This window comes from Marivita sp. (assembly GCF_048006345.1).
Classification (GTDB): Bacteria; Pseudomonadota; Alphaproteobacteria; order Rhodobacterales; family Rhodobacteraceae; genus Marivita.
The window spans coordinates 3,441,532-3,497,671 of record NZ_CP180351.1 but is presented as its reverse complement, the minus strand read 5'-3'; the positions used below and the strand labels follow the sequence as shown (position 1 = coordinate 3,497,671).

Genomic DNA, 56,140 nt, shown 5'->3' with positions numbered 1-56,140 from the left:
ATCTGGAAACACAATGATCCTGAAGATCTGGACCGCAAGCTGGCGGCGTTGCCGTCGAACGCGACCAAGATCGTTGCCTTCGAGTCGGTCTATTCGATGGACGGCGACATCTGCCCGATGAAGGAAATCGTCGAAGTTGCCGAAAAGCACGGCGCGATGACCTATCTCGACGAAGTTCACGCGGTTGGCATGTACGGCCCGCGAGGCGGCGGCGTGTCCGAACGCGAGGGTCTTGCGGACCGAATCACGCTCATCGAAGGAACGCTCGGCAAGGCCTTTGGCGTCATGGGTGGCTACATCACCGGATCTGAGGCGATGTGCGACTTCATCCGCTCCTTCTCGTCCGGATTCATCTTCACAACCGCGCTGCCACCGGCAGTGGCGGCTGCCGCGCGCACGTCGATCCAGCATCTCAAGAAAAGCGACACAGAGCGCAAACAGCAGAGAATACAGGTTGCCAAGCTTCGCAAGCGGCTGGATGACATGGGTATCCCGCATCTTCAGAACCCCAGTCACATCATCCCGGTGATGATCAAGGATCCGGTCAAGTGCCGCATGCTTGCAGACATCCTGATGCAGGATTATGGAATCTACGTGCAGCCGATAAACTATCCGACTGTGCCCAAAGGGACCGAGCGTCTGCGTTTCACGCCCGGCCCGCTACATTCGGACGCAGATATCGAACATCTGGTTCAGGCGCTGGCAACTCTTTGGAAACAGTGCGCTATTTCGCATCAGGTTGCTTGACTTAACCTAAGCACAAGTTACCTGATTGGGGAACCAAACGGGTTTGCTATTGGTTAACAATGCAAGAAAGCGTTAGTTTGCGCCGAACACGAGAGAGGAGTTCACCCATGAAGTTGATGATCGCAACTGCAGCCATCGTGCTTGCAGGCTCAGGCGCAGCATTTGCACAGGATGCTGCTGCTGGTGAAAAGGAATTCAACAAGTGCAAATCCTGCCACATGATCGTGGCGGATGATGGTACGGAGATCGTGAAGGGCGGCCGCACTGGTCCGAACCTGTACAACATCATTGGCCGCAAGGCGGGAACCGTGGCAGATTTCCGCTATGGCGACAGCATCGTTGCAGCTGGTGAAGCCGGTCTGGTCTGGAACGAAGAGACATTCGTTGCTTATGTTCAGGATCCCAAGGGCTTCCTTGCTGAATTTCTTGGCGACAGCGGCGCGCGGTCAAAAATGTCCTTCCGTCTGCGCAGTGGCATGGAAGACGTTTACGCCTATCTCGTAACGGTCAGCCCGGATGCCGATACTGTGCATGAAGGCACAGGTTCCGGCTCCTAAACGAGCGACAATTGTTCCTGAACGGGGCGCGCTGCCACAGCGCGCCCTTTTCTTTTGCGCCCTTGGCGTCGCAGAGTTGACCGATCTGTGCGGCTGACGCAAAACACGGCCAACAAAGAACAGGGGCAGTTCCATGAAGATTGCGATGATCGGGACCGGGTATGTTGGTCTGGTGTCTGGGGTGTGTTTTTCCGATTTCGGTCATGAAGTCGTCTGCGTCGACAAGGACCAGCGCAAGATCGACATGCTCGAAAATGGCAAAGTGCCGATTTATGAACCGGGCCTCGATGCGCTGATGGCAAAGAACGTCGATGCGGGACGTCTGTCTTTCACGCTTGATTTGAAGACGGCGATCGATGGGGCTGACGCGGTGTTCATTGCGGTGGGGACACCCACGCGGCGCGGCGACGGGCATGCGGATCTGACATATGTTATGGCTGCGGCCGAAGAGATCGCCAAAGCCGCCAAGGATTACGTGGTGATTGTCACCAAGTCGACCGTGCCGGTGGGCACCAACCGCAAAGTACGCGAGGTTGTTGCTGCCGCCAATCCGGACCTGGATTTCGACGTGGCATCGAACCCGGAATTCCTGCGCGAAGGCGCGGCCATCGACGATTTCATGAAACCGGATCGCGTTGTGGTGGGTGTCGAGACAGATCGCGCTGCAGGGGTGATGTCGGAGATCTATCGTCCGCTTTACCTGCGGGATTTTCCGATTGTCACGACCGATCTCGAATCCGCCGAGATGATCAAATACGCGGCCAACGCCTTTCTTGCGACGAAGATCACCTTCATCAACGAGATCGCGGCCCTTTGCGAAAAGGTCGGTGCAGATGTGAAACAGGTGTCCAAAGGCATGGGTATGGACAACCGCATCGGCAACAAGTTCCTGCACGCAGGTCCCGGGTATGGCGGATCGTGCTTTCCCAAAGACACCAAGGCCCTGGCCCGGATTGGTCAGGAACACGCGAGCCCGATGCACATTACCGAAGCGGTGATCGCGGTGAACGAAGATATCAAGCGTCGGATGATCGAAAAGCTGCAGGATCTGTGCGACGGCACGTTCAACGGCAAGACCGTGGCGGTGCTGGGGGTGACGTTCAAACCCAACACGGATGATATGCGCGATGCGCCGTCGCTGACCATCGTGCCGGCGCTTGTGGGGGGCGGGGCCAAGGTCCGCGTCTGCGATCCGCAGGGCCAACACGAGGGCGAGGCGCTCTTGCCGGGTGTGCAATGGCTGGACGATCCATATGCAGCGGCCAAGGATGCCGATCTCATCGTGCTGTTGACCGAATGGAACGAATTCCGCGCCCTCGATCTTGGCCGGATCGCGCAGAATATGGCGCGCCCGGCGATGGCGGACCTGCGCAATATCTACAATGCGACCGTGACTCGGGAGGCGGGATTTGTCGCGTATGATTCCGTGGGACGGATCGGCTTCTCCTGACGTCCAAGAGCCAGAGATGATTCCCGCATCAGGTCTCGCAACTGGGTGAGTCTGGGCGGAATTGTGGCGGAATTAAAGCGGGTACGTCAGACAAACTCTGAGCGAAACTGATCATTGTTCTCGTTTTTGGAGCGCTTTGGGGCAAATAAGGCAAAGTGCTTTGCCGGTCGCCACATTTCTGCCATGAACAGACCTGTCGGGCGGGGGCTCGAACTCAGGTGTGTCCACGCGTCAGGTCTCTGATAGTGTCCACTCTCTCATTTTGCTCACGGACTGCGCGTTGCGCGGGAACATGGCGCGGAATGGATGCACCTACACGGCAGAGGAGCTTTGGACCCGAACACAGGTCATGGGACGCGCGGGGGCGCGGGTGGCAGCTACAACCATTCGACGAGGTGAAGCGCCGTGTGCCATGATCATGTGACGAAGACGGTCCGAAGCTCCTGCTGACTGTGCGTCGATTTCAGCCAGCCGTATCTTTCCCCAAGATCATACGCAGGATGTCCTTTGCATTGTCCGACGCCCAATCGGCATCGCCGCGCATCCGGGCGACTTCTTGCCCGTCCGGGTTCAATATGACGGTGATCGGCAGCCCGAGAACACCCATTTCCCGCGCCAAGGCGGATTTCGGATCGCGGTAAAGCGGGAGGTTGTCGACACCGATTTCGTCGAAAAACGCCTTCATCGCGGGAGGCGGGTTGCGACCGGTTGCGATGGTGACAACGTCAAAATCCTCACCGCCAAATTCGGTCTGCAATTCGGACAACATGGGCATTTCCTTGCGGCAGGGCGCACACCATGTGGCCCAGAAGTTCAGCAAGACCCATTTGCCCTTGTATTGCTCCAGTGACACGGGTTCGCCGTCGAAGGTGGTGAACTCGGCCGTCCCTGCAGGTTGCGGGTCGCTGTGGAAGGTCAGCTTTTTCATATCCCCTTCGCGCATCGCCTCGGCTTTGGCGAGATCGGCCAGCGCCGGGTTTGCAAGCGTCACGAGGCCCGTATAGAGGAGGACGGCAAGAATTTTCTTCATTTTCCCTCCGAAGGGGTAAGACCATGTCCGACAAATCCTCGAACCAAATGTGGGGCGGCCGTTTCGCCGCCGGACCCGATGCCATTATGGAGGCGATCAATGCCTCGATCGGGTTCGACAAACGTATGGCTGCTCAGGACATCGCCGGTTCAAGGGCCCACGCCGCGATGTTGGCCGCGCAGGGTATTGTGACATCTAGCGATGCAGAGGCGATGCGGGAAGGCTTGCTCACCGTATTGTCAGAGATTGAAACAGGAAACTTCGCATTTTCGACCGCGTTGGAAGACATCCACATGAATGTCGAGGCGCGGTTGAAAGAGGTGATCGGTGACCCTGCGGGACGTCTGCACACGGGCCGGTCGCGCAATGATCAGGTGGCGACCGATTTCCGCCTTTGGGTCCGGGATCAGCTTGATGCGGCTTCGTCAGGCCTTACGGCCCTCATCAGGGCGCTGCTGGCACAGGCCGAGGCCGGCACGGATTGGGTGATGCCGGGGTTCACGCACCTGCAAACCGCGCAACCCGTCACATGGGGTCATCACATGATGGCTTATGTCGAAATGTTTGCGCGCGATCTTTCCCGAGTTCAGGACGCACGTAAACGGATGAACGAATCCCCCTTGGGCGCGGCGGCGCTGGCTGGCACATCCTTCCCGATTGATCGCGAGATGACGGCACAGGCGCTGGGATTTGACCGCCCGATGGCCAACAGCCTTGATGCGGTGAGCGACCGGGATTTTGCTCTCGAATTTCTGAGCGTCGCCAGCATCAGTGCAATGCACCTGAGCCGATTTGCCGAAGAGCTGGTCATCTGGTCCTCAGCACAGTTCCGCTTTGTCACCCTGTCCGACCGGTTCTCGACCGGCTCGTCCATCATGCCGCAGAAGAAGAACCCTGATGCGGCCGAGCTGATCCGAGCCAAGATCGGGCGCATCTTCGGTGCGAATGTTGCGCTGATGATGGTGATGAAGGGTCTGCCGCTCGCCTATTCCAAGGACATGCAGGAAGACAAGGAACAGGTGTTTGACGCCGCCGATAACTGGATGCTGGCGCTTGCTGCGATGGAAGGCATGGTCAAGGACATGACTGCCAACCGCGCCAATCTTGAAGCCGCAGCCTCTGCCGGGTTTTCGACGGCGACTGATCTTGCTGACTGGCTTGTCCGAACACTCGACCTACCTTTCCGGGACGCGCATCACGTCACGGGATCCTTGGTGGCGATGGCGGAGAAAAAGGGATGCGATTTGCCGGATCTGAGCCTTGAGGACATGCAGTCGGTGCACGCGGCGATTACGGCCGATGTGTTTGAGGTGCTGGGTGTTCACAATTCTGTCGCCAGCCGCACCAGCTATGGCGGCACCGCACCCGTTCGCGTCCGTGAACAGATCGCGCGGTGGAAAGAGGTGCTTGGATGAGACCCATCACATTGATCGTAGGTTTGACCCTGCTGGCCGCCTGTGGCGCGGATGGTCCACCGATCACACCCTCGATCAACACGACAGTCTCGGTCGGAAGCGAAGGCGTCCGCACATCCACGGGCGTGTCCGTTCGGTCGGGCCCGGTAACCGTGGGAGCGAATTTCTGATGACGCCAATGCGCTGGATCTACCTCGCTCTTGCGATTTGGGGTGCCATCCATCCGATGTATTATTTCGTGTCGTGGTTTCAGGAAAACGGCTGGAATCTCGGCGCGATGATCGATGCGTGGTACGTCAATGACGCGACCACGGGTTTGACTTGGGACCTCACGATTGCTGCAGTCTCACTGACCATCTGGATTATTGCCGAGGTTTTCGTGCGACGGAATTGGGTCGCGCTGATTGCCATCCCGGCCACCTATTGCATCGGTGTCAGCTGCGGATTGCCACTTTATCTGTTTTTGCGGTCCAAGCCGATCACCTGACGGAGATCACAGGTATCTGCGAACCCAATGAAACCGCCCATGGCCGCGTCTTCATTGCGTATTTTCAAAGATAAGAAGCAAGGGGTGGCGCAAAACCTTGGGCTGCGCTACTGCAGCGCGGTCTGGTCTGGAGGCAGGTGTGGATCATTTTCTGTATCGTGACGGCGAGCTTTATGCCGAAGATGTGCCGGTTGCGGATATCGCGGCTGCGGTGGGAACGCCGTTCTATCTTTATTCGACGGCCACGCTGACGCGCCATTACCAGCTGTTCGATGATGCCCTCAGCGGCATGGAACACATGGTGTGTTACGCGATGAAGGCCGCGTCGAACCAGGCCATTCTCAAAACCCTTGCCGATCTGGGTGCAGGCATGGATGTCGTGTCGGGCGGCGAATACGCGCGCGCCAAAGCTGCCGGTGTTCCGGGCGACCGGATCGTGTTTTCCGGCGTTGGCAAGACGCGCTCTGAAATTCGTGCTGCGCTGGAAGGTGGGATCCGGCAATTCAACGTCGAAAGCGAACCCGAGCTTTTGGTGATTTCCGAGATTGCGTCGTGTCTGGGCAAGATTGCGCCGATCACCATTCGGGTGAATCCCGACGTCGATGCCAAGACGCACGCCAAGATTTCGACCGGAAAATCCGAGAACAAGTTTGGGATCCCGATCTCGAAGGCGCGCGCGGTTTATGCCGAAGCGGCGGCTTTGCCCGGCATCGACGTGATCGGGATCGACGTGCATATCGGGTCGCAGCTGACCGAGCTTGAACCCTACGAGCTGGCCTATCGCAAAGTTGCCGAACTGACAGAACAGCTGCGCGCCGATGGGCACAATATCCGGCGGCTTGATCTGGGCGGCGGGCTGGGCATTCCCTACACCCGCTCGAACGAGGCGCCGCCTTTGCCTTCGGACTATGGCGCGCTGATCAAGCGCACTGTGGGCCATCTGGGCTGCGAGATCGAGATTGAACCGGGTCGTCTGATTGCCGGCAATGCAGGAATCCTTGTCAGCCGGGTCATCTACGTCAAGCAGGGCGAGGGGCGGCAGTTCCTGATCCTTGACGGGGCGATGAACGACCTGATCCGTCCGGCGATGTATGACGCGCATCACGACATCATTCCTGTCGTCGAACCCGAAGCCGGGGTCGAGCAGCAGGCCTATGACATTGTGGGTCCGGTGTGTGAATCGGGCGATACCTTTGCCAAGAATCGCATGATGCCGCCCCTGGCTGCGGGTGACCTCGTGGCCTTCAGATCCGCAGGAGCTTATGGCGCGGTGATGGCCAGCGAATACAACACGCGGCCGCTTGTGCCTGAAGTTTTGGCAAAGGGTGATCAATTCGCTGTCATTCGTCAGCGTCCCGACTTTGACGAAATCATAAACCGAGATACCATTCCCCCATGGCTGTGAGGCATTCACCCGCGGTCAATGAACCGGGAGATCGGAATGACCGCACGGGATGACCTGCCATCGGAGATAAATGCCGCCTTGCGATGGCCCTTGTTCCTGACCCGCTTGGGGATGGGCGCAGAGTCCATCGTGCGCGCGTTCTGGCCGTTCTGGTCCGTCTTGTTCGCGCTTTTGGCATTCCTGATGCTGGGTCTGCAGGACTATCTGCCGGTCGAAGCGGTCTGGACTGTTCTTGCGGCATCCGGTTTGGCAGCCATCTGGGCGCTGTTGCGCGGACTGCGCAAATTCTCTTGGCCTTCTGAAACGAAGGCTTTGGCCCGCTTGGATTCGACGCTACCCGGGAACCCCATCCTTGCGGCGATGGACAGCCAGGCGATCGGCGCCAATGATCCCGCATCTTTGGCCGTGTGGAATGCGCATCAGGCGCGGATGGCAGCCCGGTTGAAAGACGCCAAGGCGGCGGAGCCTGATCTTCGTGTGTCCAAGGCAGATCCCTTTGCGTTGCGCTATGTCGCGGTACTCGCGTTCCTGGTCGCTGCAGTTTTCGGCTCCGTGCTCAAGGTACAGACGGTCTCTGCCATGGGGCCGAGCGGCTCTGATCTGGCCTCCGGTCCGACCTGGGAAGGCTGGCTCGAACCGCCGCGCTATACGGGACTTCCGTCGATCTATCTCAACGACATCCGCGACGCGCGGCTTGAGACGCCGGAAGGCAGCCGCGTCACCTTGCGGTTCTATGGCGAAGTCGGCGTGTTGAGTGTTTCGGAGACCGTCTCGAACCGGACAGCGCCCACCGCAACACCCGAACAGATCGTCGAGGCATCGACCAGCACAGCACAGGAATTCACCGTCACGCAATCCGGCCGGCTCGAGATCGAAGGACCCGGAGGTCGGCTTTGGGAAATCGTCGCGACGCCAGACCGCGCACCAGAGGTCATGCGCGACGGAGAGATTGATGTCAGCTACGACGGCGAAGCGCAGATTCCGTTTACCGCCAAGGATGACTATGCCGTCGCCACAGGTGTCGCGCGCATCGAATTGGCCCTGAATGACGTGGATCGCCGGTATGGCTTGAGGATTGATCCCGAACCGCGCGCCGTGATCGAACTGCCTTTGCCCATGCCGATTGCTGGCGACAGGTCCGACTTTACCGAAACGCTGGTCGACAATTTCTCGCAACATCCGTGGGCCAATCTTCCCGTCACGCTGAGCATGACCGTCACCGATGAGGCGGATCAGATCGGCGAAGCCGCGCCCGAAGTGATCACCCTGCCGGGCCGCAGGTTCTTTGATCCGATGGCGGCAGCGATCATTGACCTGCGTCGCTCGCTGCTGTGGAACCGGGACAATGCTGCGGATGTCGCGATGCTGATGCGGGCTGTGTCGCACCGTCCTGACGATGTGTTCCGGTCCAGTACGGATTTCCTGCGGCTTCGGACGATCATGCGACGGGTCGAGGCCTTGTCGCAGGTCACCATGACCGACGATCAGCAGGCCGAGATTGCGCAAGCCATGTGGGATTTGGCGATCCGGCTTGAGGAGGGTGATCTGGAAGACGCTCTGGAGCGGCTGCAGCGGGCGCAGGATCGGCTGTCTGAAGCGATGCGAAACGGGGCATCCGACCAGGAAATCGCCGAACTCATGCAGGAATTGCGCGAAGCCACAGACGACTATCTGCGGCAATTGTCACGTCAGGCGCAGCAAGATCGGGAAAACAACCCCGATCAGGAAATGACCCAGAACCAGAACATGATGGAGATGAGTCAGAACGACCTGCAGGCGATGATGGACCGCATCCAGGAGCTGATGGAGCAGGGCCGCATGGCCGAAGCGCAGGAAGCGCTCGAACAGTTGCGCCAGATGATGGAGAACATGCAGGTCACGCAAGGTCAGGGCCAGCAGGGCCAGTCTCCGGGCGAGCAGGCAATGGAAGGTCTTGCCGAGACGCTGCGTGAACAGCAGGGGCTGTCGGATCAGGCGTTCCGAGATCTTCAGGAACAGTTCAACCCCGGTCAGCAAGGCCAACAGGGCCAGCAGCCGGGCCAACAGCCCGGTCAGCAGGGTCAGGGTCAACAGCAAGGACAAGGCCAGGGGCAGGGTCAAGGACAACAGCCGGGTCAGGGCCAAAACGGCGAGGGGCAAAGCCTCCAAGAGAGCCTTGCAGACCGTCAGCGTGCCCTGCGGCAGGAACTGAACCGCCAGTCGCAAAACCTGCCCGGAGCGGGCACCGAAGCGGGTGATGCCGCACGAGAAGCGCTGGGCCGCGCCGAGGGTGCGATGGAAGGTGCCGAGGAAGCACTTCGCGAGAACGACCTTGCCGGTGCGATCGACAACCAGTCCGAAGCCATGGAAGCGTTGCGCGAAGGCATGCGCAACCTTGGTGAGGCGATGGCGCAGCAGCAACAACAGGGGCAGGGCCAGCAAGGCATGGCCGACGGAACCGACCCCGGTCAGCAACGTGACCCGCTGGGACGGAATGTCGGCTCGAACGGCCAGATCGGGTCGAACGAGAACCTGCTTCAGGGTGAGGATGTCTATCGCCGGGCACGCGAATTGCTTGATGAAATCCGCCGCCGGTCGGGCGAAGGCGAACGCCCCGAGGAAGAACTGGAGTATCTTGAACGCTTGCTTGATCGGTTCTGATGCGGTGCGTTTGCGTCAACGCAAACGGATGATGCGTCGACGTATCATCCGCTCCTGATCAAACTTCGGGATCGACTTTCCCGCGCAGCGATTTGACCTCGCCGCGTACCTTCTTTTCCTTCAGCCTGCGTTTCTTCGACCCAAGCGTTGGTTTGGTGGGCACGCGGCGTTTGGGTGGCGTCAGGGCGGCAACGATCATCTCTTTCAGACGATCCCGCGCAATGTCACGGTTGCGGGCCTGTGACCTCGTATCATCCACCTGAAGCACGATTGCACCGTCCTTGGTCCATTTCCGCCCGGCAATGCGACGCAAGCGCGTTTTCACCGGACCAGGGAGATTGGGGGATCGTTCCGCTTCGAACCTCAGTTCAACCGCAGTCGAGACCTTGTTGACGTTCTGGCCACCGGGGCCAGACGCGCGGATGAACTGCTCTGTCAGTTCCCAGTCTTCGATGCTGATGGACTCTGAAATCTGTATCATCGTCGTTCACTTAGCTCATACAAAAAGGGTCGCCACATGGGCGACCCTTCGAGACTTACGGAGGTGGGGTTCGGTTAGGTTCCACACCAATTCGAGGGGTTTTCACCCAGGGGCTGCCCTAGATGTGCGCCTCTCGAACTGTTCCGACACCTCTCTCCAATACCTCTCTCGACACTGGATCACCTCCTTTCAGCTGTTGATAAAACGCATCTTCAGCGTGACAGGCTTTCCGTATCGCGCAACTGTTTTCTTACGTCAGCGCTGCTTTTTCGCGAAATCGTAGAACGATGAGTCGAAAAGGTATCAGTGCAAGCAGCGCGAGCGCGATCTTGACCATCCAGTCGGCCACGGCGAGCGACACCCAAAGCGGTGCCACCGGGCCTGCGCCGAGCAGCGGGAGCATCTCACCCGCCCAGGAAACATCGTTTGCAGGTTCAATGAAGCTGAGTGTTGCCGAGAACGCGATCGAGAAAAAGAGTGCGGTGTCGACAGACGCGCCAATCAGGGTCGATGCAAGCGGCGCACGCCACCATGCACCGTTGCGCATCTTGTCGAAGATCGAGACATCGAGAAGTTGGGCTGTCAGGAAGGCGATCCCCGATCCCAGTGCGATCCGAAGCGTGACCAGCGGGCCGAATTCGCCTTGAATCTGGGTGCCGATCAACGAGCAGATCACGCCGACGATGAAGCCGGCAAACACGACTTTACGCGCAGCGCTTGGGCCGTAGAGGCGATTCATCAGGTCGGTGACAAGAAAGGCGAGCGGATAGGTGAAGGCACCCCATGTCAGCCAGTTCCCGAACAGGAACTGAACAAGGATGTTGGAGGCCAACACGATGAGGGCCATGGCAATAATGCCAGGAATATGTGCGCGGGTCATTGTGACTCCCGTTTTGCCAAGGTTGCGGGGACTTGATTCCCGAAAGGCGGGAATGGCGCGGTGCATATAGCGCGGCTGTCTTACAGACAAGCGATTAGCTGACGGCGTATTCGACGATCTCGGTTTTCTGTAGGAAGAAGAAATTATCGTCGGAGATCATCGTCAGCCGCAGCGTTCCGTCCGTGGCGGCCCACACAGACAGACCTTCAAGATTGTCGTGCCGGCGTGGTTCCGTGGTCAGCAGCGTTTCGCCGTCGAAGCTATCGCCGTTCAGAAGGTCAAACCGTCGGACGCGCGAGGAGAAGCCAAAACCGCTGAACCCCCGTTCTAGGACGTAAAGCTTGCCATCCGGCCCGACATCGGCCCCTACGGGAAGAAACCCGTCGTTGCGAGAGATCGACATCGGTTGATCCCAACCCGTCCCCTGCTGATAGCGGAATACCGGGAAGGGTACCTGAAGACCTTCGGAAACCTCAGGCAAGGCAAAGAGAGCACCATCACCATCGATAGCCAAAGCTTCCAATCCCCGATTAGGCGGCAAGGAGCGGAGACCGGGGTAATCCGGCAACGCCGTCCATTCCCCGGTGATGTCGCGACATAGAACGCGATTGGTGCTTTCGACCGAGATATAGAGCCGTCCCTGATCGTCTTTCGCCAATCCTTCGGTGTCCTGCACAGACGGGTCTAGAAACAGGTCGTCGGGTATGTTCAGCGCGGCCATTTCCGCGCTGCGCACGCCGATGATGCGGTCGCCATGTCTGAAAATGGTGCCTTCGATCAGATGGGCTCGATCGCTGATAATGACAAAACCCGCACCGTCCGGTGTCAGAGAAATCCCGGAATACCCGCCAAAGCCATCGAGTTCCTTTGCCCAATGATAGGACGACAGGAACCGGGCCGTCTGTGTGTCCTCGGCCAAAACGCTGTCAGGACTCGAAACGCATCAATTGGCCGACAGAACTGTGGCGCATTGAGCGGGAAGGTCGGCAAGTGTCAGTTCCCGACGCGGGGTCGGTTTCGGCGCGTTGGGATCGGGCGGCGGCGGATTGAGGATGTTGTTTACCCATTGCTGCGCGTCGTCACAGCCATCGCCTCGGGGCGGGGCATCCTGATCGACACAGCCGGACATCCCTGCCGGGCAGGCCAATCGCACGTGGAAATGATAGTGGTGGCCGTACCACGGACGGATCTTTCGCAGATACGAACGATCGCCGGTTTCCGCATTGCACATGGCAACCTTTGCGCCGGGGAAAACGAAGATACGCGAAACCCGCGGGTCGCTGGCAGCGGCTTTGATGATATTGTGATGCTGTTTCGTCCATTGATCGTTGGTGAATGCGCCATTGGACCGGCGCAAGGAGATGGACGAGATATTCTCGCGCTCTGTCCGGGTCAGGTTCAGACGGTTTGCTGGCAGCATCCAGATATCGGCATCAAGGCCGATCTGGTGGCTTGCGTGACCCGTGAGCATGGGCCCGCCGCGCGGTTGGCTGATATCGCCGATATAGAGACCATTCCAACCGGGTTCGCGGGCTGCGATGCGCGACAGGTCCTGCAGGAAGTCGATGGTGACAGGCAGCCCCCAATTGCGGTTCCGCGACAGGCGCATCGCCTGCCACGTTGGCCCGGTTTCCGGAAGCTGCACCTGACCGGCAGCACATCCCTTTGCGTAGCTGCCATAAGCCGCCGGCGCTTGACTGGAGGCGTTCTCCATCCCGCCAAAAAGCTGCTTGGCTTGCCGCGTGCTCAAGACGCCGGTCACGCTGGGGGCGCTGGCGGCGGTTGTCTCCGCGCTGCGCGGACCGCTGTCACCTCCGCAGGCGCTCAGGAGAAAAGCGAGTCCTAGGATAAGCGAAAACCGTTTCATGACACTGCCTGTTTCCCGTTTGGGTTGACCCAGAGTAACAACACAAGGCCGATCAGGAAAAGGCCTATCACTGGGCTGACACCCAATTGTTGTGATCCGGTGGCGTAGGTGGTGATGCCGATCAGCAAAGGTGCCAGAAAACTGGTCGCTTTGCCCGACAGCGCATACAATCCGAAGGCCTCGGTCATGCGGGCCGGGTTGGCCTGACGGACCATCATTGTACGGCTGGCGGATTGAATCACCCCGCCTGCTGCACCAATCACAGCGCCGACCAGGTAGAATGCGATATCGGGAAGAGCCGAACCTTCTGGGATGGGAACACCGAACATCAACTCGCGCGAGATCAGAACAATGGCAATGCCCATCGCTGTCAGCGCAAGGATGCAGACCGCAATCACGGGCTTTGGCCCAAATCGGGAATCCGCCATCCCACCCAGCCAGGCTGCAATGGCTCCGGCGATGATCGCGATGATCCCGAAGATCCCTACATTCTGAACGCTCCACCCAAGGACGCCCGCAGCATAGATGCCACCGAACGCATACATGCCGTTCAGGGCGTCCCGGTAGAACATCGCAGATCCGAGATAGGCAAAGAGCGACCGATCCTGCGGAAGGCGCTTCAGCGTGGTCTTGAGATCGTTCAACGCCAGCTTGACCGCGCCTTTGGGCGCCTTTTGCGTCCGCGGTTCCCGCACGAACAGGAAGAACGGGATCATGAACACGACAAACCAGATCGCCACCAGCGGACCAACAAAACGGGTGCCTTCGCGGTCTGCCGGGTCAAGGCCAAATGCAGGCTCCAACCCGATCAGGGTGCGCCCGGTCGTAGCGTTGTCGGCAAAGAACAGCAGCATGATCACAAGCGCGATCAGTCCTCCGACATATCCGAACGCCCAGCCATTGCCCGAGATGCGACCTATCTCTTCCGGGGTCCCAAGATCGGGCAGCATGGAGTTGGTGAAGGTCGTCGCGAATTCCATCCCGATCATGCCGATGGCAAAGAATGTCAGGATGAGGATCAGACTGAAATCGCCAGGTGCGGCGTACCAAAGGCCAGCCGCCCCAACGACGTACATGATCGAAAACAGCCATATCCAGCGCATCCGGTTGCCGCCCGTATCGGCCAATGCGCCGAGCACCGGAGCAAGAACCGCGATCACCAGTCCGGCAGCGCCGATGCCAAAGCCCCAGGCGGACTGAGCCGTTGTGCCGTCGCCGACCAGTTCCTTGACATAGGGGGCGAAAATGAAGGTGATCAGGAGCGTGTTATAAGGCTGGCTGGCCCAGTCGAAAAAGAACCAGCCCCATATCCGTTTGCGCAGTGACACGTTCGCCATTCCAAATCCCCCTGCCGAGGTTATGGGTGCGAAACGCCGAACCGGCAAGCGCCGTTAATCGGATATGGCGTCCTGCATCGGTGGCCAAGGTCGCGCGTCTTCGGCGCGCAGCCAGTCTGCCACCCAATCGGGCATTTTGGGTGATGATACGTCTGTCAAACCCATCGCCGCAATCACGCGATGGGTTGGGACAATTCCATTCTGATCGGTGACGGCCGACCGATAAACCGCGTGGTTCGCGCACTCGCCGTTACGTTTCCACATCGACTGTTCGATATAGAGAAACCGGGCATCCCAACACAGCAAACGGCTGCGCATTTCGAAGCGTTCAAACGTACGGATGCGGCGTCTGTACCGTACGACGACACCGGCCATCGTCAGCCCCCACCGCTGTTCCCGGATCATTCCCATCAACCCCGTGACCTGCGCCAAAGGGATACGCCCGAGGTCGTAAAGCGTCAGTGTCCGGCCGTTGTTCAACTCCATCCACATGTCGATGTCCCAAGGCCAGCACCGATGCTGCGAGACATAGGTCGCAAAGGGCCCAAGCTGAGGGGCTTTGCGGGCTTTCCAAAGGCCAAATGCCATACGGATGATAGGATACATCGGTCACTCCTGTTGCCCGTGTAGTTGACCTTCTGCCGAAACACGTCAATTGCGACCTCGCGGCAAGCGCTCTGACTTGTTCTTCGGCGCGCTTGCGCCTACCTGTTGTCACGTCACTGCCAAGGGAAATCCGTCCGATGCAATCGCTCTACCAGATCCTGATGCTGCTTCTCGATATCGTGTGGTTCTTCATCATCGCCCACGTCATCATGAGTTGGCTGATCAATTTCCAGGTCTTGAACCTGCGTCAGCCGATTGTCGCGCAGATCTGGGACGGCCTGAACCGCATTCTGGAACCGATGTATTCGCGGCTGCGGCGTATTCTGCCGCCGATGTCGGGAATTGACCTCGCGCCGCTGGTGGCGTTGATCGGGGTGTACATCCTGCGCATCGTTTTGGCGAACAATGCCGGGTTCTTCTACGGGTATTGACCCGAGCAAAGGCTTGTTCACGCATCCTTAGTATGAGACTGTCAGGTAAAGAGCAGATATAGTTAAGAACCTGACAGGTCACCCATGCCCCGCGATATGTCTGACGCAGATGCCATTCTGCGCGATATCTTTGGATTCGACAGTTTTCGTCCCGGCCAGTCCGAGATTGTAGAGGCTGTTTCACATGGGGAAAACGTGTTGGCGATCATGCCAACGGGTGGCGGCAAATCGCTTTGTTTCCAACTGCCTGCGCTGGTGCGCCATGGCGTGACGGTTGTCATCTCTCCGTTGATTGCCCTGATGCGGGATCAGGTGCGCGGCTTGCGCGAGGCAGGTGTCAACGCCGGTGCCTTGACCTCGGCCAACACGGACGAGGAAAACGACGCGGTTTGGGACATGCTCCATTCCGGTGCTTTGAAACTGCTCTATCTTGCGCCCGAACGGCTTGCCTCAAGCGGAACGCAGCGGATGCTGCAACAGGCGGGTGTGTCCCTGATCGCTGTGGATGAGGCTCATTGCGTCAGCCAGTGGGGTCATGATTTCCGTCCCGATTATCTTCGCATCGGTGAATTGCGCCGCGCGCTGGATGTGCCACTGGCCGCCTTTACGGCGACGGCGGATGCGGAAACGCAGGAAGAGATCGTCAATCGGCTGTTTGATGGACATGCGCCAACGACGTTTTTGCGGGGGTTTGACCGGCCCAACATCCACCTGATGTTCGCCCCCAAGAACAAGCCGCGTGAGCAAATTCTGCAATTCGCCGCTGCCCGCAAGGATCAGTCGGGCATCGTCTATTGCGGCACCCGCGCCAAGACCGAAACGCTGGCGCAGGCTCTTAATGCCGAAGGGCATACTGCGTGTTTCTACCACGGCGGGATGGACCCCGATGCGCGCCGCAGCGTCGAGGCGCGATTTGCCACCGAAGATGGGCTGATCGTCGTCGCCACAGTTGCCTTTGGCATGGGCGTCGATAAACCGGACATTCGTTGGGTCGCGCATGCCGACCTGCCGAAGTCCATCGAAGCGTATTATCAGGAAATCGGTCGCGCCGGGCGTGACGGCGCGCCTGCCGAAACGCTGACGCTTTACGGGTCCGATGACATCCGCTTGCGCCGCTCGCAGATCGACGAAGGGCTTGCGCCGCCCGAACGCCGTCATGCCGACCACGGGCGGTTGAATGCGCTGTTGGGGTTGGCAGAGGCGCTGGCGTGCCGACGCAAGACGCTGCTTGGCTATTTTGGTGAATCAGACATCACCTGCGGGAACTGCGATCTTTGCGACAAACCGGCAGAGGTGTTCGACGGCACCGAGGCGGTCCGAAAAGCATTATCCGCTGCACTGCGCACGGGTGAAAGCTTTGGTGCAGGGCATCTGATCGACATTCTGTTGGGCACAAAGACCGAGAAGGTCTTGCAACGCAATCACGACAGCCTGCCCACCTTTGGCATAGGAACCGAGCTGAAGCGCGGGGAATGGCAGGCTGTGTTTCGGCAGATGATGGGCCATGACCTGATGCGCCCTGATGCTGAACGACACGGAGCCTTGGTCATGACCGAAGCCGCCCGTCCCATCCTGCGCGGCGAGGCAACGATCCATCTGCGCCGCGACAGTCTTGAAGCGGCCAGCGAACGCCGACCGCAGGTTCGCACCTTGGTCAGCGACGAAGACGCGCCGCTGCTCTCAGCACTCAAGGCAAAACGTCGTGCTTTGGCAGAAGAGCAATCCGTCCCGGCCTACGTCATTTTCCCTGACAAGACGCTGATCGAAATGGCAGAGACCCGTCCAAAATCACTGGACGACATGGCGCGGATCAATGGTGTGGGCGCAAAGAAACTCGAACGTTATGGACGCGCGTTTCTTGCGGTCATCGCGGGCGATGTTCCTGACACGCATCCCGCGCGCCGCAAACTGGCAGCCAGTGGGGCCGGTGGCCTGTATGATGCGCTGCTCGAGTCGCAGGCGCAGCTGGTCCGCGGTGCGTGTGGCACGCTGAAACCAATGTCGTGCAATGCAGGCCAGCTTGCCAAACTGGCGCAGTCCAAACCGCGCGATGAAAGCGGGATTGCACGCATCATCGGCGATCGGCACGCAGAACGGTTTGCCGAGACGTTTCTGGACGTCCTTCGCAACGCGGACTAGATCAACCGGAACTGTCAAATAACAAAGGTACTGCCATGCTCGTCGTGATTTCCCCAGCCAAACGTCTTGACTGGTCCGAGCGGGATGTCCCCATGACCACACCGGTCTTTCAGGACGACGCGAACCGTCTTGCGACATCCGCACGCAATCTGACGCTGGGCAATCTCAAGGCGCTGATGGACCTGAGCGATGACCTGGCCAAATTGAACCGCGACCGGTTTCGCGCCTTCGAGGACGCGCCTTCGGACAGTGATCTGCGCCCTGCCGCCTTGGCCTTTGCGGGTGATACCTATCAGGGCCTTGAGGCGGAAACGCTGGATGCGGACGAGATGCGCTGGGCGCAGAACCATCTGCGGATCCTGTCAGGGCTTTATGGAGTTCTGCGACCTCTGGATGGCATTCAGGCGTATCGCCTTGAAATGGGCAGTCGGTTGAAAACGCGGCGGGGTGGAAACCTTTACGATTACTGGCGCGACCAGATTTCCAAGGAACTCAGAGCGCAGGCGTCCGAACTGGGCACCGACACGCTAATCAACTGTGCCAGTCAGGAATACTTTGGCGCGGTTCCTCCCAAGCCGCTGGGACTGCGGATCGTCACACCCGCCTTCATGGAAGACAAAGGCGATGGCAAGGGTCCGAAGATTGTCAGCTTCTTTGCCAAAAAGGCGCGCGGGTCGATGGCACGGTTCGTCATTCAACGGCGCCTGACAGAGCCGGAGGGTATTCTTGATTTCGATCTTGGCGGCTATGCCTATCGCGAGGACCTGTCGGCACCGGACAAACCGGTTTTCGTCAGACCCTACGACGCCAACTGAACCTGCGGACAATAGAGCCCGAGTTTTTCCAGCAACGCGTCTTTGCGTAGCGGCTTGGTGAGGTAATCTGTCAGACCGGCATCGAGGATGATGTCCTTATCGCCATCCATCGCGTGCGCTGTCACAGCGATGATCGGCACATGCGGTCCGGTGCCTTCTAACGCGCGAATGCGGGCCGTCGCTTCTTTGCCGTCCATTCCGGGCATGGAAATATCCATGAAGATCACATCGGGTCTTTGTGTTTCGAACGCCGTGACTGCTTCGAATCCGTCATTGGCCAGGGTCAGATCAAGGGCAAGCTTGCTGACCATCTTGCGAAACACCAATTGGTTGGTTCGGTTGTCCTCGGCCAGAAGCACTTTGGGTAATCCGACTTGAGCAGGAGGTTGTGGTGCTTCAGGTACGGCGCAAGGCACCGCAGTCGAGGTGATGGCCTCCAACAGGGCCGCGCGCGCATAGGGGCGCTGTATCATGCGCAAACGGGTCAGACCGGTTTCGGTAAACCGTTTTGGGTCATGTGACAGTGCCAAAATCGGTGCGTCTTTGGCGATGGAGTTGAATGCATCAAGCGTCGGCTGAAACTCGGGGCTGTCTTGCTCCAAGCCAAGGATTGTCAGGCTGACGGAGGCAATCAACTCGGCCGACAGGGTCGACGGGTCCGATGCCAAAATCGGCGTTCCGCCCAGTGCGACGACCTGATTGATGAGGGGCGTTATGCCATTTTCGTCCGTATCGTCAATCACCAGAATGCGACGCAGGGACGGATCGAGCTTTCGGGAATTCGCGCCATCCCCGTTATCGACCGGTAGCGTTATCCTGAAGCCGAAACAGCTGCCGACACCTTGTTCTGATTCAACCCAGACTTGGCCTTGCATCATCTCGATCAGGCGTCTGGTGATCGCAAGGCCAAGCCCGGTGCCTTCGAACTGACGATTGCGGTCGTCTTCGACCTGATTGAATTCGCCGAAAACATGCTCGATCTTGTCGGCTGCGATCCCGATCCCGGTATCCTCGACCGTGATGCAAAGCGTTGTTTGGCTTTCGTTTGCATCCTCTCCAACCACACGCAAAACCACCCCACCTTCGAGCGTGAATTTGACGGCATTGCCCATCAGGTTGGTCACGATCTGACGGATGCGTCCGGGGTCGGCGACAAACCGGGTTGGCTGTAGGATGTCATAATCAATCTTGAGGCTGAGCCCTTTCGCCCGCGCGCTGGGCTGCAAGAGCAAAACAACCTCGTGCAGCGTTTGTTCGAGGTCAAACGGTTCAGGATGCAGAACCAATCGGTCCGCGTCGATTTTGGAATAATCCAGCACATCGTTGATGATGACCAAAAGCGCTTCGCCAGAGTGTTTGATGGTTTCGACAAAAAGCCGCTGTTCGCTGTCGAGATCGGTTTCGGTCAGCAGGTCCGCCATGCCGACCACGCCATTCATCGGGGTTCTGATCTCGTGACTCATATTCGCGAGAAACGCGGATTTCGCGCGGTTCGCGGCTTCGGCCTTTTGGCGGGCCTCATGGAGTTCCTGCTGGTAGCGCACGCTTTCCGTGATGTTCAGCCCAAGGCTTACCACGTCACCTGACGGGCCGCGCCGGTCGAACATGCGGATGTGTTCGCCGTTCCAAAGCTGTATCTCTATCGGTTCAGGCGCTTCCTGCTGCCATCGATCCTGCATCCGCGCACGCCAATCCGCGGGGCGTTCGCTGCCGATATTGACGATGCCTTCTTCTGTGAGAAGCTGGAGGATGCGCGGATAGGTGATGCCCGGCTGCACTTCTTCCAAATCTTCGAACACGGCAAGATAGGACCGGTTGGCGACGATCATGCGGTTGTCGGCATCGAAAAAGGCGAACCCGTCCTGAATGGTCTCGATCGAATGCCAAAGGCGGCGTTCCGCGATCTGGATCTTTTCGTGGGCGACGCCAAGTTCGGTTTTGACCCGCTGGTTTTCGCCACGGACCATCGCCACTTCGGCACGGGTTTCGACGATTTCATTGCTGAGCTGTTGCGCGTGATTGCCCAATTTGCGGTTTGCGGCAAAAAGCTCGGCCTGTTTGAGTTCGAGTAAACGTTCTGCCGCAAGCCGTGCGCGCCGTTCTTCTGACAGCTTGTTGGCAAGACTCATCCGCACCTCCGTAGTCGACGGTTCGAACTTTCCCGGATCATGGTGAAGAATGAATTAACCCGGCCAAACGGAATGGCCGGGTTCGTGTCGCTTTGATCGAAATCGCGTCAGAGGCGTTCGATGGCCAGCGCGATCCCCTGGCCGCCGCCGATACACATGGTGATCAGCGCCTTGGAGCCTCCGATGCGTTCAAGTTCGTAGAGCGCCTTGATCGTGATGATTGCACCGGTTGCACCCACCGGATGACCCAAGGCAATCGCCCCACCGTTTGGGTTCACCTTGGCAGGGTCCAGCCCAAGACCCTTGTTTACGGCCAGGGCCTGCGCGGCAAAGGCCTCGTTGCTTTCGATCACGTCGAAATCGGTGATCGACAGGCCTGTGCGCTTGAGAAGATTCTCGACCGCTGGCACCGGGCCGATGCCCATGACCTCTGGGCGGACACCCGCATGGGCATAGCCAAGGATGCGCGCTTTTGGCTTTAAGCCCGCGCTCTGGGCGGCGGATGCCGTGGCGAGGACAATGGCTGCAGCACCGTCGTTGATCCCCGACGCATTGCCGGCCGTCACGGTGCCGTCCTTCTGGAACACGGTCTTCAGACCCCCCAGAGCTTCCATCGTGGTCGCTTTGGGATGCTCGTCCGTGTCGAACGGAACCATGTCGCGTTTAACCTTGACCTCAACGGGAACGATCTGGCTTTTGAAACGGCCTTCCGCGATTGCCTGTGCCGCCCGTTGCTGGCTTTCCAGCGCAAAGCTGTCCTGCGCATCGCGGCTGATGTCATGTTCAGCGGCGACATTTTCAGCCGTGACACCCATGTGGCCGGTGCCGAAGGGGCAGTTCAGCGCGCCCAGCATCATGTCCAGAGTGCGGATGTCACCCATCTTGGCGCCCCAGCGCTGATCGGGCACGATATAGGGCGACCGGCTCATGCTTTCGGCACCGCCCGCCAGCGCGAATTGTGCATCGCCCAGCATCAGCGATTGCACAGCCGAAACGATGGCCTGCGCACCCGAGCCGCACAAACGGTTCACGTTCATGGCTGGCGTCGTGTCGGGCACACCGGCCTGCATCGCAGCGACCCGGCTGAGATACATATCGCGCGGTTCGGTGTTGATGACATGACCGAACACGACGTGACCGATCTGTGCGCCTTCCACGCCCGACCGCTCCAGCGCAGCCTTGGCGACCGTTGCGCCGAGATCAATGGGCGGGGTTGCCGCGAGCGATCCGCCGAATGTTCCTATTGCTGTCCGTGCGCCGTCGAGGATTACGATATCGTCTGCCATCAAGGCCTCCCTTGTTCCGTTGCGCGTAGTATGAGCCAGCCGAACGGGACTGTCAGCCGCAACGTGCCGTCAGTCGGGGAGCGAATTCGTCGCAAGCTGCGACCCTTCTAGTACTTTGACTTCGCGCTGCGGGAAGGGAATCGAAATGCCGTGTTCCTGAAATGCGTCCCATAGAGCGAGGTACACGTTGCCCCGGATATTGGTCAGCCCGCCTGTGGGATCGCGAATCCAGAATCGCAGGATGTAGTCGACCGAACTGTCGCCGAAGCCGACGATGTGGCAGACGGGGGCTTTGAAGCTCAGAACACGGTCTACAGATTTCGCCGCATTGATCGCGATCTCGCGGACCTTGTGTGGGTCGTCCGAATAGGCAGTACCGAAGAAGATATCCAACCGTACAAATTCATTCGAGTGAGACCAGTTGACCACCTGACCGGTGATCAGGTCTTCGTTCGGGATCAGGTATTCCTTACCATCGCGGGTAACGACGCTGACATAGCGCGCGCCAAGGCTGTTGATCCAACCGAATGTATCGCCGAGCGAGATCACATCGCCGGGTTTGATCGACTTGTCGAGCAGGATGATGATGCCGGAGACAAGGTTCGATACGACCTTTTGCAGACCAAAGCCAAGCCCGACACCGATAGCCCCCGACAGAACGGCAAGGCCTGTCAGATCGACCCCAACAAGGCGGAGGCCCATGAAGAACGCTGTTCCGAACAGCAGGACTTGCAGGAACTTGATTGCAAGGACCTGCATGGAGGGCGAGATATCTTCGTTGCGTCGGATCGTGGCAGCGGTGGTGCTGCTGATCAACCGCGCCCCGGTGAGGAGTGCAGCAAGGATCACGATGGCTTGAATCACCAGCCAGAGCGACAGTCGGGTTTCACCGATGGTAAAGGCCGCACTGTCGAGGAGCGACTGCGCCTCATCGGACAGCCCGGTGATCGAGAGTGTGACCCAAATCCATGCGCCATAGCGCACGATCGAACGCATCAGGGCGTTCTGGATCAGGCGCGTGGCAAAGGCGATGAACAGCCACGCAGTCGACAGGTCCGCGATGATTGCCAGCAGGTAGGTGCGCGACGGCCATGTGAATTCACGCATGACCGCGATGACCAGCCAGATCAGAACGACGAACAGAACCATCCGCAAGCGGCGATGGAACACCACCAGTGCGCGCATGCGCCATTTGGGCCAGCCTTCGAGGCCCCGCATCCAGTCATGCATGCGCGGTTTGATGATCGCCGCCAGCACATGCGCCGCCACGAAGATGCCGAGGGCGATGAAAAGTTGATAGGCATTCCAAGGGCGCAGCAGGCTTGTCAGAAATGTCTCTGCCCAAGCGTACAGGTCGAGTGTGATCTCGGTCAGCGCTTCCGGTGAGACGACGTCAGGACCCATTCCAATCCCGTTTGACTGTACCAGCTCAGGGTCGCACCCGAGCGCAGACAGTGCAACAGGTTAAGAGCCTGTGAACGGCAGCGCGATCATAACGGGCGTCAGATCGCTGTCGGCACCTGCGGCGTGCACGATCAGTCCCGCACACAGGATCGCAATCAGTCCCAGATTGATGATGTTCAGTTTTGTCAGCATTTTGCCCCTCGCAACATACTGTACGTGCAAGGGTTGGCTTTGGATCACTTGAGTCAAGTCATGCGCCGACACAGAGCCGCACTTGCGGCAGGAGGGGGCGATGATATATGGCAGCGCGTATGGAAATGGTTTTCGATCTGGACGAACGCGCGCGGTTGCGGGAGCGTTTCTTCGGTGCGACGCACACGGTGCTCGCGCGGCTATAATTCTGCGCCCGCGCCCACCTCATCCAACACCACATTTTCGCCAAGCAAGGGAGAGGACCAATGTCCCCCAAAACGCTCTATGATAAAATCTGGGACGCCCATGTCGCGCATGAAGCCGACGATGGCACCTGCCTTTTGTATATCGACCGCCACCTCGTTCACGAAGTGACCAGCCCGCAGGCCTTTGAAGGGCTGCGCATGGCGGGTCGGTCGGTGCGCGCACCCGACAAGACCATCGCGGTTCCGGATCATAACGTGCCGACAACACCCGGTCGCGAAGACCCCAAGAACATGACCGAAGACAGCGCCATTCAGGTCGCGGCGCTTGACAAGAACGCCAAGGATTTCGGTATTCACTACTATCCGGTGTCTGATGTCCGTCAGGGCATCGTACACATCGTCGGCCCCGAACAGGGCTGGACGCTGCCGGGCATGACCGTGGTCTGCGGCGACAGCCACACCGCGACGCACGGCGCATTCGGCGCATTGGCGCATGGGATCGGAACCTCCGAGGTCGAGCACGTTCTGGCAACCCAGACGCTGATCCAGAAGAAGTCCAAGAACATGAAGGTCGAGATCACCGGCAAGCTTGCGCCGGGTGTGACCGCCAAGGACATCACCCTGTCGGTGATCGGCAAGACCGGCACCGCTGGTGGCACTGGCTACGTCATCGAGTATTGCGGCGAAGCGATCCGTGATCTGTCGATGGAAGGCCGGATGACCGTGTGCAACATGGCCATCGAAGGCGGTGCCCGCGCTGGCCTGATCGCGCCTGACGAAAAGACGTTTGAGTATGTCAAAGGCCGCCCGCACGCCCCGAAAGGTGCACAGTGGGAAGCCGCTCTGGCATGGTGGAAGACGCTTTTCTCGGACGAGGATGCGCATTGGGACAAGGTGGTCACCATCAAGGGCGAAGACATCGCGCCTGTTGTGACATGGGGCACCTCGCCCGAAGACGTACTGCCGATCACCGCCGAAGTGCCATCTGCCGACAGCTTTGAAGGTGGCAAGGTCGGTGCAGCGCAGCGGTCGCTGGACTACATGGGTCTGACGCCAGGCCAGAAGCTTTCGGATATCGAGATCGACACCGTGTTTATCGGGTCGTGCACCAATGGCCGCATCGAGGATCTGCGGGCGGCTGCCGAGATCCTCAAGGGCAAGAAGATCGCCGTGAAACGGGCGATGGTCGTGCCGGGATCGGGCCTTGTGCGCGCACAGGCCGAGGAAGAAGGTCTGGCGGAGATCTTCAAGGAAGCCGGTTTCGAATGGCGTCTTGCGGGTTGTTCCATGTGCCTTGCGATGAACCCCGACCAGCTTCAGCCGGGGGAACGTTGTGCAGCGACGTCGAACCGCAACTTTGAAGGCCGTCAGGGCCGGGGTGGTCGGACGCACCTGATGTCGCCTGCGATGGCAGCGGCCGCGGCGATCACTGGGAAACTCACCGATGTGCGGGAGATGATGTAATGGACAAATTCGAAAAACTCACCGGGATCGCGGCTCCGATGCCGCTGGTGAACATCGACACCGACATGATCATCCCCAAGCAGTTCCTCAAGACGATCAAACGGTCGGGTCTTGGCGTGAACCTGTTTGACGAAATGCGGTACGACAATGACGGCAACGAGATCCCCGATTTTGTGCTGAACAAACCGCAATACCGTGACGCAGAAATCCTTGTCGCTGGCGACAATTTCGGCTGCGGATCGTCCCGTGAACACGCGCCATGGGCGCTCAAGGATTTCGGCATCAAGTCGGTGATCTCGACCTCGTTTGCGGACATCTTCTACAACAACTGCTTCAAGAACGGCATTCTGCCTATCGTGCTGCCGAAAGAGGCGGTCGATGTGTTGATGAAAGACGCCGAAAAGGGCTCGAACGCGCGGATGACCGTCGATCTGGAAAACCAGACGGTCACCAGCTCTGACGGCGATGTTTTCTCGTTCGAATTGGACAGCTTCAAGAAGCATTGCCTGATGAACGGCCTCGACGACATCGGCCTGACCATGGAAAAAGCGGCTTCCATCGACAGTTTCGAAGCACAGGCCGCGCAGGCCCGCCCCTGGGTCTAAGCGCACAGGGCATGACATTCAAAAGGCCGTCCGTTCCGGGCGGCCTTTTTCGTTCGCGGTCAGGCTTTGGCGGGTGCAGATCTTTCTGCCCGGTGAAACAGTGCAACGGAAATGATGCTGACGACCACAAGCATAATTCCGAACCACCATGTGGCCCGCAGCGTTTGTGAATAGTCCGCCAACGCTCCGGCGAGGACGGGTGCGCCCATCATGGCGACGTAGTAGATCGTGAAATACACGCCCATCGCAAAGGCTCGTGATTGCGGTGGGAGTATGGTTGCGGGCATCCCAACGATGGGGCCAAAGCAAAGGCCGGACAGAAAGCCAAAGATCAGCACTGCCGCCGGAACAATTGCGATGGGCGCATACATGATCACCGGGGCGAGGACCACAAAGCTGGACAATCCAAACGTGATCACCGCATCTCTTTTTCCGGATCGGTCCGCCAGGACACCGCCGATGGGAATGGCGATGGCCAGACATAGCATAAACGCGCTGATCAGCGCGCTTGCGGTGGTCAGACCCAGACCCCGTTCGGTCAGAAGCGCCGGTCCAAAGCTGAACACCATTGCGAGCGCGGCATTGGACAATGCCCAAGCGGTTCCGGCAAGTAGCAGCAGATAGACTGGAAAACTTGTGATTTTGACCTCGGTCACGGCTTCTGTGCCCGTGTCTGCCGGTTGATAAATCAGGACAAAAGCGATCAGCGCAACGGTGATACTGGCAAGCAAGGTGATCCACGCAAGTTGCAGACCTCCGTTGGCCGAAATGATCGGCAGAGCAAACAACGCAAGCGCGATGCCGAGAGGCCATGAATTGATGAAGATCGACATCGCGGTCGAAATCTCGCGACCGACAAACCAGTCTATGACCATCTTGGTCATGACGACATTCAGGGCGACACCGCCGACCCCTGCCAACAGTCGCCCTGTCACAAGCAGGCCCCATGTCGGTGCCCACGCGATCAGCACACTGCCAAGGAACATCAGGCCCATGCTGAGGCCAACGATCCGTTTGTCACCAAAGCGACCCGCAATCGCGCCACCGGGAATGGCCACGACAACACCAGGGGCGAGGTAGAGGCCGATCAGAAAGCCGATGTCGGCAAGGCTCAAGCCGTAGCTGTCGACAAGGAGGGGAGAGAGCGCGCCAATGGACTGGAACTGAAACCCCATTGCGGTGCGCGCCAGAAAAAGCACGGCAAGGATCGTCCAACGATTGCGCATATACGTCTCCGGCTTTTTGGATTTAGGTCAGCATCACCTTGATTTGTAAATGCTCATGTGGACCAACGCGGCTTTTCGAGAGGTTTGATGCACAAGACGCCCCTACAACATGTTGTAGATACACAGGTGACTGCCACATTTCTGATCAGCCGATGATGTATTCCGGCACCAGTTATCCTGCGAAAACAATGTTTTCATGTGCAGGTGTCTTGGCCAGAGTTGAGCCGTCCCGCGAACTTGGGCAAAACTGGGGCAATAATGAGGCAGTCCGTCAATCCCGACGGCACAAATTTGGAATAAGGTCGCGGCATCGTATCGCGGCCATCCGGTTTGAAGGGAACCAGAGTGGTCAAGCGGATCATAGGATCAGCTGTGCGTGCGCTGTTGATGGCGTTCCTTGTGGTGATACCGTCATTGGTGTTGCCCGGAACCTCCAGCGATGCAGCCCAGATGGCAGCGCTTGTGGCGCTGGTGGCTGCCGTCGTCACCTTTGCCGAATATTCGAGCGAATATCCCACCTTTCTTGAGTTCCGGAACGCGCCTCCCTTCAACCGGCTGCGGTTCTTGGCGCTGTTTTTCTGCGTCTGGTTTGCCGCGCTTTTGATGGCGTCCGAAACGCTCGATCCCGCCTTGCCGCCGACATTGCTCGAAAATCTTGCATCTGGCGCGGCGTCTGTTTTGGATTTTCCCTATTCGCCGGTGCGACTCATGTCGATTGCGTTTGCGGATCTGCCTGTCTGGTTCGACGTGGCGTCTGCCACGCGGATTGCCAGCTTGTTGATGGCTGTGGCGATCATCGCGCTGTTTCTCTTCTGGGTGCATGCGCGGTTCATCTTCTGGCCGATCCGCAAAATGGCGTTCAATTTCTGGATCAACCTGCCGCTTTTCGATCCGACGTCTGGGCGCGATGTGCTGTTCCGACTGAAGCGGGACGCGCATTTTAACCTCGCGTTAGGGTTTTTGCTGCCATTCCTGATCCCGGCCTTGCTGCGGTTGTGGATCGGCGCGTTCGATGCCTCGATGTTGGCTTTGCCAGAGATCATGATCTGGGTGCTGTGCGCGTGGGCGTTTCTACCACTGACCTTGATGATGCGGGGGATCGCCCTGTTCCGGGTGGCCGCCCTGATCGAGGAAAAACGCCGCCGCGCCTATGCGCAGGAAGACGAATTGCAGCTGGTCTGATTTTCGCGATTGCGGCGCTTTGGTTTTCAGCATCCGGGCTGATTGCGCAGGACTTGCGTGTTGCCTTGTGGCACGCGCCATTGACACGCGACGGGCCGGGAGTGCTGTTGCGCGACCTGCTAAAGCAGGACGCAGCACTGGTCGCGGCCGCAGATGCCCTGTCGGATGCGGATGCCGATATCATCGTCCTCACGCGGTTCGACTACGATGGCAGTGGCACAACTCTGCGCGCTTTCGCAGATCTTGTGGATGGCGGGCATATCCATGTGCAGGCGCTTCGGTCCAATGCAGGCATTCCAACCCCGTACGACGTGGATGGTGATGGTCGATTGGGCGAGGCCGAGGATGCACAGGCGTTTGGTCGGTTTCCCGGGCAAGAAGCGCTTGCTGTGCTGTCCCGGTTGCCGTTGGATACAGGCGGTTTGCAATCTTTCAACGATGTTCTTTGGCGCGACTTTCCAGGAACCTTGATGACCGATGCCGACGCGGGCCGCGACGACCAACGTTTGTCCAGTGGGGGACATTGGGTTGTCCCGGTGTTTCTGTCCAGCGATGCAGGCAGCGCTTCCGTATCGCTGTTGGTCGGGCACGCCGGACCACCGGTGTTTGATGGGCCAGAGGATCGCAACGGGCGGCGCAACCGCGATGAGTTGCGGCTTTGGGAAGCCATCATTGCAGACTTGGACGGACCGTTTGTGTTCATGGCCAACACCAATCTCGATCCCGATCGTGGGGATGGCTATCGCGACGCCATGGCAGCGTTTCTCGCACTTGATCGCCTTACGGATCCGCTGCCCGGCCAGATCACGGCCCATTGGCAGAAGCCCGGTCCAATGCGGGTGTCCTATGTTCTTCCATCTTCGGAGTTCGGGATCAGGGCTTCGCGGGTCTGGCCCGTGCGCGGAGATGAGCAGCACAGCCTGATAACGGTCGACTTGACCCTGCCTGATACGACCCTGCCTTGACCCTTTGAGCTTGCGGGTCTACGCGATGGGCAAACCTGTTGATCAAAGGAACCCATGATGAGCAACGCTTCGCTTTTGATATTGCCCGGCGACGGGATTGGCCCCGAGGTGATGGCCGAGGTGCGTAAGGTTATTGACTGGTACGGTGCCAAGCGCGACCTGACCTTCGATGTGAGCGAAGACCTTGTTGGTGGTGCCGCCTATGACAAGCATGGAACACCGCTTCATGATGACACGATGGCCAAAGCCCAAGAGGTCGATGCGGTGCTGTTGGGCGCTGTCGGTGGCCCGAAATACGACAATCTCGATTTCAGTGTGAAACCGGAACGCGGTCTTCTGCGTTTGCGCAAGGAAATGGATCTTTTCGCAAACCTCCGCCCGGCGCAGTGTTTCGACGCCCTTGCCGACTTTTCGTCTTTGAAGAAGGACGTTGTCGCGGGTCTCGACATCATGATCGTGCGCGAACTGACCTCTGGAATCTACTTCGGCGAGCCGCGTGGTATCTTTGAAGAGGGCAATGAGCGCGTCGGCATCAACACCCAGCGCTATACCGAGAGCGAGATTGACCGCGTGGCCCGTTCGGCGTTCGAATTGGCACGCCGCCGGAACAACAAGGTCTGTTCCATGGAAAAGGCCAACGTCATGGAGTCGGGCATCCTGTGGCGGGAAGTCGTGCAGAAAGTGCACGACGAGGATTACCCGGACGTCGAGCTGTCGCACATGTACGCCGACGCAGGCGCAATGCAGCTGTGCCGCTGGCCCAAGCAGTTCGACGTGATCGTGACCGACAACCTGTTCGGCGATCTGCTGTCCGACGCCGCCGCGATGCTGACCGGAAGCCTTGGCATGCTGCCTTCGGCCAGCCTTGGCTCTCCGATGGCCAATGGTCGTCCGAAGGCGCTCTATGAACCGGTACACGGGTCTGCGCCGGATATCGCCGGTCAGGGCAAGGCAAACCCGATCGCCTGTATCCTGAGCTTTGCCATGGCCCTGCGCTATTCCTTCGATCAGGGTGAAGAAGCGGCCCGACTTGAAGCCGCAATCGAGACTGTTCTTGCCAACGGCGCGCGGACGGCGGACCTGATGGGGCCGGAAGGCGGCTCGCCCATGTCCACCACTGAAATGGGTGATGCCATCATCGCGGCACTTGACGCGAGTCTCTAACCAAAGAAAGGGCCAGCTATGTCTTCGAACGTCAAAGGCGCATTGCTGGCCCTAGTCGCCTTTGGGCTCTATTCGACGCATGACGTGTTCATCAAGATCCTTGGGGCGACCTATTCGCCGATCCAGATCGTGTTCTTCAGCGTCCTACTGAGCTTCCCTCTCGCCACTCTCATGCTGATGCGCGATGCCACTCCGGGCACACTAGTCCCGGTGCATCCCTGGTGGATGGCTGTGCGCACAGTAGCTGCCGTCATCACGGGAATCTCGGCTTTTTACGCGTTCTCGGTCCTGCCGCTGACGCAGACCTATGCGATTCTCTTTGCGACCCCACTCATCATCACGGTCCTGTCGATCCCGATACTTGGCGAAACGGTGCGGTTGCGGCGCTGGATGGCGGTGATCGTCGGTCTGATCGGCGTTATGGTCGTGCTCCGTCCCGGATCGACCGAGCTGACACTTGGTCATGCAGCAGCGATCCTTGCGGCCTTTGGCGGTGCCTTCGCGTCGATCGTCGTCCGCAAGATCGGAGCGGAAGAGCGGACTGTCGTGATGCTCCTCTACCCGATGGTTGCCAACTTCGTTGTGACAGGCCTTGCGTTGGCTTTTGTGTATAAGCCGATGCCGATCGAACATCTGGGCATGCTCGCGGTGATTTCCATCATGGCCTGGATTGCTGGACGTATCATCATCTCTGCCTATCGGACGGGTGAAGCGGCCATTGTCGCACCGATGCAATATTCCCAGATCCTTTGGGCGACCGGATTCGGCCTGCTGTTTTTCGGCGAAACAACGGATGCCTACACTGCAGCAGGTGCCACGATCATCATCGCGTCAGGCATCTACATCGTGTTCCGCGAAAGCAAAGGCGGAACGTCGAAAACAACGCCGGTTCTGCGGACGCGCACGCGGTTTGCCACGCCATCCATGCCCCGTCTGAGCGACATGATGCGTTCCGGTCGCTACCGGGATGAGCCTATGAGCTCGGGTGGTCGCGACTAGGGTCGCATTCCGCAAAAATCACATGCGGTTTTGCCAAATCAAGGCTTGTCAAATCTACACGCGGGCAGTAGTTCCCCCTGCACGGTCGGGCTGTAGCGCAGCCTGGTAGCGCACCTGCTTCGGGAGCAGGGGGTCGGAGGTTCGAATCCTCTCAGCCCGACCAGTATCCAAGACATCCGCGTTTCAGACGGTTTTGGCCGCCTTAAGCCCACCCTTGGCAAAGGCTGGCACATAGGCGCCAAGCTCAAGCGCCTTTTCCGGGTTCGATGCATTGCCATCGAGCGCACGGCGTTTCACCCCCTGAAGGATCGCAGCCATCCGGAAATAGGTGAAAGCCAGGTAGAAGCCGAACCGGTCGATCCCCGGCAGGCCCATGCGCCGACAATACGCCTCGACGAAAACGTGATCCTCGGGAATGCCCAGCTGAATGCGATCGACACCGGCAAGTCCACGTCCCACATCGCCGGGCGGCAAGCCCCACTGCATGATGACAGCGGCCAGATCTGCGTATGGATGGCCAAGTGTGGACAACTCCCAATCAAGGACCGCGACACATGTAGGGCGATCCGGTGCGAACAGCAGGTTATCAATGCGGTAATCCCCATGCACCAGCGTCACGCGACCGTCATCCTCGGGCAGGTTGTCTGCAAGCCATTGGATCAGCGCGTCCATCTCCGGCAACGCCTCGGTCTCGGTGGCGCGGTATTGCTTCGTCCAGCGATCAATCTGTCTCTGGTAGTAATTGCTGTGAGGGCCGTAGTCGTTCAACCCGGTTGCGGACAGATCGACCGAATGGATCGCTGCCAAAACGCGGTTCATATCGTCAAAGATCGCCGATCTGTCCGGGGCCGAGACATCTGGAAGGCGTGGATCAACAAAGCTGCGACCCTGAACAAGATCCATGACATAGAACATCGACCCGATCACCGACTCGTCTTCGCACAGCGCGTGCATCCGCGCGACGGGCACGTCGGTCCCTGCCAAGGCGCTCTGGACCCGGAATTCGCGGTCGACTGCATGGGCTGATTTCAAAAGCTGCCCCGGCGGTTTGCGTCGCAGCACATAAGCCCCCGACGCTGCGGTCAGCTTGAACGTCGGGTTCGACTGACCGGTTGCGAATTTCTCAACCAAGATGGGCCCGCGAAAGCCGGGGACATGCGCCGCCATCCAAGTCTCTACAGCGTCGATGTCGAAAAGCGCGCTCATCCGTTGGTGTATTTGCGCAGCTCGGCGCGGGCGACCTGACGGCGATGCACGGCGTCGGGACCATCGGCGAACCGAAGCGTGCGCAGATGCGTCCACATCCGCCAGAGCGGCGTGTCCTGGCTGATGCCGGTGCCGCCATAAAGCTGCATCGCCTCGTCCACCACCTTGAGCGACACGAGCGGGGCCACCACCTTGATCTGGCTGATCCACGGTTGTGCCGCGCGCGTCCCTTGGGTGTCCATCATCCACGCCGCCTTGAGGCAGAGCAACCGCGCCTGTTCAATCTCCATCCGCGCGTTGGCGATGATGTCGTAATTGGCCCCCAGTTCGACCAGTGGCTTGCCAAACGCTTCGCGGTGCAGCCCGCGCCGACACATCAGTTCCAGCGCTTTTTCGGCCAGCCCGATGGACCGCATGCAATGGTGAATGCGCCCCGGTCCAAGTCGCCCTTGCGCCACTTCGAACCCGCGCCCTTCGCCCAGTACGATATTCCTGGCAGGCACGCGGACATCCGTGAACCGCAGATGCATGTGGCCATGCGGCGCGTCGTCCTGTCCAAACACATGCATCGGGCGCAGCACCTCGATGCCCGGAATGTCGGGGTCCATCACGAACATCGTGTGTCGGTTGTGTTTGGCCGCATCGGGAGCGGTGCAGGCCATGAGGATGTATAACCCGCAGCGCGGGTCCCCTGCGCCAGAGATCCAGTATTTTTCGCCGTTCAGGACCCAGTCACCGCCGTCGCGCTTTGCTTCGAATGCAAGCTGAGCAGCATCGGAAGAGGCCACGTCGGGTTCGGTCATCACATAGGCCGACCGGATTTCACCGTCGAGCAACCGCGTCAGCCAGCGATCCTTCATCCATTGGTCGCCGTAACGTTCCAACACTTCCATGTTGCCGGTATCGGGGGCCGAGCAGTTGAACACTTCGGCAGCAAGGTGAACCTTGCCCATCTCTTCAGCCAGATAGGCATATTCAACCGTGGTCAGCCCGTGACCCTTGTCGCTGTCGGTGAGCCAGAAGTTCCACAGCCCGCGCTCTTTCGCCTTGTTCTTGAGTCGATTCAGGATCTCAAGCTGTCGGTCGGTATGCTGAAAACGGTCGCCTGAAGCGTGCTTGCCGACCTCTGCATGAAACTCATGATCCAGCGGCGCGATCTCGGTGTCCACCATCTCGCGCACTTGAGTCACAAGCGCACGCACGCGATCCGTCATTCCCAGGTCCATGGTGTCTCGCTCTCCCTACGTGACAAGTATTCGGACATTAGAAGCACTTGCCCCGGACGACCAGTGCTGACGGTTAGTGTCTTCTCTGGTTACAAAATACTTCGGGGGTCTGGGGGCAGAGCCCCCAGCCAGTCGGATTGGCAAAGCCAATCCGAAATCTCTCAGAAGTCCAGGTTTTCGACGCTCAGTGCGTTCTGTTGGATGAACTCACGACGCGGTTCGACAACATCGCCCATCAACTTGGTGAACAGATCGTCCGCCTCTGTCATGTCATCGACCTTGACCTGCAGAAGCGTGCGCGCGTCCGGGTCCAGCGTGGTTTCCCAAAGCTGGTCGGGGTTCATTTCGCCCAGACCCTTGTAGCGCTGCAGAGTCAGACCCTTCTCACCCTCTTCGAGGATCGCATTCAGAAGTTCGAGCGGGCCGTGGATCCACTGCTTGCGGTCCTTGCGAACCAGTTGTGCTGGCTTGTCGTAGACTGCTTGCAGGCTTTCGGTAAAGCTGCCGGTCTTTCGCGCCTCGCCGGAGCGGAGCATCGGACCGTCCAGCGTGCGCACTTCTTCGACGCCCCGCAGGATACGGGCGAGTCTGAACCCGCGATCCTGCGTGATCCGTCCTTGCCACCCGCGCTCGTATTCGAGTGCGATCAGGTCCAGACGCGCCGCGACCTTGTCGGCCACCGCTTGCAGGTTGGCATCAACCGCGCCGGGAACAAACGCGCCAGCAATGGCGGATTGCTCAAGAATATGTCTTGTGTAATGCGTCGGGAAGGCATCCAGAACGCGTTTGAGTTGCCGGGCTTCTTCGACCACGCGCACAAGATCCTGGCCTAGGATGGTTTCGCCATTGCCCTGCAAAAGTTGTGCGCCGTCGGTGCCTTGCTGAATCAGGTATTCTTCCATCGCGGCCTGATCCTTGAGATAGACCTCGGATTTGCCGCGCATGACTTTGTAAAGCGGCGGCTGAGCGATGTAGAGATACCCGCCTTCGATCAGTTGGGGCATCTGGCGGTAGAAGAACGTGAGCAGCAGCGTCCGGATGTGCGCGCCATCCACATCGGCGTCCGTCATGATGACGATCTTGTGGTAGCGCAGTTTCGAGATGTTGAATTCATCCCGTCCGATCCCGGTTCCCAGCGCCATCACGAGGTTGCCGATTTCCTGGCTGCCCAGCATCCGGTCAAAACGCGCGCGTTCGACGTTCAGGATCTTACCCTTGAGTGGCAGAATGGCCTGAGTGCGGCGGTCGCGGCCTGTTTGAGCCGATCCCCCCGCGCTGTCACCCTCGACGAGGAAGAGTTCGGTTTGTGACGGATCTTTTTCGGAACAATCCTTGAGCTTGCCCGCAAGGAAGTTCACGTCCATCGCGGTTTTGCGTCGGGTCAGTTCGCGGGCTTTGCGCGCGGCTTCACGGGCCAGAGCGGCCTCGACGATCTTACCCACGATGCGCTTGGCATCGTTCGGGTTCTCCTCGAACCATTCCGCCAGCTTTTCGTTCACAAGGCTTTCGACGGCGGGGCGGACTTCGGACGAAACCAGCTTGTCCTTGGTCTGGCTTGAGAATTTCGGGTCCGGCACTTTGACAGACAAAACGCAGGTCAGGCCTTCGCGGGCATCGTCGCCGGTGAAGTTGACCTTTTCCTTTTTCGCAATGCCCGACGATTGCGCGTAGTTGTTGATCGTCCGCGTCAGCGCACCGCGGAAGCCCGCCATATGTGTGCCGCCATCGCGCTGTGGGATGTTGTTCGTGAAGGGCAGCACGGTTTCGTGGTAGCTGTCGTTCCACCACATCGCCACCTCGACGCCAATTCCGTCGCGGTCCCCAACCATGAAGATCGGTTCGGACATGACCGGGGCTTTCGAGCGGTCGAGGTATTTCACGAATTCCCGGACACCGCCCTCGTAGAACAGTTCGGACTTCAGAGACTCGGCCGGGCGTTCATCCTCAAGAATGATCCGCACGCCGGAATTCAGGAACGCCAGTTCGCGCAGGCGTTTCTCCAGCGTGTGGAAATCATAATCGAGGTTCGAAAAGGTCGTGGTCGACGCAAGAAAGCGTACCTCGGTTCCCTTGTTGCCATTGGCGTCGCCGACAACTTCGAGATGCTTGACGGTATCGCCGCGTTCGAAGCGCGCGATATGTTCCTTGCCATTGCGCCAGACACGCAGTTCCAGCCAATCGGACAGGGCGTTCACAACCGACACACCCACACCGTGCAGACCGCCGGACACCTTGTAGGAGTTCTGGTCAAATTTGCCGCCAGCGTGCAGCTGGGTCATGATAACCTCGGCCGCCGACACGCCTTCGCCTTCGTGAATATCGACGGGAATCCCGCGCCCGTTATCCCGCACGGAAACGCTGTTGTCGGCGTGGATTTTCACCTGAACGAAGTCGGCGTGACCGGCCAGAGCCTCGTCAATCCCGTTGTCCACGACCTCGTACACCATGTGGTGCAGGCCCGAGCCGTCATCCGTGTCGCCGATATACATGCCCGGACGTTTGCGGACAGCTTCCAAGCCTTTGAGAACCTTGATGGAATCCGCGCCGTATTCTTCCGGTGCCTGTGCGGGGTCTGCCATGTATTTACCCTTCGTTTTTCTGCCGTTTTTATACGCCAAACCCAGAGGATTGTCACGCGACTGACACAAGATTTAGCGGTTGGTTGTTTTGTTGGGCGGACAGATTGTCAGGGTGCCGGGCACGGCGAAACAGAGGTGCCTTTTTCGGTCTCGGTGACTTCGTAGTACTGCGCCCGGTCACTCAATTCGCTGAAGAGTTCTGGCCCGGTTCCGGTCATCCAGGCTTGCGCACCCAAAGCGCAGATCTCGTCATAAAGTGCCGCGCGCCGCCCCGCATCAAGATGGGCTGCCACCTCGTCCAGCAAGACAATCGGCGGTGCACCAAAGTCTTCGACCAAAGCGCGCGCGTTGGACAGCACGAGCGAGATCAGCAGGGCTTTCTGTTCTCCGGTCGAGCTGTCAGCGGCAGGCACGCCTTTTGCTGCAAACACACCATAGAGGTCGGCACGATGAGGTCCGACCAGTGTGCGGCCGGCTGCAAGATCGCGAAAGCGGCTTTCCTCGAAGGCTGCGCGAAGGTCTGCTTCGGTCTCTGGCATCTCGCCTTCCGTCTGGATCAGGTCGAGTTGGGCCGCTGGAAATTGCGTGCTGGCCTGATCCTGCGCTGTGGCGATCCTGTCCAAAGTCCGCACCCGGTTGGCATGAATGGCGGCACCCGTCTGCGCCATCTGCGCCTCAAGCGCCTTGTACCACATCGGATCCCGCACCTGATCCTTGAGAAGCCTGTTCCGTTCCCGCATCGCTTTTTCGTAGGTGAGCGAGGCATCGCCGTGATCTGGGAAAAAGCTGAGCGTCATGCGATCAAGGAACCGTCTGCGGCCTTCAGCTCCTTCAATCCACAACCTGTCCATTGACGGCAGCAACCACAAGAGCCGCACCAATTCCCCAAGCCGGGATTGTGGGGAGGGTTTGTCGTTGATTCTGACCTGACGGGGCGTGCCCTGTTCTGACTGAAAGGCAATGTCCTGTAGCCCTTCGGGCGTCTGCACCAAACCGCTTACCTTCCAACCCAACCCTTCTGGCCGACGCGTCATATCCTCCGCCGACGCACGCCGCATCCCGCGTCCGGGCGAAAACAAAGATACAGCTTCGATCAGGTTCGTCTTGCCTGCGCCGTTTGGCCCGAACAGCACAACAGGCCGCGCGTCGGGTTCAAGCGACACATGCAGGTGAGAGCGGAAATGCGACAGTGTGAGGCGGTTGATATGAAGCGGCAACAGCGCCCCCGTTTACAGGCGCGGTGTCGTCACACCCGCATCGGCATGACGACGTAGACTGCGCTGGTGTCGTTCCCTTCGCGCATCAGGGTCGGATCACCCGCCGAGTTGAACATGAACACGGCGTTTTCTCGGTCCACCTGGCTGGCGATCTCCAGCAGGTATTTCGCGTTGAAGCCGATCTCGAGCCGGTCATCGCCATAGGCCACGGCCAGCTCTTCCTCGGCGGCACCGCTGTCGGGTGCGTTGACCGAGAGGATCAGGCGATCCTCGTCCAACTGCAGCTTTACTGCCCGAGAGCGTTCGGATGACACTGTGGCAACACGATCCACCGCCTTGGCGAACTCGGCAGCGTCTACCTCGAGCCGACGGGTGTTGCCCTGCGGAATGACCCGCGTGTAGTCGGGGAACGTCCCGTCGATCACCTTGGAGGTGAGGGTGATGTCGGGTGTCGCAAAACGCACCTTGGTTTCCGACACGGACACGGCAATCTGCATGTCGTCATCTTCAAGGAGCTTGCGCATCTCACCTACGGTCTTGCGCGGTACGATCACGCCCGGCATGTCCGACGCGCCGTTCGGCAAAGGCGCATCGATCCGAGCAAGACGATGGCCATCGGTAGCGACACAGCGCAGAACCTTGCCGCCGTCACCATCGGCGACATGCATGTAGACGCCGTTGAGATAGTAGCGGGTTTCCTCGGTAGAGATCGCAAACTTCGATTTGTCGAAGAGGCGGCGCAGAACCGGAGCCGGGGCCGAGAAGTTCGCGCTGTATTCGGACGATGCCATCACCGGGAAGTCTTCTTTCGGCAGCGTCGCGAGCGAGAAATTCGAACGACCTGCTTCGACAGTCAGGCGACCGGACGCGCTGTCTTCGGAAAGCGATACCAATGCACCATCCGGCAGCTTGCGGACAATTTCGTGCAGCGTCACGGCGGACACAGTCGTCGCGCCCGCGCGTTCAACCTGCGCAACGGCGCGGTCGACCACTTCGATATCGAGGTCGGTTGCGCGGAACTGAACCGTGTCACCTTCGGCTTCGATCAGGACGTTGGCAAGAATTGGAATGGTGTTGCGCCGTTCGACAACGGATTGCGCCTGCGACACCGCCTTGAGCAGCGTTCCGCGTTCCATGCTGAATTTCATGCGTTCATCCCCCGACTGGCCGGACGCTGACAGTAACCCGCTTCAGGGTTGCTCTCCAAGCCCTTGTTTTGCAATTTCTTGGCCGGATTGCGCGCAGGGTCAAGGGCAGGCGTGCAGTAAGACACGCAACCGCCCTGTCTGTTGTGTCTGGGACTCAGGCTTCGAGCGATCGACGCAGCAATTCCACGTCTTCAGCGATCTGAGCGTCCTGTTTCTTGAGCTCTTCGATCCGGCGGACACCATGCATCACAGTGGTGTGGTCGCGCCCCCCGAAGTGCCGGCCGATTTCGGGGAGCGACCGTGTGGTCAACTGTTTGCACAGATACATCGCGATCTGACGTGGACGGGCAAAGGTGCGAACCCGCTTGGGACCGACCAGGTCGGAGTGGCGGATGAGGTAGTGATCGGCAACTTTGCGCTGAATCTCTTCGATCGAGACTTTGCGTTCGGACACGCGAAGGATGTCGGTCAGACATTCCTGCGTCAGATCCATAGAAATCGGTTTTCCGACCAGTGATGCAAACGCAAACAGACGGGTCAGTGCGCCTTCCAGGATGCGGACATTGCTGACGATGCGCGCGGCAAGGAATTCCAAGATGCCGCGTTCTACCTCGAGACCGGGATACATGCGCGCATACATTTCGGATTTCGACTGAAGAATGCCGAGGCGCAGTTCGTAATCCGTCGGATGCAGATCGACGACAAGTCCGCTTTGCAGACGTGACCGGATACGATTCTCGAGATCCTTGATCTCGTCCGGTGCCCGGTCTGCCGAAATGATGATCTGTTTGTGCTGATCCACAAGCGCGTTGAACGTGTGGAAGAACTCTTCCTGCGTGCTGTCCTTGCCCGCGATGAACTGAACGTCGTCCACCATCAGAACATCGACGGACCGGAACAGCGATTTGAAGTCCATCATCTTCCGGTCGCGCAGCGCCTGCACGAACCGATACATGAACTGTTCAGCCGACAGGTTCAGAACATTCAGATGCGGATGGCGTGTGCGCAGCTCCCACGCGATGGCGTGCATGAGGTGCGTTTTACCAAGACCGACGCCACCGTAGAGGAACAGCGGATTGAACGTGACGGGGCCACCTTCGGCAACGCGCCGGGCTGCGGCATGTGCCAATTCGTTGGGTTTGCCGACGACGAACGAGTCAAAGGTGAACCGCTTGTCGAGCGGAGATCCGTTCAGGTTATCAAGCGACGATGCCGGTTTTGTTTGAACCGATGGCGACGCAATGGGTTCGACCTCCTGTTCGGCACCAGCAAGTTGGTTCGCCGCTTCTTGAGACGCTGTGACCGTGTCGAAAACAATCCGTCGAACCGATGGGTTCACACGCGTGATCTTGGACAGAAGAAGGTCACCGTAGTTCTGCGAGACGTAGTTGCCGAAGAAATTCGTAGGAACGTTGAAGCGAGCGATGCCGTCGTCAGTACCTATAAACGCCAGTGGTTGGATCCAGCTTTGGAAGCTGTTGGCCCCCAATGTTTGATGCAGCTCATCTCGAATTGATCCCCACTGGTCTTGCGTCATTTGTCCCTGTTCCACATTCTGCACGTGCTGCCGCACATACGGTTCCCCATTTGGAAGGCACTTTCATGGCTTCCTCGAGTTACAATTTGGGGAAAGACGGTCATCAGCGTCCGGGCTTGTCCAGACGACGACAGCAACAGGGCGCGAAACACTTGGCAACAGAGTCCGCATTAGCCCATACATCTTTTTGGATCAGGCAGCTGATCTTTTATCATTTATTCCGTCAGGCCAAAATCGAGATATTTGAGGTCTCGATTCTGAATTAACGGAGCCTGTCCCCCCAGTGCGACGTGACTCGCATTGCTTGTTTATATGGGTCGAACGAGGTCCATCAACTGAACTTCGTTGTTGACTCAGGCAAAGCTGAAAAAGAATCTCCGACCGGTGCAAAGCTGCGCAAGCGACGCAAAAAAACGCCGCCTCGGTTGAAGCGGCGTCTTGATTTTCAAAAGCTGATTTGACAGACGACGATTCTCAGCCAAGCGCTTTGACGCGCGCTGCAAGGCGCGACACTTTGCGGGAAGCGGTGTTCTTGTGGTACACGCCTTTGGTCACGCCGCGCATGATTTCAGGCTGTGCTGCGCGGAGCGCTGTTGTTGCGGCTTCTTTGTCGCCAGAGGCAATTGCCTCTTCGACCTTGCGCAGGAATGTACGGATGCGCGAGCGACGCGCCTTGTTGACGGCGAAGCGCTTGTCGTTCTGCTTTGCGCGCTTCTTTGCCTGGGGCGAATTTGCCATGTGATCTATCCTGGTTCGTTTCGTTCAATCGGGTTGCATATGACAGCACGCCCGGAACCATCGACCGGATCGAATCTTGCCTAGCGGGCATCACACGCATGTATCGGGGGCGTATAGCCCCAGATATCCGTTATGAAAAGGCCTCTTTTCGCGCTTATCTGTCGCGGAACTGGGCCGTGCGCTTTTCAAGGAAGGCTGCCATGCCCTCTTTCTGGTCTTCCGTCGCAAAAAGCGAGTGGAACAGCCGACGTTCGACCAAAAGCCCTTCGCTGAGCGTGGTCTCGTATGCACGATTGACCGCTTCCTTGACTGCAAAGGTCGCCAGCATGGATTTTTCAGCGATCTTGGCGGCAGCGGATTGCGCCTCTTCCATAAGGGATTTCGCCGGAACGACACGGCTCACAAGCCCGGCGCGTTCCGCTTCTTCTGCGTCCATGAAGCGACCGGTCAGGTGCATGTCCATGGATTTGGATTTGCCGACAAAACGGGTCAGTCGCTGTGTGCCGCCAATCCCTGCGACCACCCCGAGGTTGATTTCGGGTTGGCCGAACTTGGCGGTATCCGACGCAATGATGAAATCGCACATCATGGCCAGTTCGCATCCACCGCCCAGCGCGTAGCCGGACACAGCCGCAATGATCGGTTTCCGAACCCTGCAGACGGCCTGTGATTCTGATCCGAAGAAGTCGGACATGAACATCTCGACAAAGGTCTTTTCGGACATTTCCTTGATGTCGGCACCTGCGGCAAAGGCCTTGGCGGACCCGGTCAGGATGATGCACCGAACCTTTTCGTTGGAATCGGCATCTTCAAGGGCACTTGCCAGCTCGGACAACAACTGGCTGTTCAGCGCATTGAGCGCATCGGGCCGATTGAGTTTGATGGTGGCAACGTGATCTTCGATTTCGACGATGATCGTCTCATAAGCCATGAGTGAGGGCTCCGTTCGGTGATCTCAGGCATGCAGCCTTACGCATCTGATCAGCACCGTTCAAGTTATCTTTGACATGTCGGACAATAGAAGGTGGAGCGCCCGGATTGCACAATCCTGCGGATTGTCGAGGTACATCCTTCGCTGCGGCAAGGTTCCCCTTCACGCCCATAAACGTCAAAGCTGTGTTGAAAATATCCAAGTTCTCCATCGGCTTGGCGGAAGTCGCGTAACGAAGACCCACCGGCTTCGATGGCATCGGACAGCACGCCCCGGATGACCGGGACAAGTCCGGAAATACGTGCTTTGGACACTTTTCGGGCTGGTCGCGTGGGATGAATTTTTGATCGGAAGAGGGCTTCGCACACGTAGATATTGCCCAACCCCGCAACTGTCTTCTGGTCGAGAAGTGCGGATTTCATGGGCGTGTTCCGGTGTGCAAGCGCGCCGACGAGGTAAGTTTCGTCAAAGCTGTTGCCCAAAGGTTCGGGCCCGATGGATGCCAGCAAAGGGTGCGATTCTCCGGCCTCGGTGGGGAACAGGTCCATCGCCCCGAACCGGCGTGGATCGTTGAACGTGATGCGTGCGCCGTTTTCCATGTGCAGCACGACATGGTCATGCTTTTCCGGCGCGGGATGGTTGTGCACGAATTGACCCAACGGGTCGCCAGACACCAGCATCCGCCCTGACATCCCCAGATGGATCAGCGCGGTTTCCCCGCTGTCCAGATCGCCGAGGATGTATTTTGACCGCCGCCGCAACCGCAGCACGCGCTTGCCTGTCAGCCGCTCGACCATGTTTTCCGGAAACGGCCAGCGCAAATCGGGCCGGTTGACCTCTGCCCGTGTGATGACAAACCCCTCCATCGCGGGCGCCAGCCCGCGTCGTACCGTCTCAACCTCTGGCAATTCGGGCATTTGCGCTGTCCTGTCTGATGTCGTCGCATTGTAACGCCGTGTGGGCGCTCTATAAGAAAGTCTGGCACGGGAAACGACAAGGCTTATGGCGGACGAAAATCAAACCACCACGCATTTCGGCTTTCAGGACGTTCCTGAGAACGAAAAGGCAGGTCGCGTTCAGGGCGTGTTCAGCTCTGTCGCGTCGAAATACGATGTCATGAATGACGCCATGTCGTTTGGGATCCACCGTATCTGGAAAGATGCGATGATGGATTGGCTTGCCCCGCGACCTGGCCAGAAGCTGCTGGATGTGGCTGGAGGCACCGGGGACATCTCCTTCCGGTTTCTGAAGCGCGCTGGGCGCGGGCATGCGACGGTTCTCGACCTGACCGAACCGATGTTGATCGAAGGCCGCAAGCGCGCCGAAGCGAACGCGATGAGCGACAGTCTTGATTGGGTTGTCGGTGATGCGATGCATCTGCCCTTCGACGACAATACCTTCGATGTCTACACAATTTCGTTCGGCATCCGGAATGTGACCCGGCCGCAGGAAGCGCTGAACGAGGCGTTCCGCGTTCTGCGCCCTGGTGGGCGGTTGATGGTGCTGGAGTTCAGCCAGATCCCGAACGAGTTGATGCAGAAGGTCTACGATCTCTATTCTTTCAACATCATCCCGCGATTGGGGCAAGTGATCGCCAATGATCGTGACAGCTACCAGTACCTTGTCGAATCAATCCGCAAGTTCCCGGATCAGGACACGTTCCTTGGCATGGTGCGGCAGGCCGGGTTCGAAAACGCCAAGTACCGCAATCTGAGCATGGGCATCGCGTGCCTGCATTCGGGCTGGAAAATCTGACGTGAGAGGCCCGCACAACATCCTGCGCCTGATCCGTACGGGCGCGACGTTGGAACGTACGGGTGCGATGGGCGTCGTGCTTGATGCCTTTGACGCGCCCAAGCCTCTGCGCGTGGCCGCACGGTTGTTGGGATGGCCTTTCAAATGGCTTGGCTATTCCGGTGATCCTTCAATGCCGCCCGCACCCCGCGCCCTGACGGCGCTTGGCCCGGCCTACATCAAGTTCGGACAGGTCCTCAGCACACGGCCTGACGTGGTCGGTGATGACATGGCCAAGCAGTTGCGAGTTCTGCAGGACAAGCTGCCGCCGTTTTCCGTCGCCGAGGCCAAAGCCATGGTCGAATCCGAGCTGGGTATTTCCGTCGATACGCTGTTCACGGAATTCAGCGAACCGGTCGCCGCGGCATCGATTGCGCAAGTTCACAAAGCCAAGCTCGCCCAGACTGGCGAGACTGTCGCGGTCAAGGTGTTGCGGCCGAACATCGAACGGGATTTCCGAAAGGACATCGACGCCTTTTACTTCGCGGCGAGCCTGATCGAATTGCTGTCGCCATCCTCGCGTCGCTTGCGGCCTATGGATGTGATCACCCATTTCGAAGGCGTCGTACTGGGCGAACTGGACCTGCGGCTTGAGTCGGCGGCTGCGTCCGAGTTTGCGGCGAACACTGCACAGGATGAAGGCTTCCAGCTTCCCGCGATCAAATGGGATCTGTCCAGCCGCCGGGTGATGACGCTTCAATGGGCCGAAGGTCTGCCGCTTGGCGACAACGACGCATTGGATGCGGCTGGACATGATCGGGTCGCGCTGAGCGAGCGCGTCCTGCAACTCTTCCTGCAGCATGCGCTTCGCGATGGCTATTTCCACGCTGACATGCATCAGGGCAATCTCAAGGTGGCCCCGAATGGCGACATCATCGCGCTGGATTTCGGGATCATGGGCCATATCGACGAATACACGCGCCGCGTCTATGCCGAGATCCTCTACGGTTTCATCCGTCGCGACTACAAACGCGTGGCCGAGGTGCATTTCGAAGCAGGCTATGTGCCGAATGATCGTGATGTGGATGAATTCGCGCGCGCACTTCGGGCCGTGGGCGAGCCGATCTTTGGAATGGACGCAACCCGCATTTCGATGGGGCGTTTGCTCAGTTACCTGTTCGAGGTGACCGAGCGCTTTGGAATGGAAACCCGGACCGAACTGATCCTGCTGCAACGCACCATGGTGGTTGTCGAAGGTGTGGCCCGGTCGCTGGACCCGAAGATGAACATCTGGAACGTCGCGAAGCCCATCGTTGAGGATTACATCAAGACCAGCATTGGGCCCCGCGCCTTTGCCAAGGACCTCGGGAAAACCGCGCTTGTGCTTGCCCGTTTTGGACCACGTCTGCCCGGATTGATGGAGCAGCTCTTGATCGAGCAGGCACAGGGCAAACCTGAACCGAAGCCCGCCAAGCTCAAGACGGCTCTTCTCTGGGGAGTGATCGGCGCCGTTGTTGGCGGTGGTCTCGTCGCGCTGATCGAAGTGTTTTTCTGAACGGCGACCGGTTTCCGTAACCAAATCCTAACGCTCTCAATTCTACGGTCTGCCAAACCGCAGAATGCGAAGGGCTTGATGTGTATTGGATGTGGTCGAAATCGGCAGCTCTTGCTGTGGCGCTGGCTTTATTTGTAGGCACCATCTCGAACGCAAGTATTTGCGATATCGCTGCCCAACGCGCGGCCTCCGAAACTGGTGTACCGCTGGATGTCATGCAGACGATCACGCGGTTGGAAACCGGTCGCGGAAAAACCGGCGATCCCTGGCCGTGGACGGTGAACCACGCCGGGGACGGATCCTGGTTTCAAACCGAAGACGATGCGCGTTCGTATGTGTTTTCCCAAGTCAAACGCGGGGAATTGAATCTTGATATCGGATGCTTTCAGATAAACTACCGTTGGCATGCCAGCGGATTTCAATCGCTGGACGACATGTTCGATCCCGATCTTAACGCGCTTTATGCCGCTCGCTTCCTCGCCGACCTTTACCGGGAATTTGGCAACTGGACCGAAGCAGCAGGTGCCTACCACAGCCGGACCCCGGTTTACGCGGACCGGTACAAAGCCAAGTTTCAGAATATCCGGGGGCGGGTCACTGATCTTGTGTCGGTTGATCCGGGCACCAGCAATGGCAGGTCCGATGTGCGTTGGGGTCAGTCAGGAACATCGCGCCCCGGATCGCTGTTCTTGTCAGGTGCGGCGGACCGGCGGCCTTTCATTGGCCTGCAAAGGACAAACTGATGGGTGCGACGGTACACGGCCTCTTTGCCAAACCGACGGTGGCACTTGCCGTCGCCTTGATGGCGATCATCGTCATGATGATCCTGCCGGTTCCTGCCTTTGTCCTGGATATCGGATTGGCTGCATCGTTCGCCTTGGCGATCCTGATCTTCACGGTCACGCTGTTCGTCGAAAGACCGCTCGATTTCTCGGCGTTCCCAACAATACTGTTGGCGTCTCTGATGCTGCGCCTGTCGCTCAACATCAGTTCGACGAAACTCATCATCGGTGAAGGTCACACCGGAACCGACGCCGCTGGTAATGTGATTCAAGGCTTCGCCGATTTTGTCATGGGCGGCAGTGTCTTTCTCGGGTTGGTCGTCTTCTGTGTGCTTTTGATCGTCAACTTCATGGTGATTACCAAGGGTGCGGCGCGCATGGCCGAAGTCGGCGCACGGTTTGCGCTGGACGGAATGCCCGGCAAACAGCTCGCCATCGACAGTGACATGGCCGCTGGCGCCATCACCCATGCCGAGGCGCGCGCGCGGCGGGAACGCGAGTTGCAGGAAACCACGTTTTTCGGATCGCTCGACGGGGCGTCGAAATTCGTGAAAGGCGACGCTGTGGCGGGCCTCCTGATCACGCTGCTCAATATCGTGGTCGGATTGATCATGGGCACGCTGGTGCATGGCATGCCAATTGGCGCCGCGTTTGAGACCTATGCGATTCTGACCGTGGGCGACGGCTTGGTCACTCAAATCCCCGCGGTCATCATCTCGATTGCTGCAGCGTTGCTTCTGGCGCGCGGGGGGTCAATTGGCGCGACTGACCTGGCCATCACTTCGCAACTGGGCCGCCATCCTGCCGCGCTTGCCACCGTGGCTGTCCTTATGGTGCTTTTTGCGCTGGTTCCGGGTTTGCCGGTTGTGCCGTTCATGACCGGTGGTGTGATTCTTGGGGGGCTGGCCTACTGGGTCTATCGGCAGAACGCCGCGACCGCAGCGGATGATCCGAAAGAGACCACAATGGTTGCGCCCCGAGACCGGCCGATTGGCGACGTTCTCGATCTTGATGACATCCATGTGGAATTCGCGCCAGATCTTGTCGACATGGTTCTCGACCCCGCCAGCGGATTGGATTCCCGCATCACGAATATGCGAACGCATATCGCAAGGAGTTTCGGGATGATCATGCCCGAAGTGCGTCTGACCGACGATGCCATGCTGAAGGATGGAACCTATGTTCTACGTGTTCACGGTGTTGAGGTGGCACGTGGGGTTTTGCACCCTGACCTGATGCTTGCCCTCATCCCTGAGGATGCGCAGACCCTGCCACGCGGACATGATGTGGAAGAACCCGTCTATGGCGCGCCAGCGCGATGGATTCAGCATTCCGAACGTGAGGACGCCCAATTGAGTGGCCTCACCGTCGTTTCCCCCAGCGAGGTTCTCGCGACGCATCTTCTTGAGATCATCAAGCGCAATCTGGGCCGACTATTGACGATGAAATCGCTGAAACGGCTCCTGGACGAGCTTGGGACGTTATCCAATCCGGCGCGTGCCGAAGCGAACCGCGCTTTGATCGAACAAACCGTACCGGACAAGGTGCCGCTGGATACGCTTTTGCAGGTGCTCAAGCTCTTGCTGGACGAACAGGTGTCGATCCGCAATTTCCAGCTGATCCTTGAAGCCATTGCGGAAACACGCGGACAGGGGCACACAGCCGATTCAATTTGCGAACATGTTCGACAAAGGCTTGGATTTCAGCTGGTTGCCGCAATGCGCCGGGAAGACGGAACCATCCCGCTTGTGCATTTGGCACCGGATTGGGAAAAGCGATTCGCCGAATGCGAGGTCACAAACGATCGTGGCGTTTCAGACGTGGCCTTGCCGCCAAAGGATTTTGAAACCCTGTCGAAACGCATTGCCGAAGAATTGGCGAAGGCAAGCAGGAAAGGGGTTTTCCCCGCGCTGGTTACGCCGGGCAGACGCCGCAGGTTCCTGCGCAGCATCCTGACGGCCAAGGGGATCAGCAACCCCGTCATGGCATTCGAAGAGATCGGTCTCGACGCGAAGCCAGCGCTTGTGGGCACGATACCGGTCTCGCCATGATCGACGGCTTCTTCGCGGAAATGAGCAACCAGATATGGTTGGTCGCCGCCTCCTTCCTTCGGATCGGCCCGGCCTTTTATCTCGCTCCGGGGTTTGGCGAACGCTATGTTTCGGTCCGCGTCCGTCTGTCGGTTGCCGGCATGTTCGCAGTTGCCATCGCGCCGGTGCTTGGCCCTCACGTGCCTGCGACTGTGCCGGTCGGCGCAGATCTTCTGAAATTCGGGCTTCTGGAAACCACAATCGGCGTTTTCATCGGGCTCATGTCCCGCGGCATGATCTATCTTCTGGAAAAAGCCGGCGTTATCATCAGCCAATCGATATCGCTGGCTCAGATGCTGGGCAACGCGACCGAACCGATGCCTGTGATCGGCCATCTGCTGACAACGGCAGGAATCGCCATCCTGTTTTCGACCACCCTGGCCGACAAGATGATTTATTCCTTTGCGGCCAGCTACTCTCTGGGTTTTCCGTCGATGGCAGGCCTGACGGGCTATTTCGCGTCGAAGGCAACCGACATGCTGAATTTCGTTTTCAATCATGCGGTTGTTTTGTCGGCGGGGTTTCTCAGTGTGATGTTCGTCTATTATCTCTGCATTGGGTTCATCAACAAAGCCATGCCGCAATTCATGGTGTCCTTCATCGGCATTCCCTTCGTCGCGCTGTTCTCCATCCATTTCCTGTATCAACATCACGAGCTCTTGTTAGAGGTCTGGCAGGAAAAAGCGCGGCTTATCCTGATGATGCCCTATGAGGCGCGCCCGTGAGCGAAGCCGGCGAAGACCAGAACGACAAGCCGTATGAGGCGACCCGCCGCAAACTTGACGAGGCGCGAAAGAAAGGCGAAATCGTCCGGTCACAGGATGTCGTCAACCTCGGCGCACTGGCTGTGTTTCTGGTCGCGATAAACCTGCTGTTCAGCGGCTATCTATCGGCGGTCGTTCAGGACATCATGGGGTTCATCAGCCGCTCTGCTTCCAGCCGCGCTCCTCTTGACGGGGCAGAGTCGATTGGGTCCGTGACTTCCTGGATTGTGCCGTTGGGCACCATACTTTTTGTCATGCCATTTACCGTTGTGCTTGGGGGTTTGGTGGCCACGAAGCAGGTGCTTTTCACCGGTGACAGGCTATTGCCGAAACTCAACCGCATTTCAGTGTTGGCCAATGCGCGAAAGAAATTCGGATGGTCGGGCTTGTTCGAGTTCGCGAAGAATTTCGTCAAATTCATGATTTTTGCGGCTCTGCTGACGATGTTCGTGCTGGACGGCTTTGATCTGTTTCAAATCGCGATTCTGCGTGGCGAACATCTTGCCCTCGCGAACATCCATGACGTGGCGCTTCGTTGGTTGTGGTGCACCCTGGGTGCCTACGTGGTTCTGGCTGCGACTGACATTCTTTGGCAGGTGCGGGAGCATGCCCGTAAGAACCGCATGTCCCACAAAGAGATGAAGGATGAACATAAAAACGAAGAGGGCGACGAAAACATCCGTCAGCAGCGCCGCGCCAAGGCGGAAGAAATTGCGACAAACCGGATGCTGTTGGACGTGCCCAAGGCGGTTGTCGTTATCACCAATCCAACTCATTACGCGGTTGCTTTGCAATGGGATGGCGGAACGGAGACCGTGCCGAAATGTGTGGCGCGTGGAACTGATGAAACCGCCCGCAGGATCCGTGAGATCGCCGTTCAGTCTGGCGTACCGCTCTACCGCGATCCTCCGACCGCGCGCGATCTTTATGCCAATGTGAAGGTTGGGATGAGCATCGAGTCATCGCATTACAAGGCGGTGGCAGCCGCCATCGGATATGCGCGTCGAATCCAAAACATGGTCGCGCATGACCGTCGATGACCGGATGTCCAGTGTCCTGGCCGTGCTAGACGCTCGGGTTCAATTGCTCGAGTTGCGGTTCGCAGCCGAAATGCGCGTTAAGGAGGAGCTTCGATCGAAACAGATCGCCATCGCCGAACAGGAGCAAGACCTGATGATGACGCTTCAGTCGAACTCGGTCAACCAACCCGCGTTGTTCCGCGTAGGCGAATTGCGGTTGCGCAAGCTGGTCGAAGACCAACGCAGATTGCAGACCGTTTTGGCAAAAGCGGCACTCCAGCGCAGTCTGGTTCACGATCAGTTGCGAGCCACGCTGAGGCAAAGGCTGGCCCTGACAGTGCAGATCGAGCGTCGCTCGACCGAGGCAGCGGATCCGTACGGTTCGGTGCAAGACGATCTGGCGTTACGCCACGCCTGGAAACGCCATCAGAACGTGTCTTGACGTGCCATGTCGGTGATCAGCACCGTCACGTCTTTGGTGCCCAGAACGTCGGTCGACCGCGCGGTCAGCGCGTGTTTTACCAATTCCAGCGTTTTTCGTGAAATCAGGTCGTCCCTGAATCCGTCCAGAGCTGCCAGATTGAACAGTTCGGCAAGGAATTCGTCACGCAGTTTCGGTTCCAACGCGCGGACGCGGTCCCCTTGCCCAGTCTCGACCTCGAGAGCAACAGTGAGGATCACCATCGCCCTGACACGGTTGTCGAGGATCACGGGGACAACGAACTGACTTGGAAGCTTGACGATTTCCATACTGTCCGGCGTTGCGGGGTCTGCGCTTGCGTCGGTCGCATCAGGCTGGTGTGTCGTTTCGCTGTTCCCATCGTGCCCGGCTTCTGTGTCCTTGGCGGGTGCAAGAACGATGGCAGCAGTTCCCCCACCAGAAAGGCCCAGCAGCAGGGCTATAAGCGGCATGATTTTCTTCAGCATCGCAGTGCCTTTTCAACGCTAGAACGGGAGAATTGCATCGAGAACCTGCTGTCCCACACGCGGCTGTTGGACATCACTGATCTGTCCACGGCCGCCATAGGAGATGCGTGCCGACGCCATCTTGTCATAGGTGATTTCGTTCTGTCGGGTGATATCGGCCCGGCGTACGAACCCCGACACAAAGAGTTCCCGCAATTCGAAATTCACCCGAACTTCCTGCGTGCCTTCGATCCGCAAGACACCGTTCGGCAGGACATCGACAACCGTTGCCGCGATGCGCAGGGTCAGTTTCTCATTGCGGCGCACGGAACCGTTTCCCTGGCTTGCGCTGGACGAATCGAGCTCGACCGCCGAATCGAGGCTTGCTCCGTCCGGCAGAGCCTTGTTGCGGCGCTGCGGAAAACCCAGCAAATGAGGAATGCCCAGATTTTCCTGCGATGACCGGGATCGCGACGTTGTGTTCGAAATCTCGGCCTGATCATCGATCTCGACCATCACCGTCAGGATGTCGCCCGTTGTGAACGCTCTGCGATCGCCAAAGAGGGACGTTTCATCGCCACTCCAAAGCGATGCCCTGCGATAATCAGAGGTATCAAGCGTCCGGGTTGGCAGGCCGGAAAAAACCATTGCCTGCCGTTCAACGCTTTGGGTCTGCGGAGACAGGCTTGGCGCCTGGCCAATATGATCGAGTTTGCCGCAACTTTGTAGCAGGGCGCCACATGCGGTGGCGATCAGAAGGCGATACATCATGTCAGGGAAGCACTTTCAAACTGCCGCCTTCCAGAACCTCGGCGCGGATTGTGTTGCGCGACGTGAGGTTCATGGCGCGGATCACATCACCGACCGATCCCCGTTCAAGGGCGCGTGCCTCGGTGGCGATGGTTAATCCATTAAGAATGAATATAGCTGGGGCGATCTGGTTTCGCTCGATGACGGCGGCCTGCATAAGGCTGGTTTTCAGGATGGGCTGACCGGCGTAGATAGCGTGCCTTGCTTCGGCCCCGATCACAGCTTCGAGCGAGCGTTCGGCCCCAACGGTGTCTACGTCTTTGACCGACACAGCGTCGGCAGCGATCACTTCGCGGGCGCGAATGGTTTTCTCGGCAAAGACGGTGTCGGCCAAGGCCGGCAGGCCGTTCAAAACGAGGCCCAAAACGATGAGGTGCCGCATCATCGCACCTGCGTTGTGGCACCAAGCATCTGGTCCACCGCCGAAATCACTTTGGCATTCAATTCGTAGCCGCGCTGGGCTTCGATCAGTTCGGTCAGCTCGCGGACGGGATCAACGGAACTGTCCTCCAGATAGCCTTGCCGCAGGGTGCCAAGACCGTCTTGTCCGGGTATGGCCACCAATGGTCCACCCGAGGCTTCGGTTTCTGCAAACAGGTTCCCGCCCAGGGCTTCGAGTCCCTTCGCATTGGCGAACCCGACAAGGTTCAACTGGCCAAGGAGTTGCGGCTCTGCCGTTTCGGCAAAATACGCGTAGACTTCGCCTTCGGGATTGATCGAAATGCTACGCGCATCCTGCGGTATGACGATTTCGGGCGCCACGGCAAAGCCTTCGGACGTGACGATCAGGCCTTCCGCATTCCGCTTGAGCGAACCGTCCCGTGTATACGCAGCCTGTCCCGAGGGCATCGCCACTTCGAGGTAGCCATTTCCGTCAATCGCCAGATCGAGATCGGAATTGGTCTGGCTCAACGATCCTTGTGCCAGGTGCACCGATACCGCAGCGGGTCGGACTCCAAGCCCCACCTGAACACCGGTTGGCAGCACAGTGCCATCTGCCGCGTTTACTGTGCCAGCGCGGGCGATCTGTTGATAGTGCAGATCCGAAAACTCGGCGCGTCGCGCGTTGTATCCGGTTGTGTTCATATTCGACAGGTTGTTCGAGATGATCTCGACCCGCATCTGCTGGGCGGCCATCCCTGTTGCCGCGATTTTGAGGGCGCGCATGGTGTTTCCTTTACTTAATGAGGGTCTGGAGGGCCGTTTGCGACCGCTCGTGATCCATGTCGAGCAGCTTTTGACCCATTTCATAAGCGCGCTGGACCTCGATCATTCTTGTCAATTGCGAGATCGCATCAACGTTCGAACCTTCGAGATGGCCTTGCAGGACAAGACCGGTTTCGGATGGAGCGAGGGCAGCGTCGGTTTGGAACAGGACACCGGATTCGCGTTTGAGATCAGCGCCTTGTTCCGGTTCCACAATTCCGATCTGGCCAAGAAGCTGATCGCCCAGACTGACCGTGCCGTCGGCTGCGACTTTCACATCCGCTTCGCCGGGCGGCACGTTGATCGGAGCGCCACCGATGTCGAGAACGCGATTGCCATCTGACGAAACGATGTCGCCAACCGAGTTCACGTTGAATGCTCCGGCTCGGGTGAGGCGAATGCCATTCGGAGTCTCGACCTGAAAATAACCTGAGCCTTCGATCGCCAAATCAAGCGGATTTCCGGTCTGGGTCAGGATGCCCTGTGCGACCGAGGTCTTCTTGACCCGTGCCGCAGCCATCGACAGGCTGTCACCGTCGTGAACCGCTTTGACATATTCCGAGAAGACAAGCCCTTGCTGGCGGAACCCGGTCGTGGCCGCGTTCGCCATATTGTGCGCAATAATTTCCATTTCGCGCATCAGCCCGGATTGGCGGGTCAGCGTAACGTAGCCGGCAGTTTCCATGTCAGCCTCCTGCAATTGACGGAATGATGATGGTCTGGAAAAAATCGATCAGGCTTTGCGTCATGAAGTTCATCGAGGCCCAGAACACTGACAGCATCGCCACCAGCTTTGGTACGAATGTCAGTGTCATTTCCTGAATTGAGGTCAGCGCCTGAAACAGTCCGATCGACACACCAGTGACGAGCGCCACCAAGAGTACGGGTGCCGAAATCAGGACGGCCACCCGCAAGCCTTCGCGCAGAACATCATAGATGTAGCCTTCGCCCAGCACGGGCTTATACCGGCATGCGCAGGATTTCCTGATACGCCTCGACCACGCGATTTCGGACAGTGACGGCTGTTTCCACGGCCAATTGCGACTGCGACAGTGCTTCCACCAGTGCATGAGGATCGGCATCACCGTACATCGATCCCATGGCGACGTTTTCGGTTGAAGTCAGGGTCTGGGCGAAATCTTCGGTGATTTTTGCAAAACTCTGTGCGATCGCCGCCCGTGGATCGGGTTCTGTTGCAGATTTCAGAGATGCATATTGCTGAGATGCGAAGAGCGTTTTGACGTCCATGGGGGTTCTCCATTCTGGAAAGGGTTATTTGCGCAACAGGTCCATAAGGCCTGAAGACATCTGGCGGGCTTGATCGAACATCTTGAGGTTCGCCTCGTAGCTGCGCTGGGCTTCACGCGCGTCTGCGATCTCGACGATGAGGTCGACATTTGATCCGGTGTAGTGCCCCGAAGCGTCCGCCAACGGATGGCCCGGGTCGAAAATCTGTTCACCGGCCCGCCGATCAAGCGCCACCTTGTCAACGGTGACTTGAGCCAACCCCGACCTTTCGATGGCTTCTGAAAAAGCTACGGTTTTGCGGCGATACCCCGGTGTGTCGGTGTTTGCCACGTTTTCGGCGACGATCCTCAGCCGGTGTGACTGTGCCTTGAGCCCACTTGCAGAGACGCCGAGGGAGTCTGAAAATGCTGACATAGCGCCCCCTACTGTTTGCTGAGGGCGCTGCGCAGCATGCCCAGAGAGGCGCGATAGATGGCGAGAGCGCGATCATGCTGGCGCTTGGCGTCCACGGAATTCAGGATTTCGGATTCGAGAACGACGCTGTTGCCGTTCGGATCACTGTTCGCGCGGGTCTCGACGGGTGTCGTTTCCAGGCTGTTTCGGTGCCCGAAATGCGCAGACCGTGTTGTGCGCAAAGCCAGTTCGCGCGGGTTATCAGGCACCAAATCGGCAAAGGACGTCACCGATCTTGCGCGATATCCGGGCGTATCCGAATTGGCGACGTTCTGTGATGTCAGCGCTTGTTTGACGCCAGCATGGCGAGCCATCGACATGGCAGTTTTGAACATATCCAGATTCTGGAACATTGTAGGGCTTCTCCCTCGTTTCGTTCAACGAAGGCTTAACCCTGATTCCTTTAGAAAGGGTTTTCACCGGCTGAATGGAGCGCACGATGAACAAACCAGTTTTGGTCCAGCTGAAGAGCAAGGTCTCTGACATTGCCCGATCGCGCGCGGTCGGGCGTGTTATTTCCACGGATGGTCATACGATTCGCATCGCTGGTCTCGAAGAGGAGGCCCGGCTGGGAGACCGGCTGCGCCTGTTTCGCAGCGATGGAACGTCACTGACCGGTGACGTGCTTTGTCTGTCTGGCGACGGCGTGACAATGCTACCGGATGGTCCACCTCAGCGCGTTGCGTTGGGGGACAGGGTAATCTTGTCGGGGCGCGTACGGATCTTCCCGGACACGTCATGGCTTGGTCGCGTTATCGACCCTTTTGGCCAGCCATTGGATGGCGCTCCGCTGGTTTCTGGGCCGTCCGGGTTGGAGATCGATAACGACCCTCCCATGGGCGGACACCGCAAGCCACTGGGCGCGCGTTTGCAAACGGGGTTTCATCTCTTCAATACGATTTTGCCCATCGTGCGTGGTCAGCGTGTTGGGATTTTTGCTGGCGCGGGCGTTGGCAAATCAACGCTTCTCGCGAATCTCATGCAATCGATCGAAGCCGATGTGGTTGTTCTTGCCCTTGTCGGAGAGCGAAGCCGAGAAATAAACGATTTTACACAAATAGTTTTGCGGGAAGACAGACTCTGTCGCGCAGTTGTTGTCGCGGCCAGCGCTGATGCGGCACCAAGTACGCGTCTGCGCTGCCCAATGACGGCCATGCGCGTGGCCGAGTTTTTTCGCGATGCTGGTCAGCATGTGTTGCTGTTTGTTGATTCGGTCACGCGGTTTGCCGAAGCTCACAGAGAGGTGGCTGCGTCTGCTGGGGAATTCCCGAGCCTGCGGGGATTTCCCCCGTCGACCCCGGCGCAGATCAGCAAAATGGCTGAACGCGCCGGGCCTGGCCTCACGGGAACAGGTGACATCACGGCGATCTTCAATGTCCTTGTCGCGGCATCGGACATGAATGAACCTGTCGCCGATATGCTCAAGGGCGTTCTGGACGGGCATTTTGTTCTTGATCGAAAACTGGCCGATCAAGGGCGGTTTCCAGCCGTCAATATTCTGCAGTCCGTGTCCCGGTCTTTGCCAGAGGCGGCCGATAATGGTGAAAATGATCTGATAGTGCGGGCAAGACGCCTCGTCGCAAAGTACGAGGGGTCTTTGCCACTCATCGAAGCTGGGCTGTATTCCGCGGGGACAGACACCCAATTGGATCAGGCCATTGCATTCCATGGGAATTTTTCCGATTTCGCACTGTCCCGTGTGACATGTACGATCGCCGAAAGCTTTGCCGCACTCAGGCTTTGTCTTTTGCGCTGTGGCGCGCTGAAGGACTGAGGCCGGCCGGTCAATTCAGGAAATCGTCCCTCATCTGGATGGCATTGAGCAAGACAAGCGCGGTCTGCAGAGACGTGCTGCCCGACGTATTTCCTGCCTGTCGTATCA

57 protein-coding genes and 1 tRNA gene (2 of these 58 running past the window's edge) are annotated in these 56,140 nt (G+C 58.6%); 27 read left to right on the top strand and 31 right to left on the bottom strand.

The annotated features are described in order from the left end of the window. The 3 genes from hemA to ACMVPR_RS17070 form a co-directional block, all read left to right on the top strand. On the top strand, positions 1 to 747 hold the 3' portion of the coding sequence (gene hemA, locus ACMVPR_RS17080) for a 5-aminolevulinate synthase (protein ID WP_300584393.1). 468 nt of this gene lie to the left of the window's left edge; 747 of the gene's 1,215 nt are visible here — the last part of the coding sequence; its start codon lies beyond the left edge, outside the window; the stop codon is at positions 745 to 747. Between the two features lie 107 nt (positions 748 to 854). Continuing rightward, the gene (locus tag ACMVPR_RS17075) at positions 855 to 1,304 is read left to right on the top strand and encodes a c-type cytochrome (protein WP_300584395.1); all 450 of its coding nucleotides are present in this window, start codon (positions 855 to 857) and stop codon (positions 1,302 to 1,304) included. 133 nt (positions 1,305 to 1,437) lie between these two features. Next, the gene (locus ACMVPR_RS17070; RefSeq protein WP_300584397.1) at positions 1,438 to 2,754 is read left to right on the top strand and encodes a UDP-glucose dehydrogenase family protein; all 1,317 of its coding nucleotides are present in this window, start codon (positions 1,438 to 1,440) and stop codon (positions 2,752 to 2,754) included. A gap of 463 nt (positions 2,755 to 3,217) precedes the next feature. Here the strand turns inward: ACMVPR_RS17070 and ACMVPR_RS17065 are convergent, their stop codons facing one another. Next, positions 3,218 to 3,784: a TlpA disulfide reductase family protein gene (locus ACMVPR_RS17065; protein ID WP_416883854.1), complete on the bottom strand. Its 567-nt coding sequence runs from the start codon at positions 3,782 to 3,784 to the stop codon at positions 3,218 to 3,220. A gap of 23 nt (positions 3,785 to 3,807) precedes the next feature. Between ACMVPR_RS17065 and argH the strand changes: the two genes are divergently transcribed. The 5 genes from argH (at position 3,808) to ACMVPR_RS17040 (ending at position 9,731) form a co-directional block, all read left to right on the top strand. Further along, entirely contained in the window at positions 3,808 to 5,199 is a 1,392-nt protein-coding gene (argH, locus tag ACMVPR_RS17060; RefSeq protein ID WP_416883853.1) for an argininosuccinate lyase, read from the top strand. Further along, on the top strand, positions 5,196 to 5,369 hold the full coding sequence (locus ACMVPR_RS17055) for a hypothetical protein (RefSeq protein WP_416883852.1): 174 nt from the start codon (positions 5,196 to 5,198) through the stop codon (positions 5,367 to 5,369). Before argH ends, ACMVPR_RS17055 begins: the two co-directional genes overlap by 4 nt. Further along, complete coding sequence (locus ACMVPR_RS17050; RefSeq protein WP_292264866.1) at positions 5,369 to 5,686, top strand: DUF2834 domain-containing protein; 318 nt, start codon at positions 5,369 to 5,371, stop codon at positions 5,684 to 5,686. The genes ACMVPR_RS17055 and ACMVPR_RS17050 overlap by 1 nt, the downstream gene beginning before the upstream one ends. A 139-nt stretch (positions 5,687 to 5,825) precedes the next feature. Then, positions 5,826 to 7,091: a diaminopimelate decarboxylase gene (gene lysA / locus ACMVPR_RS17045; protein WP_416883851.1), complete on the top strand. Its 1,266-nt coding sequence runs from the start codon at positions 5,826 to 5,828 to the stop codon at positions 7,089 to 7,091. A 36-nt stretch (positions 7,092 to 7,127) separates the two neighbouring features. Beyond that, positions 7,128 to 9,731, top strand: a complete 2,604-nt coding sequence (locus tag ACMVPR_RS17040) for a TIGR02302 family protein (protein ID WP_416883850.1) — start codon at positions 7,128 to 7,130, stop codon at positions 9,729 to 9,731. 58 nt (positions 9,732 to 9,789) lie between these two features. Here ACMVPR_RS17040 and arfB read toward each other — a convergent pair whose 3' ends face one another. From arfB to ACMVPR_RS17010, 6 genes are all read right to left on the bottom strand, one after another. Beyond that, a complete protein-coding gene (arfB, locus tag ACMVPR_RS17035) occupies positions 9,790 to 10,212 on the bottom strand; it encodes an alternative ribosome rescue aminoacyl-tRNA hydrolase ArfB (RefSeq protein ID WP_300584409.1) in 423 nt (140 codons plus the stop codon). A 250-nt stretch (positions 10,213 to 10,462) separates the two neighbouring features. Then, positions 10,463 to 11,092 carry a queuosine precursor transporter gene (locus tag ACMVPR_RS17030; RefSeq protein ID WP_292264860.1) on the bottom strand — a complete coding sequence of 210 codons (630 nt, stop codon included), beginning with the start codon at positions 11,090 to 11,092 and terminating at the stop codon, positions 10,463 to 10,465. Between the two features lie 94 nt (positions 11,093 to 11,186). Then, a complete protein-coding gene (locus ACMVPR_RS17025) occupies positions 11,187 to 12,011 on the bottom strand; it encodes an esterase-like activity of phytase family protein (RefSeq protein ID WP_416883849.1) in 825 nt (274 codons plus the stop codon). Positions 12,012 to 12,035: 24 nt separating this feature from the next. Next, positions 12,036 to 12,959, bottom strand: a complete 924-nt coding sequence (gene mepA, locus ACMVPR_RS17020; protein ID WP_416883848.1) for a penicillin-insensitive murein endopeptidase — start codon at positions 12,957 to 12,959, stop codon at positions 12,036 to 12,038. Beyond that, positions 12,956 to 14,296 (bottom strand): MFS transporter, encoded by a 1,341-nt coding sequence (locus ACMVPR_RS17015; RefSeq protein WP_416883847.1) that lies wholly within the window; start codon positions 14,294 to 14,296, stop codon positions 12,956 to 12,958. Before ACMVPR_RS17015 ends, mepA begins: the two co-directional genes overlap by 4 nt. Before the next feature lie 54 nt (positions 14,297 to 14,350). Beyond that, the gene (locus ACMVPR_RS17010; RefSeq protein WP_416883846.1) at positions 14,351 to 14,902 is read right to left on the bottom strand and encodes a thioesterase family protein; all 552 of its coding nucleotides are present in this window, start codon (positions 14,900 to 14,902) and stop codon (positions 14,351 to 14,353) included. Positions 14,903 to 15,039: 137 nt separating this feature from the next. Here ACMVPR_RS17010 and ACMVPR_RS17005 point away from each other — a divergent pair, with 137 nt between their 5' ends. From ACMVPR_RS17005 to yaaA, 3 genes are all read left to right on the top strand, one after another. Continuing rightward, complete coding sequence (locus ACMVPR_RS17005; protein ID WP_292264853.1) at positions 15,040 to 15,333, top strand: YggT family protein; 294 nt, start codon at positions 15,040 to 15,042, stop codon at positions 15,331 to 15,333. An 84-nt stretch (positions 15,334 to 15,417) separates the two neighbouring features. Continuing rightward, positions 15,418 to 17,472: a DNA helicase RecQ gene (recQ, locus tag ACMVPR_RS17000; RefSeq protein WP_416883845.1), complete on the top strand. Its 2,055-nt coding sequence runs from the start codon at positions 15,418 to 15,420 to the stop codon at positions 17,470 to 17,472. A 35-nt stretch (positions 17,473 to 17,507) separates the two neighbouring features. Next, a complete protein-coding gene (yaaA, locus tag ACMVPR_RS16995) occupies positions 17,508 to 18,287 on the top strand; it encodes a peroxide stress protein YaaA (protein WP_416883844.1) in 780 nt (259 codons plus the stop codon). Here the strand turns inward: yaaA and ACMVPR_RS16990 are convergent. The 4 genes from ACMVPR_RS16990 to ACMVPR_RS16975 all read right to left on the bottom strand — a co-directional run bounded on the left by ACMVPR_RS16990 (position 18,272) and on the right by ACMVPR_RS16975 (position 23,298). Continuing rightward, positions 18,272 to 20,416 carry an ATP-binding protein gene (locus ACMVPR_RS16990; RefSeq protein WP_416883843.1) on the bottom strand — a complete coding sequence of 715 codons (2,145 nt, stop codon included), beginning with the start codon at positions 20,414 to 20,416 and terminating at the stop codon, positions 18,272 to 18,274. The genes yaaA and ACMVPR_RS16990 overlap by 16 nt on opposite strands. Before the next feature lie 107 nt (positions 20,417 to 20,523). Then, positions 20,524 to 21,702 carry an acetyl-CoA C-acyltransferase family protein gene (locus ACMVPR_RS16985; protein WP_416883842.1) on the bottom strand — a complete coding sequence of 393 codons (1,179 nt, stop codon included), beginning with the start codon at positions 21,700 to 21,702 and terminating at the stop codon, positions 20,524 to 20,526. A gap of 69 nt (positions 21,703 to 21,771) precedes the next feature. Beyond that, the gene (locus tag ACMVPR_RS16980; protein WP_416883841.1) at positions 21,772 to 23,106 is read right to left on the bottom strand and encodes a mechanosensitive ion channel family protein; all 1,335 of its coding nucleotides are present in this window, start codon (positions 23,104 to 23,106) and stop codon (positions 21,772 to 21,774) included. Positions 23,107 to 23,166: 60 nt separating this feature from the next. Beyond that, entirely contained in the window at positions 23,167 to 23,298 is a 132-nt protein-coding gene (locus ACMVPR_RS16975) for a hypothetical protein (protein WP_300584428.1), read from the bottom strand. 107 nt (positions 23,299 to 23,405) lie between these two features. Here ACMVPR_RS16975 and ACMVPR_RS16970 point away from each other — a divergent pair, with 107 nt between their 5' ends. Genes ACMVPR_RS16970 through leuD form a run of 3 tightly spaced genes read left to right on the top strand, consistent with a single transcriptional unit; the run spans position 23,406 to position 25,573 of the window. Continuing rightward, positions 23,406 to 23,504, top strand: a complete 99-nt coding sequence (locus ACMVPR_RS16970) for an isopropylmalate isomerase (protein WP_300584430.1) — start codon at positions 23,406 to 23,408, stop codon at positions 23,502 to 23,504. Positions 23,505 to 23,564: 60 nt separating this feature from the next. Next, positions 23,565 to 24,968, top strand: a complete 1,404-nt coding sequence (leuC, locus tag ACMVPR_RS16965) for a 3-isopropylmalate dehydratase large subunit (protein ID WP_416883840.1) — start codon at positions 23,565 to 23,567, stop codon at positions 24,966 to 24,968. Next, positions 24,968 to 25,573 carry a 3-isopropylmalate dehydratase small subunit gene (gene leuD / locus ACMVPR_RS16960; protein ID WP_416883839.1) on the top strand — a complete coding sequence of 202 codons (606 nt, stop codon included), beginning with the start codon at positions 24,968 to 24,970 and terminating at the stop codon, positions 25,571 to 25,573. Before leuC ends, leuD begins: the two co-directional genes overlap by 1 nt. A 59-nt stretch (positions 25,574 to 25,632) precedes the next feature. Here leuD and ACMVPR_RS16955 read toward each other — a convergent pair whose 3' ends face one another. Next, a complete protein-coding gene (locus ACMVPR_RS16955) occupies positions 25,633 to 26,799 on the bottom strand; it encodes a CynX/NimT family MFS transporter (RefSeq protein ID WP_416883838.1) in 1,167 nt (388 codons plus the stop codon). A gap of 372 nt (positions 26,800 to 27,171) precedes the next feature. On the opposite strand from ACMVPR_RS16955, the gene ACMVPR_RS16950 reads away from it, so the two are divergent. The 5 genes from ACMVPR_RS16950 (at position 27,172) to ACMVPR_RS16930 (ending at position 31,272) form a co-directional block, all read left to right on the top strand. Next, entirely contained in the window at positions 27,172 to 27,981 is an 810-nt protein-coding gene (locus ACMVPR_RS16950; protein WP_416883837.1) for a hypothetical protein, read from the top strand. 101 nt (positions 27,982 to 28,082) lie between these two features. Continuing rightward, positions 28,083 to 28,946 (top strand): endonuclease/exonuclease/phosphatase family protein, encoded by an 864-nt coding sequence (locus ACMVPR_RS16945; protein WP_416884676.1) that lies wholly within the window; start codon positions 28,083 to 28,085, stop codon positions 28,944 to 28,946. A 57-nt stretch (positions 28,947 to 29,003) separates the two neighbouring features. After that, positions 29,004 to 30,110: a 3-isopropylmalate dehydrogenase gene (gene leuB / locus ACMVPR_RS16940; RefSeq protein ID WP_292268292.1), complete on the top strand. Its 1,107-nt coding sequence runs from the start codon at positions 29,004 to 29,006 to the stop codon at positions 30,108 to 30,110. A gap of 18 nt (positions 30,111 to 30,128) precedes the next feature. After that, positions 30,129 to 31,109: a DMT family transporter gene (locus ACMVPR_RS16935; RefSeq protein ID WP_416883836.1), complete on the top strand. Its 981-nt coding sequence runs from the start codon at positions 30,129 to 30,131 to the stop codon at positions 31,107 to 31,109. An 86-nt stretch (positions 31,110 to 31,195) separates the two neighbouring features. Further along, positions 31,196 to 31,272, top strand: a tRNA-Pro gene (locus tag ACMVPR_RS16930). Between the two features lie 20 nt (positions 31,273 to 31,292). Here ACMVPR_RS16930 and ACMVPR_RS16925 read toward each other — a convergent pair. From ACMVPR_RS16925 to mutM, 9 genes are all read right to left on the bottom strand, one after another. Next, a complete protein-coding gene (locus tag ACMVPR_RS16925) occupies positions 31,293 to 32,315 on the bottom strand; it encodes a phosphotransferase family protein (protein ID WP_416883835.1) in 1,023 nt (340 codons plus the stop codon). Further along, on the bottom strand, positions 32,312 to 33,541 hold the full coding sequence (locus ACMVPR_RS16920; protein WP_416883834.1) for an acyl-CoA dehydrogenase family protein: 1,230 nt from the start codon (positions 33,539 to 33,541) through the stop codon (positions 32,312 to 32,314). The genes ACMVPR_RS16925 and ACMVPR_RS16920 overlap by 4 nt, the downstream gene beginning before the upstream one ends. A gap of 161 nt (positions 33,542 to 33,702) precedes the next feature. Then, complete coding sequence (gene gyrB / locus ACMVPR_RS16915; protein WP_416883833.1) at positions 33,703 to 36,120, bottom strand: DNA topoisomerase (ATP-hydrolyzing) subunit B; 2,418 nt, start codon at positions 36,118 to 36,120, stop codon at positions 33,703 to 33,705. 107 nt (positions 36,121 to 36,227) lie between these two features. Beyond that, positions 36,228 to 37,337, bottom strand: coding sequence for a DNA replication/repair protein RecF (recF, locus tag ACMVPR_RS16910; protein WP_416883832.1), 1,110 nt, complete (start codon positions 37,335 to 37,337; stop codon positions 36,228 to 36,230). A gap of 29 nt (positions 37,338 to 37,366) precedes the next feature. Beyond that, entirely contained in the window at positions 37,367 to 38,485 is a 1,119-nt protein-coding gene (dnaN, locus tag ACMVPR_RS16905) for a DNA polymerase III subunit beta (RefSeq protein WP_300585270.1), read from the bottom strand. Positions 38,486 to 38,639: 154 nt separating this feature from the next. After that, on the bottom strand, positions 38,640 to 40,022 hold the full coding sequence (gene dnaA / locus ACMVPR_RS16900; protein WP_416883831.1) for a chromosomal replication initiator protein DnaA: 1,383 nt from the start codon (positions 40,020 to 40,022) through the stop codon (positions 38,640 to 38,642). Between the two features lie 474 nt (positions 40,023 to 40,496). Then, positions 40,497 to 40,760: a 30S ribosomal protein S20 gene (gene rpsT, locus ACMVPR_RS16895; RefSeq protein WP_292268302.1), complete on the bottom strand. Its 264-nt coding sequence runs from the start codon at positions 40,758 to 40,760 to the stop codon at positions 40,497 to 40,499. Positions 40,761 to 40,914: 154 nt separating this feature from the next. Then, positions 40,915 to 41,691, bottom strand: a complete 777-nt coding sequence (locus ACMVPR_RS16890; RefSeq protein ID WP_292268303.1) for an enoyl-CoA hydratase — start codon at positions 41,689 to 41,691, stop codon at positions 40,915 to 40,917. 65 nt (positions 41,692 to 41,756) lie between these two features. Beyond that, on the bottom strand, positions 41,757 to 42,608 hold the full coding sequence (gene mutM, locus ACMVPR_RS16885; protein WP_416883830.1) for a bifunctional DNA-formamidopyrimidine glycosylase/DNA-(apurinic or apyrimidinic site) lyase: 852 nt from the start codon (positions 42,606 to 42,608) through the stop codon (positions 41,757 to 41,759). An 85-nt stretch (positions 42,609 to 42,693) separates the two neighbouring features. Here mutM and ubiE point away from each other — a divergent pair, with 85 nt between their 5' ends. The 7 genes from ubiE (at position 42,694) to ACMVPR_RS16850 (ending at position 50,077) form a co-directional block, all read left to right on the top strand. Further along, positions 42,694 to 43,446, top strand: coding sequence for a bifunctional demethylmenaquinone methyltransferase/2-methoxy-6-polyprenyl-1,4-benzoquinol methylase UbiE (gene ubiE / locus ACMVPR_RS16880; RefSeq protein ID WP_292268307.1), 753 nt, complete (start codon positions 42,694 to 42,696; stop codon positions 43,444 to 43,446). 1 nt (position 43,447) lies between these two features. Continuing rightward, complete coding sequence (ubiB, locus tag ACMVPR_RS16875) at positions 43,448 to 44,980, top strand: 2-polyprenylphenol 6-hydroxylase (RefSeq protein WP_300585264.1); 1,533 nt, start codon at positions 43,448 to 43,450, stop codon at positions 44,978 to 44,980. Between the two features lie 89 nt (positions 44,981 to 45,069). Next, positions 45,070 to 45,723: a lytic transglycosylase domain-containing protein gene (locus ACMVPR_RS16870; RefSeq protein WP_416883829.1), complete on the top strand. Its 654-nt coding sequence runs from the start codon at positions 45,070 to 45,072 to the stop codon at positions 45,721 to 45,723. Further along, a complete protein-coding gene (flhA, locus tag ACMVPR_RS16865; RefSeq protein ID WP_416883828.1) occupies positions 45,723 to 47,813 on the top strand; it encodes a flagellar biosynthesis protein FlhA in 2,091 nt (696 codons plus the stop codon). The genes ACMVPR_RS16870 and flhA overlap by 1 nt, the downstream gene beginning before the upstream one ends. Next, entirely contained in the window at positions 47,810 to 48,577 is a 768-nt protein-coding gene (locus tag ACMVPR_RS16860) for a flagellar biosynthetic protein FliR (protein WP_416883827.1), read from the top strand. The genes flhA and ACMVPR_RS16860 overlap by 4 nt, the downstream gene beginning before the upstream one ends. After that, positions 48,574 to 49,656, top strand: coding sequence for an EscU/YscU/HrcU family type III secretion system export apparatus switch protein (locus tag ACMVPR_RS16855; protein ID WP_416883826.1), 1,083 nt, complete (start codon positions 48,574 to 48,576; stop codon positions 49,654 to 49,656). The genes ACMVPR_RS16860 and ACMVPR_RS16855 overlap by 4 nt, the downstream gene beginning before the upstream one ends. Next, positions 49,643 to 50,077 carry a hypothetical protein gene (locus ACMVPR_RS16850; RefSeq protein ID WP_416883825.1) on the top strand — a complete coding sequence of 145 codons (435 nt, stop codon included), beginning with the start codon at positions 49,643 to 49,645 and terminating at the stop codon, positions 50,075 to 50,077. Before ACMVPR_RS16855 ends, ACMVPR_RS16850 begins: the two co-directional genes overlap by 14 nt. On the opposite strand, the gene ACMVPR_RS16845 is transcribed toward ACMVPR_RS16850, so the two are convergent. Genes ACMVPR_RS16845 through ACMVPR_RS16805 form a run of 9 tightly spaced genes read right to left on the bottom strand, consistent with a single transcriptional unit; the run spans position 50,062 to position 54,611 of the window. Further along, positions 50,062 to 50,562, bottom strand: a complete 501-nt coding sequence (locus ACMVPR_RS16845; protein ID WP_416883824.1) for a flagellar basal body-associated FliL family protein — start codon at positions 50,560 to 50,562, stop codon at positions 50,062 to 50,064. The two genes, ACMVPR_RS16850 and ACMVPR_RS16845, sit on opposite strands and share 16 nt — an antisense overlap. A gap of 18 nt (positions 50,563 to 50,580) precedes the next feature. After that, positions 50,581 to 51,312, bottom strand: a complete 732-nt coding sequence (gene flgH, locus ACMVPR_RS16840; protein ID WP_416883823.1) for a flagellar basal body L-ring protein FlgH — start codon at positions 51,310 to 51,312, stop codon at positions 50,581 to 50,583. A gap of 1 nt (position 51,313) precedes the next feature. Continuing rightward, the gene (flgA, locus tag ACMVPR_RS16835; protein ID WP_300585255.1) at positions 51,314 to 51,736 is read right to left on the bottom strand and encodes a flagellar basal body P-ring formation chaperone FlgA; all 423 of its coding nucleotides are present in this window, start codon (positions 51,734 to 51,736) and stop codon (positions 51,314 to 51,316) included. After that, positions 51,733 to 52,518 (bottom strand): flagellar basal-body rod protein FlgG, encoded by a 786-nt coding sequence (gene flgG / locus ACMVPR_RS16830; RefSeq protein ID WP_416883822.1) that lies wholly within the window; start codon positions 52,516 to 52,518, stop codon positions 51,733 to 51,735. The genes flgA and flgG overlap by 4 nt, the downstream gene beginning before the upstream one ends. A gap of 10 nt (positions 52,519 to 52,528) precedes the next feature. Beyond that, positions 52,529 to 53,242 carry a flagellar hook-basal body complex protein gene (locus tag ACMVPR_RS16825; RefSeq protein WP_416883821.1) on the bottom strand — a complete coding sequence of 238 codons (714 nt, stop codon included), beginning with the start codon at positions 53,240 to 53,242 and terminating at the stop codon, positions 52,529 to 52,531. Between the two features lies 1 nt (position 53,243). Then, positions 53,244 to 53,513, bottom strand: a complete 270-nt coding sequence (locus ACMVPR_RS16820) for a flagellar biosynthetic protein FliQ (RefSeq protein ID WP_292271008.1) — start codon at positions 53,511 to 53,513, stop codon at positions 53,244 to 53,246. Positions 53,514 to 53,517: 4 nt separating this feature from the next. Beyond that, entirely contained in the window at positions 53,518 to 53,805 is a 288-nt protein-coding gene (gene fliE, locus ACMVPR_RS16815) for a flagellar hook-basal body complex protein FliE (protein ID WP_292271006.1), read from the bottom strand. 24 nt (positions 53,806 to 53,829) lie between these two features. After that, a complete protein-coding gene (gene flgC, locus ACMVPR_RS16810) occupies positions 53,830 to 54,219 on the bottom strand; it encodes a flagellar basal body rod protein FlgC (RefSeq protein ID WP_300585252.1) in 390 nt (129 codons plus the stop codon). Between the two features lie 8 nt (positions 54,220 to 54,227). Further along, positions 54,228 to 54,611 carry a FlgB family protein gene (locus tag ACMVPR_RS16805; RefSeq protein ID WP_416883820.1) on the bottom strand — a complete coding sequence of 128 codons (384 nt, stop codon included), beginning with the start codon at positions 54,609 to 54,611 and terminating at the stop codon, positions 54,228 to 54,230. A gap of 74 nt (positions 54,612 to 54,685) precedes the next feature. Here ACMVPR_RS16805 and ACMVPR_RS16800 point away from each other — a divergent pair, with 74 nt between their 5' ends. After that, positions 54,686 to 56,032 (top strand): FliI/YscN family ATPase, encoded by a 1,347-nt coding sequence (locus ACMVPR_RS16800; RefSeq protein WP_416883819.1) that lies wholly within the window; start codon positions 54,686 to 54,688, stop codon positions 56,030 to 56,032. A gap of 10 nt (positions 56,033 to 56,042) precedes the next feature. Here the strand turns inward: ACMVPR_RS16800 and ACMVPR_RS16795 are convergent, their stop codons facing one another. Further along, positions 56,043 to 56,140, bottom strand: the final stretch of a protein-coding gene (locus ACMVPR_RS16795) for a DUF1217 domain-containing protein (RefSeq protein ID WP_416883818.1). It continues 781 nt past the right edge of the window; only the last 98 of its 879 coding nucleotides appear in the window; its start codon lies beyond the right edge, outside the window — the gene reads right to left on this strand; it ends in the stop codon at positions 56,043 to 56,045.

Bases quoted from the DNA above. Each gene is read 5' to 3' on its own strand.
- ACMVPR_RS17015 (WP_416883847.1), bottom strand. From the start codon at position 14,296: ATGGCGAACGTGTCACTGCGCAAACGGATATGGGGCTGGTTCTTTTTC.
- ACMVPR_RS17005 (WP_292264853.1), top strand. From the start codon at position 15,040: ATGCAATCGCTCTACCAGATCCTGATGCTGCTTCTCGATATCGTGTGG.
- mepA (WP_416883848.1), bottom strand. From the start codon at position 12,959: ATGAAACGGTTTTCGCTTATCCTAGGACTCGCTTTTCTCCTGAGCGCC.
- argH (WP_416883853.1), top strand. From the start codon at position 3,808: ATGTCCGACAAATCCTCGAACCAAATGTGGGGCGGCCGTTTCGCCGCC.
- ACMVPR_RS16990 (WP_416883843.1), bottom strand. From the start codon at position 20,416: ATGAGTCTTGCCAACAAGCTGTCAGAAGAACGGCGCGCACGGCTTGCG.
- ACMVPR_RS16870 (WP_416883829.1), top strand. From the start codon at position 45,070: ATGTGGTCGAAATCGGCAGCTCTTGCTGTGGCGCTGGCTTTATTTGTA.
- ACMVPR_RS17030 (WP_292264860.1), bottom strand. From the start codon at position 11,092: ATGACCCGCGCACATATTCCTGGCATTATTGCCATGGCCCTCATCGTG.
- ACMVPR_RS16925 (WP_416883835.1), bottom strand. From the start codon at position 32,315: ATGAGCGCGCTTTTCGACATCGACGCTGTAGAGACTTGGATGGCGGCG.
- fliE (WP_292271006.1), bottom strand. From the start codon at position 53,805: ATGGACGTCAAAACGCTCTTCGCATCTCAGCAATATGCATCTCTGAAA.
- ACMVPR_RS17040 (WP_416883850.1), top strand. From the start codon at position 7,128: ATGACCGCACGGGATGACCTGCCATCGGAGATAAATGCCGCCTTGCGA.
- ACMVPR_RS16980 (WP_416883841.1), bottom strand. From the start codon at position 23,106: ATGGGTCCTGACGTCGTCTCACCGGAAGCGCTGACCGAGATCACACTC.
- ubiE (WP_292268307.1), top strand. From the start codon at position 42,694: ATGGCGGACGAAAATCAAACCACCACGCATTTCGGCTTTCAGGACGTT.
- arfB (WP_300584409.1), bottom strand. From the start codon at position 10,212: ATGATACAGATTTCAGAGTCCATCAGCATCGAAGACTGGGAACTGACA.
- ACMVPR_RS16850 (WP_416883825.1), top strand. From the start codon at position 49,643: ATGACCGTCGATGACCGGATGTCCAGTGTCCTGGCCGTGCTAGACGCT.
- yaaA (WP_416883844.1), top strand. From the start codon at position 17,508: ATGCTCGTCGTGATTTCCCCAGCCAAACGTCTTGACTGGTCCGAGCGG.
- flgH (WP_416883823.1), bottom strand. From the start codon at position 51,312: ATGATGTATCGCCTTCTGATCGCCACCGCATGTGGCGCCCTGCTACAA.
- recQ (WP_416883845.1), top strand. From the start codon at position 15,418: ATGCCCCGCGATATGTCTGACGCAGATGCCATTCTGCGCGATATCTTT.
- ACMVPR_RS17055 (WP_416883852.1), top strand. From the start codon at position 5,196: ATGAGACCCATCACATTGATCGTAGGTTTGACCCTGCTGGCCGCCTGT.
- gyrB (WP_416883833.1), bottom strand. From the start codon at position 36,120: ATGGCAGACCCCGCACAGGCACCGGAAGAATACGGCGCGGATTCCATC.
- leuC (WP_416883840.1), top strand. From the start codon at position 23,565: ATGTCCCCCAAAACGCTCTATGATAAAATCTGGGACGCCCATGTCGCG.
- leuB (WP_292268292.1), top strand. From the start codon at position 29,004: ATGAGCAACGCTTCGCTTTTGATATTGCCCGGCGACGGGATTGGCCCC.
- leuD (WP_416883839.1), top strand. From the start codon at position 24,968: ATGGACAAATTCGAAAAACTCACCGGGATCGCGGCTCCGATGCCGCTG.
- flhA (WP_416883828.1), top strand. From the start codon at position 45,723: ATGGGTGCGACGGTACACGGCCTCTTTGCCAAACCGACGGTGGCACTT.
- ACMVPR_RS17065 (WP_416883854.1), bottom strand. From the start codon at position 3,784: ATGAAGAAAATTCTTGCCGTCCTCCTCTATACGGGCCTCGTGACGCTT.
- ACMVPR_RS17075 (WP_300584395.1), top strand. From the start codon at position 855: ATGAAGTTGATGATCGCAACTGCAGCCATCGTGCTTGCAGGCTCAGGC.
- flgG (WP_416883822.1), bottom strand. From the start codon at position 52,518: ATGCGCGCCCTCAAAATCGCGGCAACAGGGATGGCCGCCCAGCAGATG.
- flgA (WP_300585255.1), bottom strand. From the start codon at position 51,736: ATGATGCGGCACCTCATCGTTTTGGGCCTCGTTTTGAACGGCCTGCCG.
- dnaN (WP_300585270.1), bottom strand. From the start codon at position 38,485: ATGAAATTCAGCATGGAACGCGGAACGCTGCTCAAGGCGGTGTCGCAG.
- ACMVPR_RS16825 (WP_416883821.1), bottom strand. From the start codon at position 53,242: ATGGAAACTGCCGGCTACGTTACGCTGACCCGCCAATCCGGGCTGATG.
- ACMVPR_RS17050 (WP_292264866.1), top strand. From the start codon at position 5,369: ATGACGCCAATGCGCTGGATCTACCTCGCTCTTGCGATTTGGGGTGCC.
- ACMVPR_RS16955 (WP_416883838.1), bottom strand. From the start codon at position 26,799: ATGCGCAATCGTTGGACGATCCTTGCCGTGCTTTTTCTGGCGCGCACC.
- ACMVPR_RS16970 (WP_300584430.1), top strand. From the start codon at position 23,406: ATGGCAGCGCGTATGGAAATGGTTTTCGATCTGGACGAACGCGCGCGG.
- ACMVPR_RS17070 (WP_300584397.1), top strand. From the start codon at position 1,438: ATGAAGATTGCGATGATCGGGACCGGGTATGTTGGTCTGGTGTCTGGG.
- ACMVPR_RS16860 (WP_416883827.1), top strand. From the start codon at position 47,810: ATGATCGACGGCTTCTTCGCGGAAATGAGCAACCAGATATGGTTGGTC.
- ACMVPR_RS16975 (WP_300584428.1), bottom strand. From the start codon at position 23,298: ATGCTGACAAAACTGAACATCATCAATCTGGGACTGATTGCGATCCTG.
- ACMVPR_RS16890 (WP_292268303.1), bottom strand. From the start codon at position 41,691: ATGGCTTATGAGACGATCATCGTCGAAATCGAAGATCACGTTGCCACC.
- ACMVPR_RS17010 (WP_416883846.1), bottom strand. From the start codon at position 14,902: ATGTATCCTATCATCCGTATGGCATTTGGCCTTTGGAAAGCCCGCAAA.
- dnaA (WP_416883831.1), bottom strand. From the start codon at position 40,022: ATGACGCAAGACCAGTGGGGATCAATTCGAGATGAGCTGCATCAAACA.
- ACMVPR_RS16935 (WP_416883836.1), top strand. From the start codon at position 30,129: ATGTCTTCGAACGTCAAAGGCGCATTGCTGGCCCTAGTCGCCTTTGGG.
- ACMVPR_RS16805 (WP_416883820.1), bottom strand. From the start codon at position 54,611: ATGTTCCAGAATCTGGATATGTTCAAAACTGCCATGTCGATGGCTCGC.
- flgC (WP_300585252.1), bottom strand. From the start codon at position 54,219: ATGTCAGCATTTTCAGACTCCCTCGGCGTCTCTGCAAGTGGGCTCAAG.
- ACMVPR_RS16985 (WP_416883842.1), bottom strand. From the start codon at position 21,702: ATGGCAGACGATATCGTAATCCTCGACGGCGCACGGACAGCAATAGGA.
- rpsT (WP_292268302.1), bottom strand. From the start codon at position 40,760: ATGGCAAATTCGCCCCAGGCAAAGAAGCGCGCAAAGCAGAACGACAAG.
- mutM (WP_416883830.1), bottom strand. From the start codon at position 42,608: ATGCCCGAATTGCCAGAGGTTGAGACGGTACGACGCGGGCTGGCGCCC.
- ACMVPR_RS16800 (WP_416883819.1), top strand. From the start codon at position 54,686: ATGGAGCGCACGATGAACAAACCAGTTTTGGTCCAGCTGAAGAGCAAG.
- ACMVPR_RS16845 (WP_416883824.1), bottom strand. From the start codon at position 50,562: ATGCTGAAGAAAATCATGCCGCTTATAGCCCTGCTGCTGGGCCTTTCT.
- ACMVPR_RS16920 (WP_416883834.1), bottom strand. From the start codon at position 33,541: ATGGACCTGGGAATGACGGATCGCGTGCGTGCGCTTGTGACTCAAGTG.